44 protein-coding genes and 1 pseudogene (1 of these 45 running past the window's edge) are annotated in these 57,671 nt (G+C 34.6%); 39 read left to right on the top strand and 6 right to left on the bottom strand.

The features are described from left to right. The 24 genes from ACYSNW_RS13325 to ACYSNW_RS13210 all read left to right on the top strand — a co-directional run. On the top strand, nucleotides 1-156 hold the 3' end of the coding sequence (locus ACYSNW_RS13325; protein WP_461745257.1) for an ABC transporter ATP-binding protein. The gene continues 624 nt to the left of window position 1, outside the view; the window shows 156 of its 780 coding nt (coding positions 625-780); the start codon falls outside the window, past its left edge; its stop codon occupies nucleotides 154-156. A 14-nt stretch (nucleotides 157-170) separates the two neighbouring features. Continuing rightward, nucleotides 171-905: a Rossmann-like domain-containing protein gene (locus ACYSNW_RS13320; protein ID WP_461745255.1), complete on the top strand. Its 735-nt coding sequence runs from the start codon at nucleotides 171-173 to the stop codon at nucleotides 903-905. Nucleotides 906-909: 4 nt separating this feature from the next. Continuing rightward, a complete protein-coding gene (locus tag ACYSNW_RS13315; protein ID WP_461745253.1) occupies nucleotides 910-2,013 on the top strand; it encodes an ABC transporter substrate-binding protein in 1,104 nt (367 codons plus the stop codon). Nucleotides 2,014-2,035: 22 nt separating this feature from the next. Beyond that, nucleotides 2,036-3,202, top strand: a complete 1,167-nt coding sequence (locus ACYSNW_RS13310) for a double-cubane-cluster-containing anaerobic reductase (RefSeq protein ID WP_461745251.1) — start codon at nucleotides 2,036-2,038, stop codon at nucleotides 3,200-3,202. Nucleotides 3,203-3,206: 4 nt separating this feature from the next. Continuing rightward, nucleotides 3,207-3,962 carry an acyl-CoA dehydratase activase gene (locus ACYSNW_RS13305; RefSeq protein WP_461745249.1) on the top strand — a complete coding sequence of 252 codons (756 nt, stop codon included), beginning with the start codon at nucleotides 3,207-3,209 and terminating at the stop codon, nucleotides 3,960-3,962. A 102-nt stretch (nucleotides 3,963-4,064) separates the two neighbouring features. Next, entirely contained in the window at nucleotides 4,065-6,641 is a 2,577-nt protein-coding gene (gene xdh / locus ACYSNW_RS13300; RefSeq protein ID WP_461745247.1) for a selenium-dependent xanthine dehydrogenase, read from the top strand. 276 nt (nucleotides 6,642-6,917) lie between these two features. Beyond that, nucleotides 6,918-7,520 (top strand): NTP transferase domain-containing protein, encoded by a 603-nt coding sequence (locus ACYSNW_RS13295; protein ID WP_461745246.1) that lies wholly within the window; start codon nucleotides 6,918-6,920, stop codon nucleotides 7,518-7,520. Beyond that, nucleotides 7,517-8,668, top strand: coding sequence for a selenocysteine lyase SclA (gene sclA, locus ACYSNW_RS13290; RefSeq protein WP_461745244.1), 1,152 nt, complete (start codon nucleotides 7,517-7,519; stop codon nucleotides 8,666-8,668). The genes ACYSNW_RS13295 and sclA overlap by 4 nt, the downstream gene beginning before the upstream one ends. Nucleotides 8,669-8,690: 22 nt before the next feature. After that, complete coding sequence (selD, locus tag ACYSNW_RS13285) at nucleotides 8,691-9,713, top strand: selenide, water dikinase SelD (RefSeq protein ID WP_461745242.1); 1,023 nt, start codon at nucleotides 8,691-8,693, stop codon at nucleotides 9,711-9,713. Between the two features lie 15 nt (nucleotides 9,714-9,728). Further along, complete coding sequence (gene yedF, locus ACYSNW_RS13280; RefSeq protein WP_461745240.1) at nucleotides 9,729-10,319, top strand: sulfurtransferase-like selenium metabolism protein YedF; 591 nt, start codon at nucleotides 9,729-9,731, stop codon at nucleotides 10,317-10,319. An 18-nt stretch (nucleotides 10,320-10,337) separates the two neighbouring features. Then, on the top strand, nucleotides 10,338-10,595 hold the full coding sequence (locus ACYSNW_RS13275; protein WP_461745238.1) for a DUF3343 domain-containing protein: 258 nt from the start codon (nucleotides 10,338-10,340) through the stop codon (nucleotides 10,593-10,595). Beyond that, a complete protein-coding gene (yqeC, locus tag ACYSNW_RS13270) occupies nucleotides 10,583-11,311 on the top strand; it encodes a selenium cofactor biosynthesis protein YqeC (RefSeq protein ID WP_461745236.1) in 729 nt (242 codons plus the stop codon). The genes ACYSNW_RS13275 and yqeC overlap by 13 nt, the downstream gene beginning before the upstream one ends. Continuing rightward, complete coding sequence (gene yqeB, locus ACYSNW_RS13265; protein ID WP_461745234.1) at nucleotides 11,299-12,129, top strand: selenium-dependent molybdenum cofactor biosynthesis protein YqeB; 831 nt, start codon at nucleotides 11,299-11,301, stop codon at nucleotides 12,127-12,129. Before yqeC ends, yqeB begins: the two co-directional genes overlap by 13 nt. Before the next feature lie 275 nt (nucleotides 12,130-12,404). Next, nucleotides 12,405-12,848: a flavodoxin gene (locus ACYSNW_RS13260; RefSeq protein ID WP_461745233.1), complete on the top strand. Its 444-nt coding sequence runs from the start codon at nucleotides 12,405-12,407 to the stop codon at nucleotides 12,846-12,848. Between the two features lie 59 nt (nucleotides 12,849-12,907). Further along, a complete protein-coding gene (locus ACYSNW_RS13255; protein ID WP_461745231.1) occupies nucleotides 12,908-13,747 on the top strand; it encodes a sulfide/dihydroorotate dehydrogenase-like FAD/NAD-binding protein in 840 nt (279 codons plus the stop codon). Further along, a complete protein-coding gene (gene gltA / locus ACYSNW_RS13250) occupies nucleotides 13,740-15,167 on the top strand; it encodes an NADPH-dependent glutamate synthase (RefSeq protein WP_461745229.1) in 1,428 nt (475 codons plus the stop codon). Before ACYSNW_RS13255 ends, gltA begins: the two co-directional genes overlap by 8 nt. Before the next feature lie 22 nt (nucleotides 15,168-15,189). Then, a complete protein-coding gene (gene nifJ, locus ACYSNW_RS13245) occupies nucleotides 15,190-18,729 on the top strand; it encodes a pyruvate:ferredoxin (flavodoxin) oxidoreductase (RefSeq protein ID WP_461745227.1) in 3,540 nt (1,179 codons plus the stop codon). Between the two features lie 336 nt (nucleotides 18,730-19,065). After that, nucleotides 19,066-19,260 carry a hypothetical protein gene (locus ACYSNW_RS13240; RefSeq protein ID WP_461745225.1) on the top strand — a complete coding sequence of 65 codons (195 nt, stop codon included), beginning with the start codon at nucleotides 19,066-19,068 and terminating at the stop codon, nucleotides 19,258-19,260. A 304-nt stretch (nucleotides 19,261-19,564) separates the two neighbouring features. After that, nucleotides 19,565-21,133, top strand: a complete 1,569-nt coding sequence (locus ACYSNW_RS13235) for an ABC transporter substrate-binding protein (protein ID WP_461745224.1) — start codon at nucleotides 19,565-19,567, stop codon at nucleotides 21,131-21,133. Between the two features lie 167 nt (nucleotides 21,134-21,300). After that, nucleotides 21,301-22,260: an ABC transporter permease gene (locus ACYSNW_RS13230; protein ID WP_461745222.1), complete on the top strand. Its 960-nt coding sequence runs from the start codon at nucleotides 21,301-21,303 to the stop codon at nucleotides 22,258-22,260. Then, nucleotides 22,257-23,087 (top strand): ABC transporter permease, encoded by an 831-nt coding sequence (locus ACYSNW_RS13225; RefSeq protein WP_461745220.1) that lies wholly within the window; start codon nucleotides 22,257-22,259, stop codon nucleotides 23,085-23,087. The genes ACYSNW_RS13230 and ACYSNW_RS13225 overlap by 4 nt, the downstream gene beginning before the upstream one ends. A 1-nt stretch (nucleotide 23,088) precedes the next feature. After that, nucleotides 23,089-23,985: an ABC transporter ATP-binding protein gene (locus tag ACYSNW_RS13220; RefSeq protein ID WP_461745219.1), complete on the top strand. Its 897-nt coding sequence runs from the start codon at nucleotides 23,089-23,091 to the stop codon at nucleotides 23,983-23,985. Beyond that, nucleotides 23,978-24,889 (top strand): ABC transporter ATP-binding protein, encoded by a 912-nt coding sequence (locus ACYSNW_RS13215; protein WP_461745217.1) that lies wholly within the window; start codon nucleotides 23,978-23,980, stop codon nucleotides 24,887-24,889. The genes ACYSNW_RS13220 and ACYSNW_RS13215 overlap by 8 nt, the downstream gene beginning before the upstream one ends. Continuing rightward, the gene (locus tag ACYSNW_RS13210; RefSeq protein WP_461745215.1) at nucleotides 24,882-25,274 is read left to right on the top strand and encodes an OsmC family protein; all 393 of its coding nucleotides are present in this window, start codon (nucleotides 24,882-24,884) and stop codon (nucleotides 25,272-25,274) included. The genes ACYSNW_RS13215 and ACYSNW_RS13210 overlap by 8 nt, the downstream gene beginning before the upstream one ends. Before the next feature lie 109 nt (nucleotides 25,275-25,383). On the opposite strand, the gene ACYSNW_RS13205 is transcribed toward ACYSNW_RS13210, so the two are convergent. Beyond that, nucleotides 25,384-26,175, bottom strand: a complete 792-nt coding sequence (locus ACYSNW_RS13205; RefSeq protein ID WP_461745213.1) for a hypothetical protein — start codon at nucleotides 26,173-26,175, stop codon at nucleotides 25,384-25,386. A 180-nt stretch (nucleotides 26,176-26,355) separates the two neighbouring features. On the opposite strand from ACYSNW_RS13205, the gene ACYSNW_RS13200 reads away from it, so the two are divergent. The 8 genes from ACYSNW_RS13200 (at nucleotide 26,356) to ACYSNW_RS13165 (ending at nucleotide 36,456) form a co-directional block, all read left to right on the top strand. Beyond that, entirely contained in the window at nucleotides 26,356-27,645 is a 1,290-nt protein-coding gene (locus ACYSNW_RS13200) for a PTS sugar transporter subunit IIC (protein ID WP_461745212.1), read from the top strand. 137 nt (nucleotides 27,646-27,782) lie between these two features. Next, nucleotides 27,783-29,192, top strand: a complete 1,410-nt coding sequence (locus ACYSNW_RS13195) for a glycoside hydrolase family 1 protein (protein ID WP_461745210.1) — start codon at nucleotides 27,783-27,785, stop codon at nucleotides 29,190-29,192. Nucleotides 29,193-29,596: 404 nt separating this feature from the next. After that, nucleotides 29,597-30,433 carry an ABC transporter permease gene (locus ACYSNW_RS13190; RefSeq protein ID WP_461745208.1) on the top strand — a complete coding sequence of 279 codons (837 nt, stop codon included), beginning with the start codon at nucleotides 29,597-29,599 and terminating at the stop codon, nucleotides 30,431-30,433. After that, nucleotides 30,426-31,205, top strand: coding sequence for an ABC transporter permease (locus tag ACYSNW_RS13185; RefSeq protein WP_461745206.1), 780 nt, complete (start codon nucleotides 30,426-30,428; stop codon nucleotides 31,203-31,205). The genes ACYSNW_RS13190 and ACYSNW_RS13185 overlap by 8 nt, the downstream gene beginning before the upstream one ends. Before the next feature lie 49 nt (nucleotides 31,206-31,254). Further along, nucleotides 31,255-32,295 (top strand): ABC transporter ATP-binding protein, encoded by a 1,041-nt coding sequence (locus tag ACYSNW_RS13180; protein ID WP_461745204.1) that lies wholly within the window; start codon nucleotides 31,255-31,257, stop codon nucleotides 32,293-32,295. 26 nt (nucleotides 32,296-32,321) lie between these two features. Beyond that, nucleotides 32,322-33,386 carry an ABC transporter substrate-binding protein gene (locus ACYSNW_RS13175; protein ID WP_461745202.1) on the top strand — a complete coding sequence of 355 codons (1,065 nt, stop codon included), beginning with the start codon at nucleotides 32,322-32,324 and terminating at the stop codon, nucleotides 33,384-33,386. A gap of 27 nt (nucleotides 33,387-33,413) precedes the next feature. Beyond that, complete coding sequence (locus tag ACYSNW_RS13170) at nucleotides 33,414-35,153, top strand: adenine deaminase C-terminal domain-containing protein (protein ID WP_461745201.1); 1,740 nt, start codon at nucleotides 33,414-33,416, stop codon at nucleotides 35,151-35,153. After that, entirely contained in the window at nucleotides 35,137-36,456 is a 1,320-nt protein-coding gene (locus tag ACYSNW_RS13165; RefSeq protein WP_461745200.1) for an amidohydrolase, read from the top strand. Before ACYSNW_RS13170 ends, ACYSNW_RS13165 begins: the two co-directional genes overlap by 17 nt. 327 nt (nucleotides 36,457-36,783) lie before the next feature. Here the strand turns inward: ACYSNW_RS13165 and ACYSNW_RS13160 are convergent, their stop codons facing one another. After that, on the bottom strand, nucleotides 36,784-37,545 hold the full coding sequence (locus tag ACYSNW_RS13160; protein WP_461745198.1) for a hypothetical protein: 762 nt from the start codon (nucleotides 37,543-37,545) through the stop codon (nucleotides 36,784-36,786). Nucleotides 37,546-37,715: 170 nt separating this feature from the next. Beyond that, a complete protein-coding gene (locus ACYSNW_RS13155) occupies nucleotides 37,716-37,865 on the bottom strand; it encodes a hypothetical protein (protein ID WP_461745197.1) in 150 nt (49 codons plus the stop codon). 424 nt (nucleotides 37,866-38,289) lie between these two features. Between ACYSNW_RS13155 and ACYSNW_RS13150 the strand changes: the two genes are divergently transcribed. After that, entirely contained in the window at nucleotides 38,290-44,358 is a 6,069-nt protein-coding gene (locus ACYSNW_RS13150) for a 5'-nucleotidase C-terminal domain-containing protein (RefSeq protein ID WP_461745195.1), read from the top strand. A gap of 149 nt (nucleotides 44,359-44,507) precedes the next feature. Here the strand turns inward: ACYSNW_RS13150 and ACYSNW_RS13145 are convergent, their stop codons facing one another. From ACYSNW_RS13145 to ACYSNW_RS13135, 3 genes and pseudogenes are all read right to left on the bottom strand, one after another. Continuing rightward, nucleotides 44,508-44,972 carry a hypothetical protein gene (locus tag ACYSNW_RS13145; protein WP_461745194.1) on the bottom strand — a complete coding sequence of 155 codons (465 nt, stop codon included), beginning with the start codon at nucleotides 44,970-44,972 and terminating at the stop codon, nucleotides 44,508-44,510. A 59-nt stretch (nucleotides 44,973-45,031) separates the two neighbouring features. Continuing rightward, nucleotides 45,032-45,376 (bottom strand): annotated as a pseudogene (locus ACYSNW_RS13140) (alpha/beta fold hydrolase); the annotation flags it as partial. Nucleotides 45,377-45,632: 256 nt separating this feature from the next. Beyond that, a complete protein-coding gene (locus ACYSNW_RS13135; RefSeq protein ID WP_461745403.1) occupies nucleotides 45,633-46,229 on the bottom strand; it encodes a TetR/AcrR family transcriptional regulator in 597 nt (198 codons plus the stop codon). 283 nt (nucleotides 46,230-46,512) lie between these two features. On the opposite strand from ACYSNW_RS13135, the gene ACYSNW_RS13130 reads away from it, so the two are divergent. From ACYSNW_RS13130 to ACYSNW_RS13105, 6 genes are all read left to right on the top strand, one after another. Then, a complete protein-coding gene (locus ACYSNW_RS13130; protein WP_461745192.1) occupies nucleotides 46,513-47,811 on the top strand; it encodes a hypothetical protein in 1,299 nt (432 codons plus the stop codon). A gap of 17 nt (nucleotides 47,812-47,828) precedes the next feature. Further along, a complete protein-coding gene (locus ACYSNW_RS13125; RefSeq protein WP_461745190.1) occupies nucleotides 47,829-48,722 on the top strand; it encodes an ABC transporter ATP-binding protein in 894 nt (297 codons plus the stop codon). Next, a complete protein-coding gene (locus ACYSNW_RS13120) occupies nucleotides 48,709-49,836 on the top strand; it encodes a hypothetical protein (RefSeq protein ID WP_461745188.1) in 1,128 nt (375 codons plus the stop codon). The genes ACYSNW_RS13125 and ACYSNW_RS13120 overlap by 14 nt, the downstream gene beginning before the upstream one ends. A 584-nt stretch (nucleotides 49,837-50,420) precedes the next feature. Continuing rightward, entirely contained in the window at nucleotides 50,421-50,726 is a 306-nt protein-coding gene (locus tag ACYSNW_RS13115; RefSeq protein WP_461745187.1) for a response regulator transcription factor, read from the top strand. Between the two features lie 672 nt (nucleotides 50,727-51,398). Beyond that, a complete protein-coding gene (locus tag ACYSNW_RS13110) occupies nucleotides 51,399-53,108 on the top strand; it encodes a metallophosphoesterase (protein WP_461745186.1) in 1,710 nt (569 codons plus the stop codon). A gap of 718 nt (nucleotides 53,109-53,826) precedes the next feature. Further along, a partial coding sequence (locus ACYSNW_RS13105) for a prealbumin-like fold domain-containing protein (RefSeq protein WP_461745185.1) occupies nucleotides 53,827-57,671 on the top strand: 3,845 nt, incomplete at its 3' end.

Here is a 57,671-nt window from a genome sequence, read left to right as displayed (position 1 = left end):
ATTCTTAAGGAAGGAAAATTGGTTGGTCAAGGAGCGCCCAGAGAAGTATTGACAGAAGAGCGACTAGAAGAAATTTATTGTGTACCAATCACGATTTATGAGTTAACTAAGGCAGGACAGTCGGTTTGTTTGCCTAAAAAAATTGAGATTGACTAGAAAGAGAGGTCATTATGTGGAAGTTGTATGATGAGTTAATAGAAGCCATTCCAACTCAAATCAAAATTTCAGACATTTCACAAACTAATCGCTGGACTTTTGTAGTTAGTGGAGGAAATATCGGAACAGCAATGAAATTTAATCCGCAAGAAGCACTTCTTGAATCGTACCAAAATATGCAATTGCAAGATGTAGCTGCGTTTATCAAATCGTGGGATTTCGAAAAAGCTAGTTTGGGTTTAGCGGCAATTAATAGTTATTTTAATCAAAAACAAAAAATAAATGAAAGTTTTTCAGCTGAAAGAATTCGTTTTAAGGATGCTTTTGCTCAATTATTGGACGAACCAAATCAAAAAAAAATCGGTATGATCGGTCATTTCCCTTTTGTGGATCGTTATCCAGAATTGAGTAAAACAATCAGTATTTTTGAATTGGAACCACGAAAAGGAGATTATCCAGCCAGTGCATGTGAGTTTTTGTTGCCACAGATGGAGCTTGTTTTTATTACAGGCTCAACTTTGGTTAATAAAACCTTGCCTCGTTTGCTAGAACTTTCTCAAAATGCCAAAACAGTGTTGGTTGGATCAAGTTGTCCATTGAGTAATTGTTTATTCAATCATGGAATTGATACGTTAGCAGGAACAATTTATCACGATTCATTAAACAAATTACAAGCAAAAAAAGAAACAGGCAGTTTACCACTTAGTAAGTATGGTGATTCAGTTATGATTGAAAAAGAAAGGGTGTAGATGAATGAGAAAAAAAGTAAACTTGTTATTGGGAATTGGGCTAGTTTTATTGATACTGGTAGGGTGTGGTGAAAAAGACAATCAAACTGCTGACAGTCAAACCAATCAGACAACTAGCTCAGAGGAAAAAAAAGCCACGCGAATATTTACTGATTCGGCTGGAAGAGAAGTTGAAATTCATAATAAAATCACGAAAATTGCGCCATCAGGATCAACAGCGCAATTGGTTTTATATACTAGTTCCCCAGATTTATTGGTTGGCTTGGCAGGACCATTTTCTAAAAATGCGAAACCATTTATTGAAGAGAAATATCAAAAATTACCAGAATTTGGTCAATTTTATGGAAAGAAAGCTAATTTAAATATGGAAGCGTTGAGTGTTGCTGCTCCAGATGTTGTTATTGATATTGGTGAAGCGAAAAAAACAGTCAAGGAAGATATGGATAAGTTACAAGAGCAACTTGATATTCCTACTGTTTTTATTGAAGCGAATTTAAGTGATATGCCTGAAACGTATGAAAAAATTGGCGAATTACTTGGCGATACGAGCCAAACGGATCAATTAAGTGCATATTGTGAAAAAGTATTGACTCAAGCCGAAACTGTTCGAAATGAACTAAAAGAATCTGAACAAAAAAGTATTTATTATGCTTCAGGAAATGCTGGATTAAATACTAATGCAGCAGGCTCTTTTCATGCACAAGTGATCGATCAAATCGGCGCTAAGAATGCTGCGTCAGGTGTTGAAATCACTTCAAAAGGTGGTGGAACTGTGATTTCTATGGAACAGTTAATTCAATGGCAGCCTGATTACATTGTAGCTGAAACAAAAGATCTTTATGAGCTGATCACAACGGATGACTCTTGGAAAGAATTAACTGCAGTTAAGGACAGAAAAGTTTATAAAGTTCCAACAGCGCCATACAATTTTATGGGCACACCTCCATCAGTCAATCAAATAATCGGGATTCAATGGTTAGGACAATTGGTTTATCCTGAAAAATATCAATTAGATACTGAAAAATCGGTAGAAAAATTTTATGAACTATTTTATCATGTCAAACCAACGTCTGAACAAATTGCTAATGTATTGGAAAATGCTCAATAAAAGGTAGAAGGGGTGAGTCAATTTGGAAATAAAAACAGAACTTCCAGAAATTTTTTCAGAATTTGATGAAGCAAGACGACAAGGCTTTATTCAAGTCAAACAATTGAAAGAGAAAGGGATTCCTGTGATTGGCGTTTACTGTACTTTTATGCCAGAGGAACTTGTTTTAGCAGCGAATGCGGTTCAAATCAGTCTTTGTTCTACCTCAGATGAGACAATTGCGGCTGCAGAAGAAGATTTACCTAGAAATCTTTGTCCCTTGATTAAATCAAGTTACGGATTTGGTAAGACCGACAAGTGTCCTTTTTTCTATTTTTCTGATTTGGTTGTGGGTGAAACAACTTGTGATGGAAAGAAAAAAATGTATGAATATATGGAAGAATTTAAGTCCTTATATTTAATGCAATTACCAAATATGCGGAACTCAAAAGCGGCTTTTGACTTATGGAAAGATGAAATTATTCGCTTTAAAGAAAAATTAGAATCTTTTCTTAACGTGACGATTACTGAACAACAAATTCGTGAAGCGATTTGTATCAAAAATCAAGAACGAGAAGCTAGAAAAAACTTTTATGGCCTTGGAAAACTAAAACCTTCAATCATTGAAGGCTCTGAAATCTTTAAAGTGATGTATGGTACGAACTATACATTTGATAAAGTAGCTTTGATTCAAAAACTAAAAGACACTACACAACTGGTTTTAAAACAAGCTACTGAGTTAGACAAGTCGCAATTAGAACGGAAACCGCGTATTTTGATTACTGGATCACCAATGGGCGGCGTTACTGAAAAAGTCATTCGAGCAGTTGAAGAAAATGGTGGAATAATTGTTGGTTTTGAGAATTGTACCGTAGCAAAAGCGGTCGAACGATTAGTAGATGAAGAGAAAGAAGATGTTTACGAAGCGTTAGCTGAAAAATATATCGATATTGGTTGTGCTTGCATGGCAAATAATTCAAGTCGTTTTGAATTACTTGACCAAATGATTGATGAGTATGAAGTGGATGGTGTTTTAGATATGGTTTTACAGTCCTGTCATCCTTATTCAATCGAATCATTAAAAGTTAAACGGTTTTGCCAAGAAGAAAAAGAAGTTGCGTACCTTTATTTAGAAACAGATTATTCAACTGCCGATATTGAGCAAATCAATACACGTGTTACGGCTTTTATTGAGATGTTGGAGGAATAAGGAGATGAGAGTGATTGGTTTAGATAGTGGTTCAACAACAACAAAAGGCGTTCTTTTTGAGAAAGGTAAGCTGAAGTCGAAAAAAATCGTTTTGACTTTAGGAGATCCAAAAAAAGCAGCGGAAACGATTTTTACTGCGCTTGGGAGACAAGAAGATACGTATGTAGTTGCCACTGGTTACGGGCGTAGGTTATTAACTGCAGATAAAGTAGTGACGGAAATCACTTGCCATGCCAAAGGAGCTGTTTTTTTACACGAAAATATCCAATATATTGTTGATATCGGTGGACAAGATAGTAAAGTGATTCGTATTGACAAGTATAACAAAGTTGTTGATTTTAAGATGAATGATAAATGTGCAGCTGGTACAGGTCGTTTTGTTGAAGTATTGATGCGTACTTTGGGGGAAGATCTTACAAGAATTGATGACTTTGTTGCGGGAGCTACTCCAATTAAAATTAATAGTATGTGTACAGTTTTTGCGGAATCTGAGGTAGTTAGTTTGATTGGAAAAGGGGCAGAAAGAGCAGATATTGCTTTAGGTGTATTGCACTCTATTGCTAGTCGCATTAGCAATCAATTAAGACAAGTTAACTCAACTACTGGGTCAATCTTTTTTTCAGGTGGTTTATCTCATAGTGAAACTTTAGCAGAATTGATTTCAATGGATAGTAAAATGCCTGTTTACTATGATAAAGAATTTTCTCAATATGCTGGAGCAATTGGAGCTGCTAAGATTGGTTTACAAAGAAATAAATAAAATTATTTTTTTGCTAAAAAATAATTTTTAGTCTAACAATTTGTGTTATAATTATAGTGATAAAAAACTATATCTATAATAGAAATTGAGGTGTAAAGGAAAATGTATTCATTAGTAGTAAATGGTAAAACTGAAACCTGTAGTACAAATAAAAAATTGATGGATTTTTTGCGAGAGGATTTACATTTGACTGGAACAAAAGACGGCTGTAATCAGGGCTCTTGCGGTGCTTGTTCTGTGTTGATTAATGGAAGGGTTTCCAAAGCGTGTTTATTTAACTTGGAAAAGCTTGATGGAAAAGAAGTTGTTACGATTGAAGGCCTGGATCAAAGACAAAAAGATGTTTATGCCTATGCTTTCGCGAAAACAGGAGCGGTTCAATGTGGTTATTGTATACCAGGAATCGTGATTTCGGCACAAGGTTTGCTAAATAAAAAAGCGGAGCCGAGTGATGAAGAGGTTCGTAAAGCAATTAGAGGTAATATCTGTCGCTGTACTGGTTATGTAAAAATCATCGAAGCGATTCAATTAGCGGCTAAAATGTTTCGTGAAGAGTTGAGCATTCCGGAAGAACATTCGAATGGAAAACTTGGAGAAGATTTTAAACGAGTGGATGCGATTGAAAAAACCCTTGGTACCGGAATTTATGTGGATGATGTGACGATGGAAGGGTTACTTCATGCTTCAGCAGTTCGTAGCCAGTATCCACGAGCAAAAGTGATAAAAATTAATACGGCTAAAGCATTAGAGCATCCTGACTGTGTGGCAGTTTTGACGGCTAAAGATGTACCAGGAAATAATAAAATTGGTCATTTAGCATTTATTTCCGATTGGGATGTAATGATTCCAGAAGGAGAAATTACTCGTTATGTAGGTGATGCGATTGCCTTGCCTGTTTCTACAACGAAAGAATCTTTAGAAGAAATAAAAGAGTTAGTTGAAGTTGAATATGAAGAGTTGACACCACTATTAACTTGTGAAGAAGCAATGGCAGAAGGCGCTCCTTTAATTCATGAAAAAGGAAATATTTTGTCGCACGAACATCTTACGCGTGGAAATGCTGAAGAGCAATTAGCGGCATCGGCGCATGTAGTAACTCATCATTATTCTGTCCCGATTAATGAACATGCCTTTATGGAACCAGAATGTGCTATTGCGATGCCAGAAGGTGAAGATGGTATCTTGCTTTATAGTGGAGGGCAAAGTATTTATGATGAACAGCGTGAAGTTGCTCGCATGTTAGGCGTCGAACAAGAGAAAGTTCATGTTCAGTCTAAATTAGTTGGTGGCGGTTTTGGCGGAAAAGAAGACATGAGTGTGCAACACCATGCTTCTCTCGCTGCTTGGTGTTTACAGAAACCAGTCAAAGTATTATTAAGTCGTCAAGAAAGTTTAATGATTCATCCGAAGCGACATGGGATGGAAATGGACTTTACTACAGGGTGTGATGCTGAAGGCAATTTAACAGCTATGAAAGCTGTGATTTATTCTGATACAGGTGCTTATGCTTCGCTGGGTGGACCTGTTTTGCAACGTGCTTGTACTCATGCTGCTGGTCCATATAAATATCAAAATATTGATGTAGAAGGTTTCGCAGTGTATACAAATAATCCGCCAGCTGGTGCATTCCGTGGGTTTGGTGTTTGTCAAACCGCATTTGCGATCGAAAATAATCTGAACTTATTAGCTGAAAAAGTGGGCATTTCGCAATGGGAAATCCGCTATAAAAATGCGGTAGCACCAGGTGATTCATTGCCAAATGGACAGATAGTCTCTAATAATGCAGCTCTTAAAGAAACTTTATTAGCTGTAAAAGAAGCCTATGAAACTGCGGATGTAGCGGGAATTTCTTGTTTCTTTAAAAATAGTGGGATTGGAGTAGGATTATCTGATATTGGGCGTTGTATAGTTTCTGTGGAAAAAGGAAAAATACATGTGAGAACTAGTGCTGCTTGTATTGGTCAAGGCATGGCGACTGTAACGACACAAATTGCCTGTGAGACATTGAATTTACCACCAGAAATGATTATTGCTGAAGCACCAGATACTCGTCGAACACCTGATTCTGGGACAACGACTGCATCACGTCAATCGTTATTTACGGGAGAAGCTACTCGCAGAGCAGCGATGAAATTACGTTATGAGTTAGACATGGGTCGTCCACTAGCTGACTTAGAAGGTGAAGAATTTTATGGTGAATATTCAGCGATTACTGATCCTTTAATTAATGATAAGAAAAATCCTGTTAGTCATGCAGGATACGGCTATGCCTCTGAAGTTGCGATTTTAGATGGAAAAGGAAAAGTCGAAAAATTTGTCGCTGCTTATGATATGGGACAAGTCGTCAATCCTAAAGCGGCGGAAGGCCAAATCGAAGGCGGAATTGTGATGGGGATGGGCTATGCTCTGACCGAAAAATTTGCTATGGATCAAGGTTATGTAAAAGCGAAATATGCTACGTTAGGACTGTTAAATGCGGTTCAAGTCCCACCAATCGAAACAATTTTTGTGCAAGCTGACAATATCCATGATGGGTTAGCTTATGGAATCAAAGGAGTAGGAGAGCTAGCAACGATTCCAACTGCACCGGCTTTAGCAGGTGCTTATTATGCACTAGATGGCAAACTACGCCCGACATTACCAATGGAAGATACGTTTTATCAAAAAAAGAAAAAATAGTTATTTCTGATAGATAATCTCTCCTTGAACTAAATGTTATTCAAGCTAAATGTTATTTAGGACAAGGAGAATTAAGCTTTAATGTCACTTTTTATTTGTGATTAAGATTATTTTATTGCACTAAAATTGAAGAATTGCCAAGGATTTCAGTTGTTGCATAGTTTGCAATAACTGAAATTTGATTAATTACTAAGCTATTTTAATATATTTTGAAGGAAGAATGTTTTTGGCATACTTTATTTTAAATAAAATCCTCTAAAAAAAGGAGTTGTTTCTATGGTAAATGTTAGTGCGATTATTATGGCTTCTGGTACTTCAAAACGAATGGGTACCAATAAATTGTTGCTTGATTATCAAGGGAAAAATTTTCTGGATCATATATTAGATTTGACAAAAGAACTTGCTTTTTTTGAACGAATTTTGGTTATTTCTCCTGAAAATGTTGAAACAGTTTCGCTACCTAAAGGGGTTAAGTTGGTACTTAATCATGAGGCACATCTCGGTCAGAGCGCGAGTGTCCGTTTAGGCACTCAAGTTGCTTCTGGGGATGGGTATTTATATTTAACAGTGGATCAGCCAAGACTAAATGCTCCGCTATTTTCACCATTAGTTACAACTTATACTTCAGACAATATTGTTTTTCCTGTTACTAGTGATGGGAAGCCGAGCAGTCCAATTTATTTTGGGAAACGATTCCGAAATGAATTGCTTCAAGTTACTGGCGCTGCTGGAGGTCGGGAAGTCCGAAATAGACATCCAGAAACTTGGCGTCAAATAAAGATAAAGGAACCAGAGCGCTTGGTAGATATTGACACGCCAATTGCCTATCAAGAGTTGATAGCTAAAACTAAAAGAAAGTCAATGAGAGGGAAATCATGAAAAAGCCGATTTATTTAAATCATGCTGCTACTTCAAATCATAAATTCGAAGGAACGATTATTGAATTATGCGCGTATTTACAAGCAAATAACTCCTGTAATATGAACCGGAGTGTTAATGGAATTGAAGAACAACGAATGCTGTTTGAGGCACGTCAATCAATAGCTGATTTTTTTCATGCACCAGATCCTGCTCATGTAATTTTTACGTTAAATGCAACAATGTCTCTGAATATGGTTTTAAATGGTTTACTAAAATCAGGAGATCGTGTGTTGACAACAATGGTCGAACATAATGCTGTCAACCGGCCTTTACATTTACTAGAGAAAGAAAAAAAAGTTGCAGTAACTCGTTTAGTCTGTGCTAAAGATGGAAGTTTTGATCCAAAGCAAATTGAACAGGCGATAAAACCAGAAACAAAAGTATTGGTAATGACTCATGCTTCGAATGTTTTAGGAACGATATTACCTATCAAAAAAAGTTTTGAACAGGCTAAAAAATATGGACTAATCACTGTATTGGACAGCGCTCAAACCGCAGGAATATTGCCAATTGATTTACAGGCAATGTCAATTGATGTATTAACTTTTACTGGACATAAAAGCTTGATGGGAATCACTGGAATTGGCGGGTTCATTTTAGGTGACGGTGTTGAAGAGAAAATTGATCCTTGGTTGACTGGCGGAACCGGCAGTGCTTCGCAATCTTTTGAACAACCATCACTTTTACCAGATAAATTCGAAGCTGGAACGTTAAATATGTTGGGAATTATTAGTTTGAAAAGTTCGATTCAAGCGATTCAAGCGATTGGTTTAGAAAAAATCCTGAATCATGAACGTTTTTTGACGGCTAGATTTTTGACTGGACTAAAAAAATTACCAGTAAAAGTTTTAGGAACGCAAGATGCTGAAAAATCAGTTCCAGTCGTTTCAATCTTTGCGCCCCAGATAGATTCAGGCGAATTAGCTCAAGAATTAGCTGTTCGCTTTCAAATTATCACCAGAGCAGGCCTGCATTGTTCTCCATTAGCTCATGAAACTGCAGGTACACTAGAAACAGGAGCGGTTCGTTTTAGTTTTGGCTGGGAAACAACGGCAGAGGAAATCGACTATACTTTAGCTGCATTAGAAGAAATTTTGAGATTATAATGAAACGTAAAGGAGAATGTTAATGGAGTTTCTATCACAATGTACTTCAGGAGGTTGCGGAGCGAAAATTGGTCCCAATGAATTAGTTGGTTTTTTAACTAATTTACCAACATTTTCAGATGAACGTCTATTGGTAGGCTTTGATGGCTCTGATGATGCAGCTATCTATCAAGTATCAGAAGAAATAGCATTGATTTCAACAGTAGATTTTTTCTCACCAATGGTAGAAGATCCTAAAACTTTTGGTCGAATTGCTGCAGCGAATGCGATGAGCGATATTTATGCGATGGGAGGAGAGGTTCTTTTTGCCTTAAATCTAGTTTGTTTTCCTGAAAAAATGCCGAAAGAATTTTTAGCTGAGATGTTACTTGGTGGAGCGGAAAAACTAAAAGAAGCGCAAGCCTCCTTAGCAGGCGGACATTCCATCTATGATCATGAGCCAAAGTATGGCCTATCTGTAACAGGAAAAGTAGCTCCTAATAAAATCATTCATAATAATACGGCAAAAGTCGGAGATATCCTGATTTTAACTAAAGCATTGGGTGTTGGTTTAGTTCAAGCCGCAGTAAGAGGACAAGTGGCTACGACTATGGCAGAAAAAGCGGCAATTCAATCAATGGAACGTTTGAATAAGTATGCGGCAGAAAATATGCGTGATTTTTCCGTGCATGCTTGTACAGATGTCACTGGATTTGGCTTACTGGTCCATGCAAGTGAAATGGCAAATACGAAAGTTACTTTAGTAATCGATACGGATCAGTTACCGATTTTGCCAGAAGCTTATCGTTATGCAACCGAATTTTTAGCAACTGCCGCAGGACAGAGGAATCGTCAATTCATGGCAAATAAAATTGATTTATCAATGATTAAACCTGCTATGCAAGAGCTTTTATTTGATCCGCAAACTTCTGGCGGCTTATTAATTAGTGTTACAGCAGAGGAAGCGGAAGAATGTCTGAAAGCAATTCAAAAAGCGGATCCAGTTGCTATGATTATTGGTGAGGTTTGCGAAAGAACAAATAATCAGCCACTAATTATTCTATGAGAGAGAGGTAATCGGATGAAAAAGATTAATGCAATAGGAAAACCATGTCCAATTCCTGTAATTGAAGCCAAAAAAGCGATTCGTGAGCTTGAAATAATTGGCGGAATTATCGAAATTCAGATAGATAATGATGTTGCAGTTAAAAATATTGAAAAAATGGCTAGTGGTCTGGGGTTGAAAAGTAGCAATCAGCAACTGGATGACGAAACTTTTCAAGTTGAGCTTCAAGTACCAAAAAATTTCCGCGAATTTAAGTCTCAAGGAGATGATCGTGAATTAGTCATTGCTTTTGGAAAAAAAACAATGGGTGAAGGTGATCCATCCTTAAGTGAAATGTTGTTAAAAAGTTACATTTATTCATTAACTGAGTTAGATACACCACCAGAGCATTTACTATTTTTTAATAGTGGAGCGTTTCTAACGAATCAAGGTTCTGCTGCATTGAAAGATTTGAAAAGATTACAAGAAAAAGGAACACAAATTAGTACTTGTGGTGCGTGCCTTGATTTCTACCAAATCAAAGAAACGTTGGCGATTGGGGAAATAACCAATATGTTTGGAATCACCGAAGCTATGGCACAAGCCAAAAAAGTAATCAATTTATAAATGGGTGAGGTGTCCAAAATGGAATATCTTTTAACTTTTCAAAATACTCATTATGCGGTTCATAGTGAGAAAGTTTTACTTGAGCAACAGATTCCCGTTTCAGTGATGCCTCTGCCGACGAGTCTCGGTAATTTTTGCGGTATTTGTTTAAGATTGGAAGAAAGAGATTTTAACAAAGGAAGGGATTTGCTGATTAAGGAAAAAATACCAATCGAAGGGATATTTATGATTACAGAAGATAACGAAAGGAGAAACTATGTACCATGGAAAATTTGATTGATTGTTTCGGATTTCAGGACAAAGAAATCATTTCTTTGATTGGAAGTGGTGGTAAAACAAGCTTGATGTGGTATTTGGCAAACGCTTTTCGACAAGAATCGGTTTTGGTCAGCACCACTACTAAAATTGGTTATCCAAAGCAATCACTTTATGATTTTTTTTATGGTAAAAATTTTGAGCAGATTGGAATGGACGGTCAAGGAATAACTTTAGCTGGGATTTGTATAAATGACGGTAATAAATTAAGCGCACCCTCTGAAACCATTCAACAAGCCTTTCCACGCTTTGATAAGATTTTTTTGGAAGCTGATGGATCAAAGCAGTTGCCGCTTAAAGGCTGGGATACATTTGAACCAGTGGTACTTCCTGAAACAACAATCACAATTGGTATACTTCCGATTTCTGTTTTGGGAAGAGCAATCGATCAGACTAGTATTCATCGGTTGCCGCTTTTTTTAGAAGCTGTAGAAGCTCATCAAGGGGATATGATTCAAGAAAAAACACTAGCAGCAATTATTTCAAGTTCTAAAGGTCTTTGGGCCAAAAGTTGTGGGCAACAAATTTTATGTATCAACCAAGTGGAGACGCAAGTTCAATTAAAGCAGGCCAAAAAGATTGTCGAGTTATTACCTGCTAAAATAGTCAATCGTCTAACAAAAATAATAGCTTGTAGTGTTCATTTAGAAAAAGGAGTGGTTTTATGGGAAAAGTAGCAACAGCACTTTCAGAAATAATTGTTGCTGTTCGTGGAGGCGGAGATTTAGCAACCGGTGTCATTCAAAAACTTTATCATGCTGGCTTTAAGGTAATTATTTTAGAAACTGTACAACCTTTGGCCATAAGACGGACAGTTTCCCTATGCAATGCCGTTTTTCAAAAGGAACAGCAAGTTGAAGATATGAAAGCAGTCTTAATCACTTCTCCAAATGAATGCTCTTCTTGCTGGGAAAATGGTTTTCTGCCTATTTTAGTTGATCCAGAAGCTAGTTGTTTGGCTACTTTGAAGCCACTCGTACTTGTTGATGCAATTTTAGCGAAACGGAATTTAGGCACAGTAAAGGCGATGGCGCCAATTACCATTGCACTGGGCCCAGGCTTTACTGCTGCGAAAGATGTTGATGTTGTGATTGAAACGATGCGTGGTCATTACTTAGGTCGTCTTTATTTTAAAGGATCCGCGATTCCAAATACCGGAATTCCTGGTGAAATTGGCGGGAAAAGTGCAGAACGTGTGATTCACGCACCAAGTTCAGGTCAAGTCAAACATATTCAGGAAATCGGATCAGTCGTTAAAAAGGGAGACCTTCTATTTTATGTTGGTGACGAGCCTGTTTGCTCACCTTTAAATGGCGTTCTTCGTGGGTTGATTTCCGATCAAATTAAATGCAAAAAAGGATTGAAATGTGCAGATGTTGATCCAAGATCAGTTGAAGAAGTCGATATTTTGACGATTTCTGATAAAGCTCGGGCATTGGGAGGATCAGTTTTAGAGGCTATTTTTCAGGTAGGAATTCAAAAAAAATTATTATAGATAGTACGTAAAAAGGATTAATTTTATTGAAAAAAACGAATCTAAAAAATATTTTTTTTACCTAAAAAATATTGGTATAAAAAGTTGATTTATGGTATAGTATAAGTGAAGTTTTTACCTCTTTCTGTTCTCTGGAAAGAAAGCGTTTTAGTTCTTTTTTAACAACTATAAATGAATTACATATTTTTGCTATTTAAGTATAGAAGAAATGAAAGGGTTTACTATTACTTTTGTACTTTAAAATTAAATTATATAAAAATTGGAGGATGAGTAATATGGCTTTAGTAAAAATCGTTTATGCAAGTATGACAGGAAATACTGAAGAAATTTCAGAAATTTTAGAAAGTACAGTTCAAGAAGCTGGTTTCGATGTAGAAAGAGAAGAGTGTTCAGAAGTAGATGTGGACTTCTTTGATGATGCTGATGCCTGTGTTATTGCTACCTATACGTATGGTGATGGTGAGTTGCCATTTGAATTTGAAGATTTTTTTGATGAACTAGAAGAAAAAGACCTTGCTGGAAAAATTTTCGGCGTGGTTGGCTCAGGAGATCGTGAGTATGGGGATTTATTCTGTAAATCAGCACATGATTTTGTGGAAGCTTTAGAAAAATCAGGGGCTAAAAAAGTAGCCGAAACAGTAGAAATTGAAAACAATGCAGAAGACGAAGATGTTGAAGCGTTGAAAAAATTCGTCACTGAACTAACAGCTAATTTATAATCTTTGTAGATTCTATAAAGAAGGAAAGGTGAAAAAACCATTTATCAATGGTAAAACATATGTATAAAATAATTAAAAATGCGCAGCTTTCAGAAAATGAATTTGATTTTTGGATTGAAGCGCCTCGTATTGCGGCAAAAGCAGAACCAGGTCAGTTTGTTATTTTAAGAATGAATGAAGTTGGTGAGCGTATTCCTTTGACTATTGCTGATGTAGATTCAGAGAACGGATTTATTCGTCTAATTTTTCAAGTAATCGGGAAAACAACAGCGGCGTTATCTAAATTAAAAACTGGGGATGCTCTGATGGATCTCAGCGGCCCTCTTGGAATGCCAACTGAAATTGAAAATTATGGAACGGTAATGATTGTAGGCGGTGGTGTTGGAATTGCAGCGATTTTCCCAATTGTCAAAGGATTAAAAAAAGCGGGGAACCGAGTCATTACGATTCTTGGTGCCAAAACCGCAGATCTAGTTATTTTGCAAGAAGAATGTCGTCAATATTCAGATGAATTAATCATTACTACAGATGATGGTTCTTTAGGGATGAAAGGTCTAGTTACTGAAGCTATGGAGCAAGTAATTGCAAGAGAATCCGTTAATTGTAGTTGGGCAATTGGTCCAAGTATAATGATGAAATTTTGTACGTTAACAGCTTCTAAACATGATGTGCCGATTTTTGTTTCTTTAAACCCAATCATGATTGATGGAACTGGTATGTGTGGCGGTTGTCGAGTGACTATTGCCGATAGTATTAAATTTGCTTGCGTTGATGGTCCTGAGTTTAAAGGCACAGAAGTCGATTGGGATGAATTTATCAACCGAATGAAACAATATAAAGCAGAAGAAGAGACATGTTTAGCAGATTATGAAAAAGCGCAGGTGACAACGAATGGCTAGAAAAAGTAGAACAAAAACACCCATTGCAGAACAAAGTCCAGCAATTCGTAAAACGAATTTTGAAGAAGTTTGTCTAGGTTATACGTTAGAAGAAGGACAAGCAGAAGCCACTCGTTGTCTTCAATGTAAAAATGCGCCTTGTATTGCGAATTGTCCTGTAATGATTGATATTCCAGGATTTATCCTAGCAATCAAAGAAGGAAACATGCAAGAAGCAGCAGATGTTTTAGGTAAGTACAGTAATCTTCCAGCTATTTGTGGTCGCGTTTGTCCACAAGAAAAACAATGTGAAGAAGTTTGTAAATTAGGTATGGCGAAGAACTTCGAACCAGTTGCCATTGGGAAATTAGAACGTTTAGTTGCAGATTGGGCGCTAGAAAATCAAGATTTTTCATCCTTGGTGTCTAGTGATCGACCAACAATCGGTAAAATCGCTGTAATTGGTTCAGGACCTTCGGGTTTAACTGTTGCTGGCGATTTAGCAAAAATGAATTATGATGTTACGATTTTTGAAGCACTGCACGATGCTGGCGGTGTCTTAACCTATGGAATTCCTGAATTTCGATTGCCTAAAAGAATCGTGAAAAAAGAAATTGAGAGTATTGAAGCGCTCGGGGTAAAAATTGAAACGAATGTTGTAATTGGTAAAACGATTACAATGGATGAAATAATGACAGAGTTTGATGCTTGTTATATTTCTGTAGGTGCTGGTGCGCCAAACTTTATGGGAATTCCTGGAACATCCTTGAACGGTGTTTATTCCTCCAGCGAGTATTTAACGAGAATCAATTTAATGCACAGCTATGAATTTCCTAATTATGACACACCAATCAAACAATCTAAGAATGTTGTCGTCATCGGTGGAGGAAATGTGGCGATGGATGCTGCGCGTTCAGCGAAACGTATGGGTGCAGAAAATGTCAGTATTGTTTATCGACGTTCATTAGAAGAATTGCCTGCTCGAATTGAAGAATATCATCATTCTGTTGAAGAAGATATCAACTATCATTGGTTAACGAATCCAATTGAATATTTAAATAATGGAAACGGTGAATTGGCAGGTGTTAAATGTATACAAATGGAACTTGGTGAACCAGATGAATCTGGTCGACGGCGTCCTGTTCCAATTGAAAATAGTGAATTTATTATTGAAGCTGACACAGTGATTGAAGCCATTGGTCAAGGATCAAATAAAGTACTATTATCCACTTTCCCAGAACTTGAGCTAAATAAATGGGGGTATATTGAAGCGAATCCAAAAACAGGAGAAACATCGATTCCTGGTGTTTTTGCAGGTGGAGATATCGTGACTGGTGCTGCAACAGTTATTTTAGCAATGGGTGCGGGGAAAGTAGCTGCTGTTCAAATGGATAAATATGTTCAAGAAAATAAACAAATGTCTGTAACAACAAAAGTTTGATAAAGGATAAAAGGTGGAACAAATGAAAAAAACAAAAACAATGGATGGGAATACAGCGGCTGCCTATATTTCCTATGCTTTTACAGAAGTAGCAGCGATTTATCCAATTACACCTAGTTCGACTATGGCAGAATTAGTTGATGAGTGGGCTGAAAATGGACTGAAAAATATTTATGGTCAAAAAGTTCAAGTGATTGAAATGCAATCAGAAGCAGGCGCAGCAGGAGTGGTTCATGGCTCATTAAAAACGGGTGCTTTGACAACGACTTATACTGCTTCACAAGGTTTACTTTTAATGATTCCGAATATGTATAAAATTGCGGGAGAACTTTTACCAGCAGTCTTTCATGTTGCGGCTAGAGCAATCACAACAAGTGCTTTAAGTATTTTTGGTGATCATGGTGATGTGATGGCTGCGCGTCAAACCGGATTTTGTATGTTAGCAGAATCTAGTGTTCAAGAAGTCATGGATTTATCAGCGGTTGCACATCTAGCAAGTATTGAGGGAAGCATTCCGTTTGTAAACTTTTTTGATGGATTTAGAACCAGTCATGAACTACAAAAAATCGAAGTGTTGGATTATGACGATTTAAAAAACATGGTTGATCAAGAAGCGGTAGCTCGTTTTCGTCAGAGAGGGATGAATCCAAATCATCCAACTGTTTCAGGAACAGCTCAAAATCCAGATATTCACTTCCAACAAAGAGAAACAGTGAATGCAAATTATGAAGCGATGCCGATGATTGTACAAAAATATATGCAACAAATCAATGATTTAAGAGGAACAAACTATGATTTAACCGATTATTATGGAGCAGAAGATGCAACAGAAGTGATTATTTCGATGGGATCTGCTTCACCAGTTATTATGCAAACCGTGGATTATTTAAATGAACAGGGTCGAAAAGTTGGCTTCATCAATATTCATTTATATCGTCCATTTCCAAAAGAAAACTTATTATCAAAATTGCCAAAAACTGTTGAGAAAGTTGCCGTTTTGGACCGGACAAAAGAATCAGGATCGGATGGCGAACCATTGCTTTTAGATGTTCAAAGTGTTCTTTATCAACATGAAAATCGCCCAATTGTTATTGGCGGACGATATGGATTAGGGTCAAAAGATGTAACACCTAATCAAATTAAAGCTGTCTACGATCATTTATTATTACCGTTTACTGACTTGAAACAACGCTTTACAATTGGAATAGTTGATGATGTAACCTATCAGTCATTACCACAAGGAGAGGTTTTGGATTTAACAGCACCATCTACTTTCCAGGCAAAATTCTGGGGCTTTGGTTCAGATGGAACGGTGGGTGCCAATAAACAAGCAATTAAGATTATTGGTGATAATACTGATTTATATGCACAAGCTTACTTCAGTTATGATTCTAAAAAATCTGGAGGATTAACTGTCTCTCATTTGCGATTTGGAGAAGAGCCAATTACTTCGACTTATTTAGTAGAAAAAGCCGATTTTATTGCTTGTCACAATGCTTCTTATATTCATAAGTATGATCTGCTTAAAGGTTTGAAAGATGGTGGAGTTTTCCTACTAAATACAATTTGGGATAAAGAAAAAGTGTACCGCCTATTACCAGCAAACCTAAAAAAATATATCGCTGAACATAATATTCAATTTTATATAATTAATGCGGTAGAATTAGCTCGTGAAGTTGGCTTGGGGCGTCGAATTAATACCGTAATGTCAACTGCTTTCTTTGAAGTGACTGATTTAATGACGCGAGATCAATATTTACCTTTGTTAAAAGCTGAAGTTCAAAAAACATATGGTAAAAAATCAATGGAAATTGTTGAACGGAATTACAAGGCGATAGATGGAACATTTGCTTCCTTACAAAAAGTTGAAGTACCTGCTGAGTGGGCAACAATTAAGGTCGAGCCTGAAAAAATAGATTCGACATTGCCAGATTATGTTGCAAATATTCTGCAACCAATCAATCGTCAAGAAGGAAATGAGCTTACTGTTGGTGATTTAATCAATAATGGCATGAAAACTGGTGAAATGCCGATGGGAACGGCTGCGTTTGAAAAACGGGGAATTGCTTTAGAAGTCCCTGAATGGCAAATAGATAAATGTACAATGTGTAATGAATGTGCATTTGTTTGTCCTCATGCTGCGATTCGACCATTTTTGATTGATGAAAATGAAATGAAAGAAGCACCAGAAGGCTTTGTTGCAAGAGAAATGCGTGGGGCTGATGGCTTGATGTATCGTATTCAAGTTTCATTGGAAGATTGTACGGGTTGCGGACTATGTGTGCAAGCTTGTCCTGCAAAAGAAAAAGCTATCCTGATGAAACCTTATGAAGAGCAAAAAGAACAAGCAGTTAATTGGGCTTTTGCTATGACCTTGCAGCAGAAAGTAAATCCAGTTAAAAAATTGTCAGTCAAAGGCTCACAATTTAATCAACCATTAATGGAATTTTCTGGTGCCTGTGAAGGATGTGGTGAAACACCATATGTTAAGTTGATTACGCAATTATTTGGTGATCGCATGATGATTGCAAATGCAACAGGATGTTCATCGATTTGGGGCGGATCATCACCTGTTACGCCTTATACGACAAACGAATGTGGACAAGGACCCGCTTGGAGTAATTCCTTATTTGAAGATAATGCGGAATATGGCTATGGTATGTATATTGCAAATCAAACGAAACGACAATATGTTGCGGATCAGGTTCAAGAAGCTATTGATAAAAAATTGGGTTCAGAGGAACTTCAAGCACTACTTCAAGATTGGCTCGCTCACTATTCAGAAGGGGATGGAACTCAACAACGTGCGACAAAATTAGCCGCAGCGTTAAATGAGGAAGCTAAAAATGATCCTCTATTGCAAAAAATCTATCAACAAAGTGATCTTCTTGTCAAAACAAGTCAGTGGATTGTTGGTGGTGATGGCTGGGCTTATGATATTGGGTTTAGCGGAATTGATCATGTTTTAGCGAGTGGAGCTGATGTGAATATCTTTGTTATGGATAATGAAGTCTATGCAAATACTGGTGGACAAACTTCTAAAGCAACACCTGCTGCAGCTATTGCAAAATTCTCCGCAGGTGGAAAACAAACGTCCAAAAAAGATTTAGGAATGATTGCGATGACATATGGCAATGTCTATGTGGCTCAAATCGCTTTGGGCGCTAATTCAATGCAAACAATCAAAGCGATTGACGAGGCCGAACGTTATCCAGGGCCATCAATCATTATTGCATACGCACCATGTATTAATCATGGAATCAAGGGTGGTATGAGTGAAACATTAGCTTTGGCGAAAGAAGCAGTTACTTCAGGATACTGGCAATTGTATCGCTATAATCCATTGTTGATCGAAAAAGGTAAAGATCCGATGGTTATTGATTATAAGAAAGCAGACTTTACTAAAATGCGCGATTTCCTTGAAAAACAAACACGTTTCTCTGCACTGCATACAATCAAAGATGACCAAGAAATCGTTGAAGATTTGTTAACGAAAACTAAAGAAGATGCAGAAAATCGTTCGGGGAACTATGGAAATCTTGTTGGACAAATAAAAAAATAATCATTGAAAATAAACCGATTTTTTGACAAGTAAATAGAAAGTCAGTGCGTTACATTTTGCTTCTGAAACTAGTTGTAAAATGTAATGCATTTTTTATCATACTAGTGATTACCTGAATGTTATAGAGATGAAAATTTTTATAATTTAATTCAATCGGATTGTCGTAAGGCTTCAAGATTGAGATAAAATGAGTTTTACCTTTGTATCAACTATTAATTTTACTTTCTTGACTTCTAGTTGAATTTCAAAAAAAATACTAATAATAGCTATGAATTCCAAAATTTAGAAAAACAGTGTATAGTTTAACTAGAATAAATGAATTGAGGAGGAAATATGATGCATAAATTTTTTAAACATAAAAAAACAGGTAGAATTATCACAAATGACGAATACATGAGTGAAACATTAGATAATGTAGAAACAAATTCATTAGATATGGCAAAAACAGGGATGGATTTAAATACCGATGTCTTTGGTTCGAAAGATGATTATGAACCATATGAAGATGAAAGAGCAAAAGAAACTGAATAAAAATAGTTTTAAGACTCGAAAAAAGCTCTCTCAAATTTTATAATTTAAATAAGCTTTAAATCACAAGATTCATTTCAGAAATATTGTTGATTTAAAGCTTATTTTTTGAACACATCACATATAAATCTTAAATTTTTTTGTAATAGTCAAAAACTATCACACAATCTAATTTCAATATTGAAGCAAGATTTAAGCTTATTTTATTGACGTTCGTTTTATCAATTGATTATACTGAAAACTGTTACAATAATAAATGATTAAGCGATCCTTTAAATCAATTAATCAGCCTAGAAGGAGAGATTTGATGGAGAAAAAGTGGCTATTTGGCGCATTAGCAATTGCAGGGGTATTTTTGGCAAGTTGCGGGTCTAATGCTAATTCAGACAAAGAAGCAACAACAAAAGAAAAACAAGATAAAGAAACCTTTACTTATGTAATTGGATCAGATCCAACCTCAATGAATCCAATTAATGTTAGTGATCGTTGGGGATTAACAGCGACAAATATGATTTATTCTCCTTTGGTTCGAATTGAAGGCGATGGTTCCCAAAAAATGGAATTAGCCGAAAGTTTAGAACCTTCAGCAGATGGTAAATCATTAGTCGTTAAATTAAAAGAAGATGTTAAGTGGTCAGATGGAGAAGATTTTACAGCGGATGACGTTGTCTTCACCTATAATCAAAAAGCTAAAAAAGAGAATGGGAATGCTGATAGTTTATGGGTAGGTGATCAACCTATTACAGTCGAAAAAGTTGATGACTCAACTGTCAAATTTAACTTACCTTCTGTGAGTGCAGCGGCAATTAACAACATTGCAACTGAAACTTATATTATCCCAGAACATGTTTTTAAAGATGAACCTGACTTTTCAGCAAATGAGCTTAAAGCAGCTGCTGTAGGAACAGGTCCCTATAAATTAAAAGAGTATAAACGTGGCGAATATCTGCAATTTGAAGCCAATGATTCATATTATGGCGGTAAACCAAATGTTCCGAATGTTACGCTAAGAATTATCGGTAATGCAGATACAACTAAAGTAGCTTTGCAAAAAGGTGAAGTAGATGCTAGTTTTGTATTGCCAAACGATATTGAATCACTAGAAAAAGCTGGTTTAGATACGTATGAATATAGTGAAAATCGGGTTGGTTATCTAGGTCTTAATAACAATTCTGATGCATTAAAAGATACGAAAGTTCGTCAAGCAGTGCTTTATGCACTTGATAAGGACGAATTAAATAAAGCGGGTTACTTATCGGATAAGTATTATGAAAATGTTTATTCTATTTTACCGCCAGCAAATCCTTATGCAACAGATGACGTGGAAAAATATGAAACAAATGTTGATAAATCAAAAGAATTACTAAAAGAAGCTGGTGTCGATAACCTTAAGTTGAATTTAGCTTTTTCATCTGATGACCCTGTTCAAACAATCCAAGCAACCTTGATTCAACAACAACTTCAAAAAGCAGGAATCACAGTTGAATTAGCAGGTGGAGATGGATCAGCAATTTTCACTGAGTTGAAAAAAGCCGGTTCTACAAAATATGATCTTTTCATGGGTGGGTACATCATGGGGAATGATCCTGATTTGTATTCAAGCTTATTTGCTTCGGATGGTTCGGCAAATTATTTCCAATATAAGAGTGACGCAACTGACCAGTTATTTGATGAAGGGGCAGTTGAGTTAGATGAAGCAAAACGGAAAGAAATTTATGTTGATTTACAAAAACAAATCGCTGAGGATGCCGTTATTTATCCAATCGTAGATAATCGAAAAGTTTTAGCCGTAAATAAAGCGATTGGTAATGTTAAGGAAGCAGGATTAATCCCAATTTATACATTTGAAGACTTATCAAAAATAAAAATTAATTAGAAGCAGTAAATGGTATAAACGAATTGCTCTAAATTTACGTCATAATTAGATGATTCATTGTAATGACTAAACAAAAAATCGAACAATGCATTTTTGCATTGTTCGATTTTTGAGCAGTTAAAGGAAATATAGATTGAAAAGATTTTAATAAAGGAAGTGAACTGATTTTGGCTAAGTATATAATAAGACGGATCTTACAAGTAATTCCTTTATTATTCGTTGTTTCGTTTATTGTTTTTACTATGATTCAGTTAGCACCATATGATGCGATTGACGCAATTACCACACCAAATATGTCACAAGAAACAATTGATATTATCCGAGCTCGAAATGGCTTGGATCAACCTTTTTTCGTTCAATATATATTGTGGTTAAAACAAATTTTAAGTGGGAATTTTGGCTATTCACTTGTTAGTCAAAATAGTGTAGGAACTGAGTTAATGACTCGTATTCCAAATACGATTAAGTTAATTTTACCTGCATACATAACAGCTTTGGGATTAGCCATTGTTTTAGGTTTACTAGCGGGAGCCAATAAAGGGAAATTTTTGGATCGCTTGATTGATGGGATTTGTGCAATTGGGATATCTATGCCAACCTTTTGGTTTGCAATGATTTTGATTTATTTGTTTGGTTACAAATTGGATTTGTTACCAATCATTGGGATGCACACGATAGGAAAAGAAGGCTCATTCAGTGATTTTATGCAGCATTTTATTCTTCCTTATACCGTGTTAGTCGTTGCCTTTTTCCCAGATTTAACACGCTATGTTCGTTCTTCAACCATGCTTCAATTATCAGAAGACTATGTTATGGTGCAAAAATCGTTTGGAGCTACCAAAAAAGAAATTTTCTTTCGACATGTTAGTAAAAATGTTCTATTACCAATTGTAACTCAAATTGGATTAGCATTACCGATGCTGGTTACTGGGGCGATTATTACTGAAAGTATTTTTGCTTGGCCAGGAATTGGTCCCTATTTATTATCTGCAACGAAAAGTTTAGACTATCCTGTGATCATGGCAGTGATGCTACTATCTTCAACTTTAGTTATTTTAGGTAATTTATTGTCGGATATTTTGTACACATTAGTTGATCCACGAATCAAACAGGGAGGTGCAAAATGAAGCAAAGTCAAAAATGGCGCAAAATCTTGCGTCGTCAACCTCACTATTGGATCGCAATTGTTTTCTTGAGTGTGCTAATTCTATTAGCGCTTCTAGCTCCTTTGATTCCTATTGATCCAAATCAAACAGATGTGGCTAATATGTCAGCAGGTCCTAGTTTAAAACATATTTTTGGGACGGATGAAATTGGTCGTGATTACTTTATTCGTGTTTTATATGGTGGACGTATTTCGTTACTTGTTGGCTTTTTAGCGATGTTGGCTTCTACAACAATTGGTACACTAGTTGGTTTGATTTCAGGCTATTTTGGTGGTTGGATTGATAATCTTTTAATGCGTTTTGTTGATGTTTTGTCATCCATTCCATGGTTAGTTTTAGTTATTGTATTGAGTGTCCTATTGAAACCAGGACTTGTGACCATTATTTTTGTGATTGGGTGTTTTTCTTGGATGCCGATTGCTCGATTAATACGTGCAGAAACGTTATCTGCTAAAGAACGAGAATATGTTATTTACGCCAAATTTATTGGACAAACGAATACGCGCATCATTCGACGTCATATTTTCCCAGCTGTTTTATCCACGTTAATTGTTGCAGCTACCGGAAGTATTTCAGGAGCTATCATGACTGAATCTGCGTTGAGTTTTTTAGGGATCGGTATTCAACCACCTGTGGCTTCTTGGGGAAGTTTATTGCAAAATGCGCAGAGTAGTTTGCAGCAAGCTCCTTATATGGCTATTTTACCAGGCTTGTTTATTATTTTGACCGTATACTCGTTTAATACATTAGGTAATTTTTTACGAGAAGTTATCTTAGTGGAGGATTAATATGAAAGAGACACTATTAAGCATTGATCAGCTAAATGTACGCTTTGAGCAAAAAGATGCTCCAGCCCAAGAAATCATCCATACGATTGATTTAGTCATACCAAAAGGTGAAATTGTCGGAATCGTTGGTGAATCTGGAAGTGGTAAGAGCATTTCAATGAAAGCGATTATGAATATTTTACCAGAAAATGCCGTATTTGCTTATGAAAGTTTTAAATTTGAGGAAGAAGAACTTGCTCCAAATGGACAGAAACAAATACCAGCAGCAATGATTTTTCAAGATCCAATGACTGCATTGAATCCGTTGCGCACAATTGGGTATCATTTGATTGAAGTGATTCAACGTAGAGAAAAACAGTCAAAAAAACAAGCCGAATTATTAGCAATCGCTGAACTAAAAAAAGTCGGCATTGCTTTGCCAGAAAAAAGAATGTCACAGTATCCACATGAATTATCTGGTGGTATGAGGCAACGTATTATGATTGCAATGGCCTTGTTAGCAAAGCCAAAGTTATTGATCGCTGATGAACCGACGACAGCGCTTGACGTGACTATCCAAGCACAGATTTTACAATTAATTCGTCAATTACAAAAAGAAGAAGAACTATCTGTTATTTTAGTAACACATGATTTTGGGATTGTGGCAGGAATGTGTCAAAGTATCAAAGTGATGTATGATGGAAAAATTGTTGAAGAAGGAACGACGGATGAAATTTTCTATACGCCAGAACATCCATATACAAAGGAATTACTTAAGGCAATTCCAACAGGAGTAAAAGGAGAACGGTTATATTCATTGGCGCAGCAATCCTTTACCGAACAATTAAATGAGAACAACCAAATGGTTAATCTAACAGAAACACATCGCGTTTTGAAGAGGAGTGTCAGTTATGAGTGAATTAGTCAAAGTAAACAATGTGAAAAAGTACTTCACAGTTAAAAATTCATTCGGTCAAATAGAAGCAGTCGTCAAAGCCGTTGACGATGTGACATTTACTATTCGTAAAGGCGAAACACTTGGGTTGGTTGGAGAATCTGGAAGTGGAAAAACGACATTAGGCCGAAGTATTTTACAACTAGAAACAATCGATGAGGGGCAAATTTATTTTGATAATCAACCTTTGACTCATCTATCAAAAAAAGAACGACAAGAAATACAGCGGCGAATGCAAATTATTTTTCAAGATCCCTATTCTTCTTTAAATCCAAGATTGACTGCTTTGGAACAAGTGTTAGAACCTTTGAGTTTGATATACCCAAAAGATGAAGCAACGAAAAAAGCAAAAGCAATATTGACACAAGTTGGTTTGACAGATGAGGCAATTCATAAGTATCCACGTGCGTTTAGTGGTGGACAAAGACAGCGGATCGGGATTGCTCGTGCTGTAGCAGTCAATCCAGAGTTTATCCTTTGTGATGAACCGATTTCAGCTTTAGATGTGTCAATTCAAGCCCAAATTATCAATTTGTTGATTGATCTACAAAAAGAACGTTCATTAACGTACCTGTTTATTTCTCATGATCTTTCAATGGTTCGTTATATTTCAGATCGTATCGCTGTGATGTATTTAGGCAAGCTAGTTGAACTAGGACCAACCGAACAAATTTTTAATAATCCTCAACATGCATATACGAAACGTTTACTGGCCGCTATCCCGATTGCCGATCCAGTAAAAGCAAGAAAAGCACTTAGTAATGAAAATTTTGAGTCAGTAACACCTATTGATATCACCAATGAAACTGAATGGGTGGAAATAGAACCAGATCATTTTGTCGCAAAGGAGAGTAAAAAACATGAGTGAGAATCAAATCGAGTTGATCCAAGGAGAAAAAGGAATGGAATTACCAGTAGCTACAGGAAACTGGGTATTATTAAGGGATTATGGTTATTCCCCAGTCCAAAGTTTAGTGGCTGCTGTCGGAGCTTGCGGTGCTTATGTTTATCAGTCAATATTAACAAATTCAAAGATTGATTATACATTTGAACGAGTGCAAATCAATTATGAACGAGATGAAGAACGAAAAAGTGAACCAGTCAAAAAAATATCCCTTACTTTTGATGTTCATGTGGCGCCAGAACAACAGGAAAGAGCAGTTAGAGCGTTGAAACTTATTGCCGTAAATTGCCCAGTGATTCAATCGTTAGATCCTTCGATTGAAGTACTTGAGAAAGTAGAATTTATTTAAATCGTACTTGGCAAAATAGAAATAAAAAAATCTTGTAAACACTCTTTTGGAGTAACTACAAGATTTTTTTGTTTATCGTTAAATGAAAAGAAGATTGAACCAGAATTGGTTAACTATCCTTATAAAGCAAGCTAGATAAAACATCAGCTAAATATTCTAGAGAATATTCCCCATAACGAAATGAATTAGAGTGACCAAATTGATAAATTAAGTCGAATTCGTGATCAGAATCTTCGTAAAATTCTTGCGTAAATAAAATAAGTTTTGCTTGCTTGTTTTTTAATTCTTCAATTTTTTTTCGATGAACACGAAGATAGCTATTATTCAAAATAAAGAAAATCGCACAGGTAGAACGATTCACCAGTTTTAAAAATTCTAGTTGTGCTTCTGGATCATAAAAAATAAAAGCTGGAATTGAATTTGAAATTAAATCCTTTTGAAAACGAGCAAAATGAGCAATATTTTCTGGTGTTCCTAGAAAAATAGTATTCTTTGAACGCTTGATCGTTTCAATCACAGTATTTAATAGCCCGATATCAAGTGAATTATAGGTTGTTTCAAGATTTTGAATCGCTTCCATCTTTGCTTTTTCTAATACATCGACATTACTAAAGTTTTCATGATCGCTTTTTCTTTTAAGCTGAGCTAATTCAACGGAACGATAAAAATTATAATTAAAGTCTTGATAATCAACAAATCCTAATTTCCTGACAAATCTACTGATTGTAGATTGTGATACGTGACAAATATCGGCTAATTCGCTGATTGAAATGGGACGATTGATTTCAGAACGATTAATCAGTTCAACTATAATTGAAAAGTCACTCTTATTGGAAAAAGTAATATTAAAATGATTGATCATCCTTAAAAAAATGTAGTACGTTTTTTCTGAACTTTTCATAAAATTCCCTCCTATATAGTCGTAGTATATCAGTATTTTAATAAACATGAAATTTACTTTCACAACATGAAAGTGAATTTCATGTTATGTTCTTGATAGTGTAAGGGCTATCAATTACTATCTAGGAGTAGATTAAACAAACAGATAATTTACAAAAAACAAAATAGAAGGGAAATATTTATGAATAATTTCAATGGATTTATTGAAAAAAATGTCGTTCCAACAATGGGGAAAATCGAAAATAATATTGTCTTAAAATCGATTACGCATGGAATGATGGCAACTATGCCATTATCATTAGGGACGAGTATTGTAGCCATTATTGCTAATTTTCCAAACAAAATTTGGACGACGTGGCTGGCTGAAACTGGTCTTGCTGAACATGCGGCTGCAGTGATAAGTGGTTCAACGACTATTATTGCATTATATTTAGCTTTTATCATTGGATTTTATCATGCTAAAGCTAGAAATGCAGATGGAATGACAGCTGGAGTTTTATCTTTAGCCGCATTTCTAATATTGATGCCGCAAACAATTGTTGCTACTGATGGAACGGTGGTTGATGGTTATGCTCGTACTTATTTAGGCGCTTCAGGTGTCTTTGTTTCGATCATTTCTGGGATCTTGATTTCAGGTATTTATGTTTTCTTAAAGAAAAAAAACTTATCTCTAAAACTACCTGATAGTGTTCCTGAAATGGTAAATCAATCGTTAAGTCCAACGTTTATTGCAATGATTATTTTTATTATTATTTTTGCTGTAAGAGTTCTTTTTGGCTTTACTTCTTATGGGAACGCCTTCGATGCCATCAATCAAATTATTGGTGCGCCGGTTATGAAATTTGGTGCAACGCCAACTGCCTTGATTACACTCTATGCCTTAGTAAATTTATTCTGGACATTCGGAATTCATCCAAGTGCATTAACGTCGTTTTACACTCCTGTGTTACTTGCAGTAATTACAGGAAATATTGAAGCTTTCCAATCAAATCAAGCATTACCGTATTTATCAATGATTGTTATTTATCAATTCATCATGTTAGGTGGAACTGGATCGACATTAGGTCTGGTTATCAATATGCTGCTTTTTGGAAAATCCAATCAATTTAAAATGCTAGGTAAATTAACCATCATTCCTAACTTATTTAACATTAATGAACCTGTTATTTTTGGAACGCCGATTGTATACAACCCAGTCTTTATGCTACCAATGACTTTAGTGCCAGTCGTTAATGGAATTATTGGATTACTATTGACTAAAGCTGGTTGGTTTGCAGCGTATAATCCAACAATCAAAGTTCCTTGGACTATGCCAGCGCCAATTATTCAATTTTTACAAACCGGTTGGTTAGCTGCCTTAGCTGCTTTCATCGTAATTATAGTAGATGCTTTATTGTATTTCCCATTCTTTAAAATTGCTGATAAAATTGCGCTTCAAAACGAAAATGAAAATAAAGAAACAGTTCAATAGAAAAAATATAATTAATAGAAATAAATGCTAGAAAATGTTGGCAAACGTTTGAGAGATTTGCTTGACTGGAAATCAAAAAAGATAACCTATAAATGAAGCGTTTCTAATACTTTCTAGTATATTTGGAAGGGAATCTAATGAATAATTTACCGAAAGAATTTTTGTGGGGTGGAGCGACTTCCGCAAATCAAATTGAAGGTGCTTATAATCTTGATGGAAAAGGAGTAAGCACAGCTGATGTTGGAACAGCAGGAAACCGAGAAATCCGACGAAAATATACGGAAGGTATTTTAGCTGATACCTTTTATCCAACACATGAAGCAATTGATTACTATCATCATTTTAAAGAAGATATCGCTTTGTTTGCTGAAATGGGTTTTAAATGTTATCGCTTTTCGATAGCATGGACTAGAATTTTTCCTACAGGTGAAGAAACGGAACCCAATAAAAAAGGATTAGCTTTTTATGATGAGGTAATTGATTGTTGCTTAGAGAATGGTATCGAACCAGTGGTTACTCTTTCGCATTATGAAATGCCCTATCATTTATCTGAAAAATACAATGGTTGGGCAAGTAGAGCAGTAATTGATTATTTTGTGAAGTTTTGTGAAGTCGTATTGACTCGCTATTCAGAACGTGTAAAGTATTGGATGACGTTTAATGAAATAAATGTTCTTGCTCAAATGCCTTTTATTGCAGGTGGAATTCGTATTCTTGAAAATCAGAATAAGGAACAAATCATCTATCAGGCAGCGCATCATCAATTTGTTGCTAGTGCAAAAGTTGTTCAACTGGGGCATCAAGTCAATAAAAAGATGAAAATTGGTTCAATGCTTTTGTATCCACTGACCTATGCAAATTCTAGTAATCCAGAAGATGTACTCATTGCGAATCAGAAAATGAATAAAAATTACTTCTTTTCAGATGTTCAAGCAAGAGGCTATTATCCAAGCTTTATGACAAGATACTTTAATAAACATAACATCAATATTGAGATGGAAGCTGACGATGAACAGGTTTTAAAAGCGGGGACAGTTGATTTTATTGGATTCAGTTATTACATGTCACTAGTTGCTGCAGCAGAATCTACAGGAGAAAAATCTGGCGGTAATATGGTCAGAGGGTTGAAAAATGCGTATTTAGAATCTAGTGAATGGGGCTGGCAAATTGATGCGACTGGTTTGAGAATTACGTTAAATAATCTTTATGACCGCTATCAAATTCCCCTTTTTGTGGTTGAAAATGGGTTAGGTGCTCAAGATGTATTTGAAAATGAGACAGTTGATGATGTATACCGCATTGATTATTTAAGACGACATATAGAAGCAATCAAAGCTGCTATTTTGGAAGATGGTGTTGACTGTATGGGTTATACGGCTTGGGGCTGTATCGATCTAGTTAGTGTCGGGACTGGAGAAATGGATAAACGCTATGGCTTTATCTACGTCGATCGAGACAATCAAGGAAATGGGACTTTAAAACGATATAAAAAAAGATCGTTTCACTGGTATCAAGAAGTGATTGCTTCAAATGGAGCGAATTTGTAATACAAAATAACCTGCATAAATAGCAAAAAAGCTAGCAAATTTAAAATTTAGCTGCGATTTATTAATCGTTAAAAAGATTCTGATAGATGATAATTTCGAGTTTTTTCGAAGTTATCATCTATTTTTTAGTTTGTCTATATTTAAGTTTTTATTTACCCTTTAAAATGAAAAAATATAAGAGTAAAATAATCATTGTTTTTATTGATAATAGTGATATTATTCTTTGTCAGAAGACCCCTGAGCTAATGTTCGTTATTATTACAAAATAATGAGATTAACTTATTGTTTTACTGGTTTTTATTTTTATTTCCGAATATTAACATTGGGTTGGTAAAAAACATATTGAAAAATAATGGACTTATGAGTATACTGAATTAGTGGAAAAACGAACGAGGAGTGTATAAATGAACAAGAATGTTCCGTATTTGATCGTAGCACCAGGGATAATCTTATTATTATTTTTCTTAATGATCCCATTGGTAACCAGTATTTTACCAACAATTTTTACAGATCAAGGAGTTACTTTAAGCAATTATTTTGATTTTTTTAAAGATAGTTATAATCTATCGATTTTCTGGCGAACTATTAGAGTTTCAGTGATTGTTACAGTTATTTCAATTATTTTAGGAATTCCAACTGCCTATTTTATTGCTGGCGTTAGCAAAAAATGGCGCGGCATTTTAATGGCGATGACATTATTTCCCTTATTGACTAATTCTGTAATCCGTAGTTTTGCTTGGATTAATATTCTTGGAAAAACAGGTGTGATTAATTCACTATTAATGAAAACAGGTTTGATTTCCGAACCATTGAATTTACTTTATACAGAATTTGCGATTATTATTGGTTCCGTCTATTTGTTTTTACCAACGATGATTATGACTTTAGTCGGTGTAATGGAAAATATCGAAGGTGAAATGTTAGAGGCGGCAGAAACATTAGGCGCAAGTCCTTTGACCGCTTTTCGTAAAGTAGTTTTACCGTTGTCTATCCCAGGAACCATTGTAGGAAGTATCCTTGTTTTTACTGGAACGTTAACAGCTTATACGACTCCACAATTATTAGGTGGCAATCAAAAAATGATGATGTCAACTTTCCTATATCAAAAAGCAAACACATTAGGCGATTGGAATGCCGCTAGTGTACTAGCGTTAATCATGATTATTGTCACATTAATTGTGATGCAACTTTTAAATGTATTAGCTAAAAAAGTGGATCGGAGGGAAGCTGCCCATGCGTAAACAAAAAGGGATGTCGTTCATTGCAATTTTAGTTTTCTTGTTTTTATTTTTACCCTTATGCTTAATCGTAGTTACTTCATTTGGGACTGCTGCAGCGATTCAATTTCCAATCAAAGGATTTACGTTGGATTGGTATGCGAAAGCCTTACAATCAGATACGTTTATGAGTAGTTTTAAGTTGAGTTTGATTATTGGCGTTTTAGCAACTGTTTTGGCTTTAATTGTGGGAATTCCCGCTTCTTATGCATTAGCAAGATATTCAGTTAGAGGTCGAAATTTCATTAAAAGTTTCTTTTTATCTCCGACTGTTATTCCCGGTATTGTTGTTGGGTATACCTTATTTCAATATATTGTGATTAAATTGGGATTGCCAATTTTTCAAGGGTTATTGATGGGACATTTCTTAATCAGCCTACCTTATATTATTCGAGTGGTTGGTTCTAGTATGGAGCAGTTAGATTACTCAATGGAAGAAGTCGCTTGGACGTTGGGTTGCACTCGAATGCGTGCGTTTATTCAAATCGTTTTGCCAAATGTTTCATCTGGAATTTTTGCGGCGTTTATGTTGGCATTTGTTAATTCATTTAATAATGTTCCGGTTTCAATGTTTTTATCTGGACCAGGGGTGACAATGCTGCCAACTTCATTATTGAGTTATATGGAATATAATTACGATCCAACTGTATCAGCAATTTCGGTTATGTTGATGTTATTGACAATGGGCTTAATGTTTTTGATAGAAAAAACTTTAGGATTAGCCTCAATTGCTTGATTAATAAAAAAAATAGCTATTAGATGCAACTTAGAAAGAGGAGAATGTTTTGACTTTTGTTGATTTAAAGGATATACGCGTCAGTTATGACGGAAAACAAGATATTTTAAAAGATTTAAGCATTTCAATGGAAAAAGGAGAGTTAGTTTCTCTTTTAGGACCAAGTGGCTGTGGGAAAACAACAACGTTACGAGTGATTGCTGGGTTGATTAAACCAAACGATGGCACATTTGAATTAGATCAAGACGATTTAACAAAAGTTCCTGTGCATAAACGAAATTTTGGGATGGTATTTCAAAGTTATGCGCTATTTCCTCATTTGACGATTGCCGAAAATGTTGCTTTTGGATTGAAGCTTAGAAAAGAATCAAAAGCGACTATGAAAGAAAAAGTGGCAAAAATGCTAGAAGTCTGTGGACTGGAAAATTTAGGGGATCGCTATCCAAAACAACTTTCTGGTGGTCAAAGACAACGTGTGGCGCTAGCACGAGCGTTAATTATTGAACCGAAATTACTTTTATTGGACGAACCATTGAGTAATTTAGATGCAAAATTAAGAGTTGCAATGCGTATCGAAATTAAACGAATTCAACAACAATTAGGAATTACGACGGTTTTTGTTACTCATGACCAAGAAGAATGCTTTTCGATTTCGGATAAAGTTGCAGTCATGAATAATGGCGTCATTGAGCAGTATGATTCACCTGAAACGATTTATCGTCTGCCAAAAACAAAATTTGTCGCCCAGTTCATTGGCTTCGAAAACTTCTTTGAAGTAGAAAAACAAGGAGAAGGGCAATACATTAGTGCAAGTGGTCAATATTTCAAAACAACGAATCCTCAACCTGAAACAAATCAGCTGGTTGCAACGATTCGCCCAGAGGATATTGAAATTGTTCAGACCATTTCTGATACAACAGTGAGTGGAAAAGTCATTGTTCGAACATTTTTAGGGAAAAGTTATCAATACGAAGTAACGACCTCTTTGGGTACTTTATTGGTCAATGGAACGAGTGAACAGATTTATGAAACAGGTGACGCCATTCAATTGTCGTTTCCCGCAGATAAACTAGTTATTTTAGAAAAATAAAAATAGATGAAGGAGGAACTAAAAAGATGAAAAAGAAAGTAATGATCGGTGTATTAGCAGCAACGACACTTTTAATGGCAGCATGTGGCAATAGTGAGGCAGATACAAAAAGTGACACGAAAAAAGGTAGCGAAGCGCTTGTCGTATCAACATTTGGTTTAAGTGAAGATATTGTAAAAAAAGATATTATCGCACCTTTTGAAAAAGCAAATGATGCAAAAGTGACATTAGAAGTTGGGAATAGCGCTGATCGTTATACAAAATTGTTGAATAATCCCAATACTGGTATTGACGTAATCGAATTAGCCCAAGCAAATGCAACTCAAGGGAATGAAGAAGGTCTTTTTGAAGAAATCACTGAAAAAGAAGTGCCAAATATCAAAGATTTAACGACAGGTGCTAAAGAAGTTTATGATAGTGGAGCTGGCGTACCGATTGCTGTTAACAGTATCGGAATTGTTTACAATAAAGAAAAATTAGGAAAAGAAATTACTAGTTGGGATGATTTATGGTCAGAAGACTTAAAAGGTAAAATTTCAGTTCCCGATATTTCTACCACAGCAGGTCCATTAATGCTTTATGTTGCGAGCGACCATGCGGGTGTGGATATTACTACGGATAAAGGAGAAGCTGCTTTTGGAGCGATGAAAGAATTGAAACCGAATGTTGTTAAAACATATTCTAAATCATCTGACTTAGCGAATATGTTCCAGTCTGGTGAAATCGAAGTTGCAGTTGTAGCTGATTTTGCGGTTGATATTATTCAAGTAGCTTCTGAAGATGCAGTCTATGTGGTGCCTGAAAGTGGAACATATGCCAACTACAATACCATCAACGTACCGAAAAATGCTAAAAATAAAGAATTAGCCTATAAATTTGTTAATGATCGAATTAGTGAAGAATCGCAAAAAACAAAAGCTATTTCATTGAACGAAGGACCAACGAACAGCAAAGTAAAACTAGATGAAGAACAAGCGAAAAACAAAACCTATGGAGCGGTTGCTGAACGTGCGAAAACAGTTGATTTTGTTTTCATTAATGAAAATATGTCTGATTGGGTCGATCAATGGAATCGCACCATGAATCAGTAAACAACGAAATAGAGAAAGGCGATAAGTATGAATGTAGATATGATTATCAAAAATGTTTGGGTTTTTCAAACAGCAACGCAAACATTTGTTAAAAGGAATGTCTCAATTAATAATGGGAAATTTTACTATATCAGTGAGTCAGAGCTAAAAAACTTAACGCCAAAAACAATCATCAAAGCCGAGAATCAGTACATGATTCCCGGCTTGATTGATGTTCATATGCATATTGAAAGTTCAATGACGACACCAACAATTTTTTCAAAAGCAGTTCTGCGTTATGGTGTAACGACGATTGTGGCTGATGCACATGAGATGGCAAATGTTTTTGGTTTAGAGGGCTTAGATGAGTTTATGAAGGCTAAAACAGAATTAGATATATTTCATGCAATTCCTTCATCAGTTCCATCTACTACACCAGAATTAGAAACAACAGGTGGAGTTATTGGGCTCGCTGAAGTCAAAGAATTGCTGAAAGAACCAAGAGTTGTTTGTTTAGGGGAAGCCATGAATTTTAAAGGTATTGCGTATGAACCGGATTCTTTGATTCGCCAAATTATTGATTTATGCAAAAAAGAACGTCCAACAATGCCATTAGAAGGTCATTGCCCCAAAATAACTGGCGAAGAATTAGCCGCATTCCTTTCTAGCGGCATTACTTCAGATCACACGCACCAATTTCCTGATTCCTTAAAAGAGCGAATCGAAGCAGGTGTCTTTATTCAATTTCAAAATAAATCGATTACGCCAGAGAATATGCAAGTAATCATTGAAAATAAATGGGTTGAAAAAGCAAGTATTATTACAGATGATGTTATGGCAGATGATTTATTACAAGGTCATTTAAATGAGAATTTAAAAAAAGCAGTTAACGCTGGTTTGCCAATTGAACAAGCCATTTACATGACAACTGCAACGCCAGCTAAACGAATGGGTTTTCATGATCGAGGAGAAATAGCTCCAGGTCGAATTGCGGATTTTATTTTACTTAATGATCTTGAGTCTTTTGAAATTGATTCTGTATATAAAGCTGGAAATCAAGTGTATCAACAAGGCGAAGCCATTGCTTATCCAGACGTTATTGAACAATTTCCTGAAAAATATAAGCATTCAGTTCATTGCCAAAAACTGACTTTAGAACAATTAGAACTAAAAGTTGATACAGACAAAGATGTTGTTCGTTGCAATGTAATCCAAAAACAAGAAATTGGAACTTTTACTGAACGAATTACTAAAGAAATTCCAGTAAAAGACGGGATTTTGCAATGGCAAGAAGCCGATTGTGCTTTATTGCTTGTGATGGAACGCTATGGCAAAAATGGCAATATTGCTTTTGCTCTAATGGATCAACCGGTTACTGAAAAAGGTGCTATTGCAACGACTTGGGCGCATGATCACCATAATGTAATGGTTATGGGAAATACGAGTGAAGATATTGTTTGTGCTCAAAATGAACTTTTAGCTATGCAAGGAGGCTATATTGTTGTTTCAAATGGGAAAGTAACAGGGAAATGTCCATTACCAATCGGGGGCATTTTATCACAAGCTCCTATTGAAGAGTTAGGAAATGCATTGAAAGAAGTTCGTTCAAGTATGCAAGCATTAGGGTATAAAAACGGCAATGAAATCATGTCATTTTCTACCTTATCATTGCCTGTATCACCGGCAATTAAAGTGACAGATCGAGGCATGATGGATACGAAGACTCAAGAATTTTATCCTTTGATTTTTCCAGAAGATGGAGTGTTGATAAATGCGAACGCTAATTAAAAATGTTCATGTGTTGACCATGGATGATGAGTTTAATGAAATTAAGGATGGTTTTGTACTAATCGATGAGGAAGCGATTGCTAAGATTGGACCCATTGGTGAAATTGAAAAAATTTCAGGAACCATTGATCGAGTAGTCGATGGCAAAAAAGGGCTGTTGATACCTGGAATGGTTAATACTCATACGCATACTGGAATGATTCCATTTCGTTCTTTAGGAGATGATGTACCCGATCGTTTGCGTCGTTTTTTATTTCCTTTAGAACAATTTATGACGAAAGACTTAGTCAAAGCTAGTAGTAAGTACGCAATTAGTGAAATGCTGTTAAGTGGTGTCACGACATTTTGTGATATGTATTATTTTGAAGAGGAAGTAGCACAAAGCTGTAAAGAAATGGGCATTCGTGCCTTGGTTGGGGAAACAATTATCGATATGCCAACTTGTGATAGTCCTGAACCTTCTGGTGGCTATGAATATTGTGAAAAATTCTTAGCTCGTTGGCAAAATAATCCGTTAATCACACCGATTATTGCGCCTCATGCACCAAACACGAATCGTCCAGAAATATTAAAAGACATCGTTAAATTAAGCAAAAAATATAATGCACCAATCACGATGCATGTTTCAGAAATGACCTATGAAGTTGCAGAATTTCAAGAAAAATATCATCAAACACCGATTGAATTCTTAAACAATCTTGGCTTTTTTGAACGAGAATTTATTTTAGCTCATTGTATTTTAGTGACTGAAAATGATTTAGCAATTTTAGCGAATTCTGATGGCAACGGGCGTGTAGCTCATTGTATTGGAGCGAATACGAAATCTGCTAAAGGAATTGCACCTGTCAAACAGATGCTGGAAAAAGAGATTATTGTTGGGTTAGGAACAGATGGACCAAGTAGTGGCAATACGTTAGACTTGTTTATCCAAATGCGATTATTTGCGAATGCGCACAAAACCTACAATCAAGACCGAGCATTATTTCCTGCTAAAGAAATTGTTCGGATAGCTACTATGGGTGGCGCTGAAACACTGGGGTTGGCTGAAAAAATTGGCTCGATTGAAGTCGGAAAAAAAGCTGATTTAACTTTGATCGAAACGGATTCAGTGAATATGTTTCCCATTTTTGATCCATACTCTGCAATTGTGTATTCCGCAAATGCTGGAAATGTTGCTTCTGTTTGGGTGAATGGCCGACAACTAGTGGAGGAAAAGCAGTTAGTAAATCAAACTGTAGCTGAATTAAGAGAAGTTTTATATAAAGAAATGACTCAATTTGTGGAAGAAGCGAAAAAAAGATAAAAAGCAAATGGACATAAGTACTGCTTTTGTTCTATCTGCTCAAACTGAGCAAAGGGGTGATGGTGCAAAAGCAGTTTTCTCGGAAATAAATCGAAATTGTTTTAACATACAGCGAATGAAATGAACTAATGTTGCATAATACCTACTCAGTTACCAAAAATTTGAAGATACCGAGTAGGAATTGTTCAACATCAAAAGGAAATCTTTCGCATTTCTTATTATTTTCTGAAATTCTTTCTTATTACGATAAATCATGAAAAACATAGTGATTCAATAATATATTGTACCTAATCGGTTTATTGAGCTAATCGCTTTTGACCAACTTATCTAGTAATTTGTATCTTTATCATATAAACTAAATCTATTTCTAATGAAAAACTCTGAGGCTCCTAAAAATTCATTGGTTTTCTCATATTTAAAAGTCAAATATGGTGCATTTTTTTTTAAAGGATAAAGCTTATCTGCTATTTGTTCTTGAATATAGAAACCAGCAGAATCCATGTATTTTTTTTTCATTCCATTCGTTTCATACTTTATATCTAGAGGGACTGTCACGACTAAACTTGAATAATTTTTGGATTTATTGGTGATTTGAATAATAGGAGTTTCACTTGTTTTAATAATTTCTTCTAATATATTAGGCATTTTTTGTCTAATTTCTTCCTTAATTGCGGCATCTTCTTCTCTTTTGGCAATCAATTTACTATAGTCAACATTGATTTGGAATTCAGGTTTTTCTTTTTCTTTATAGTTATAAAATGATACAGGCATATTCGGAGAGTTACCGTCAGTATAAATATTTCTCCAAATAAATGTTCCATCATCATCAATTTTTAAGATACCTCTTTTTGAGTAAGAAATGTTATCATGAATATCTTTTACTCCAACCTTAGCGGAAAAACCACTATAATTCGCTTTCCCTGTTAGTTGAAATTGGCCGTTTTCATCTGCTTCGACAGTCGTACTATCTAATGTAATCCAGGATTCGCTAGTTTCGGTTTGATTGGCTTCCTTATCTTTATCAGCACAACCACTGATCATGAATAAACAAAAAATCCAAACAAACTTTTTACAAAATATTTTTTTCATTGACTTAAGTCAACTCCTTTAATTGTATATATGAGAATAATTATTAATATAGTCTAAAATAAGTTTTATCTTCTGTGGCAAGAAAATAAACAACAAATAAGCACCTACTATTTTCCCACAGTAGGTGCTTTCAGTACGAACAGTAATCGTCCAATAGAGAGTGTCACTCCTTATGAAATTTTTTCTAATTCTTGTACTGCTTTTTCAATTGTAGTACCTGTAGCAACTAAGTTTTCATCGTTTTTAGCAAAAACAACAAATAGATTTAAGTTAGTATCTAAAGTTACACGGTACTCTAATTTTTTGTTATTGAATGTCATATAGCATTCTCCTTTCTCTGTATTGACGAAAGGCAACGATAACGTTCATAACGAAATTCCTAAATGTATTCTAGCATATATTTTGTTTTTTATCAAATCTATGAAATGGTTTAAGATAGTTAATTTTATTAATTTATCATAAAAAAGAAAATTAATAGTCGATGACCTGTGCATTTTTCATTAAAAAGAAGTGCTATTATTTAAGAAAAATTTCATCTCGCTTTTTTCATCATTTTCTTTTTTACTGAAAAAATTTTTTTCTTTCTGAAAGACGAACGTTTTAAATGATAATTCCATAAAATTTACGTATTTTTTATGAAACTTTTACATTTTTTTGTTAGAATAGAAGAGGTATTATAGTATATTTTCTATATACGGAGTTAGAAAATGGTTTGGTGTTGAAGAAAAGTTAGGGGGATATAGGGTGAAGAAGAAATCATGGTTAAAATCGTTTAATGTTTCAGCGTTACTTTTGTTAGTTTTGGGAACGGTGAGTCCGCCAATTTCAGCTTTTGCTGAAACGCAATTGCCTGAAAGTACAATAGAAGTGAAAAATCAACAAGATACAGAAAAAACAAGTGAACCAGATTCAACAGCAAATATAGAGCAAAATGAATCAGAGAAAGTAACTGAAAATGTTCAAATTGAAAATAAAGATACTGATATCTCACAAACAAAAGAACAACCAGTAAAAGTCACTCCAAAAGCTGATCAGCCAGAAAAGGAGCAGACTAAAGAAACTAAAAAATTAACTATTTTAGGAACTTCTGATGTTCATGGAAATATCTGGGATTGGTCGTATGAAGATAATAAAGCGGCAGATCTTGGTTTTGCAAAAATCGGTACAGTTGTTAAAACTGAACGAGCAAAAAATCCTAATACGATTTTAGTTGATGCTGGAGATAACTTACAAGGCACTCTATTAACTGATGATTTATATAGTTCGCAAGCAAGCCTTCAAAATGTTACTCATCCAGTAATTGCAGCGATGAACACGATTGGTTATGATGCAATGGCATTAGGGAACCATGAATTCAATTTTGGCACGGATTTAATAAAAAAAGTGGAACAAGAAGCAACTTTTCCGCTTTTATCAGCAAATACTTATTTAAAAGGAACAAATACCAATTTTGTTAAAGCAACGGAAACAAAAGTCATCGATGGAGTTAAAGTTTCGGTTATTGGATTAACAATTCCCCATGTAGTGATGTGGGACGGAGATAAAGTTTCTCATTTAGAGTTTAAACCATTAAATGAAGAAGCCAAAAAACAAGTACAAATTTTACAAGCGACAGAAAAACCAGATGTTATTGTTGCAGCAATTCATGCCGGATTAGATAATGATGATCCAGGCGCAGCAGCGCGCAATGTGATAAAAGAAGTTCCTGAAATTGATGCCTTTGTTTTAGGACATGATCATCGCGAATTTTCTGAGCATATTACCGATAATGATGGAAACAAAAAACCAGTGGCAGCGGTTAAGGATACTGGTTCAGGTGTGGTTAAAATTGATTTAGATTTAGAGAAATCTGAAGATGCAACGGATGCGAAATGGACTGTAGCACAATCTACACCAACGACGATTTCAGTAAAAGGTGTGGCTGGAGATGAAGCGGTTAAGGAAGCAACAAAAGAAGCACATGAAAAAACACAAGAGTATGTTAATGGAGTCGTTGGAACTGCAAGTGGTGATTTCTTACCGACTGAACGAATTCCGGGAATTCCAGAAGCACAAATTCAACCAACAGCAATGATTTCATTGATCAATAATGTTCAAATGAAAGTAACCGAAGCTGATTTAGGTTCCGCGGCTTTATTTAAAGCAGATAGTCGGTTAAATGAAGGTCCAATCAAGTATTCAGATGTTTTCAATATTTATAAATATCCAAATACATTGGTTGGAACAACGATGACAGGTGCGCAATTAAAAACGTATTTGGAAAAACAAGGTGCATACTATCAACAATATGCTGAAGGTGATTTAACAATTGCATTTAATTCGAATATTCGTGTCTATAACTATGATATTATTTCTGGTGTGAATTATAAAATTGATATTTCGCAACCAGAAGGATCAAGAATCAAAGAGTTAACCTTTAAAGGAAATCCAGTAAGTGATGATCAAACCTTTAAAATTGCAATGAACAATTATCGATTTGAAGGACTAGTTGGCGAAGGGTTGGTTAATCCAGTACCTTACTATGAATCAGATCCAGTTACTTTACGTGGCGAAATTGTTAATTATATCAAAGAAAAAGGTACAATCTCACCTGAATCAGAAATAGAAAAGAATTTTGAGATTATCGGAGCTGATTTGGATCATCCAGCACGTGAATATGTGATTGAACAAATCAAAGCTGGAACACCTGGGTTTGAAATTGAATCTTCTGCAGATGGTCGGACGCCAAATGTCAAGAAAATAAATATCAATGACTTGATTGAAAAAGGATTAATTCCAGACGAATATTTAACGGATAAAAATACCGTGAAAATTATGCATACCAATGATATGCATGGTCGAATGGAGTATTTAGAAGATAAGTATAGTCCATCAATTGGTTTAGGGCGTGTTAAAACTTTTAAAGATAATCAAAAACCAACTCTTTTAGTAGATGCTGGAGATGCTATGCAAGGATTGCCAATTTCTAATTATGCTAAAGGGATGGACATGGTTAAAGCAATGAATGCGGTTGGTTACGATGCGATGACTTTAGGAAATCACGAATTTGATTTTGGTTTAGAAACAGCATTGAAATATCAAGAAGAATTGAACTTTCCAATTGTTTCAGCCAACATTTTTTATAAAGAGGATAAAACTAGACCATTCAAACCGTACACTATTGTTGATAAAGAAGTGAATGGAAAGAAACAATCATTTGCTTTGATTGGTCTAACGACACCAGAAACAACAGTTAAAACACATCCAAATAATGTAGAGAAAGTTACATTTGCTAAACCGGCTCCAGTCGCAATTGATGTAATTAACGAAATTGGAGATAAAGCAGATTACTTTGTATTCATGACACATTTAGGGATCGATGAAACAACAGTAGAAGATGAAACAAGTACCTATTTAGCGAAAGAATTAGCGAAGAATTTCCCAAATAAAAAAATCTTTATTGCGGATGGACATTCTCATACAGCACTACCAGAAGGGATTCATGAAGGAAATGTGTTGATCGGTCAAACTGGTAATCACTTAAACAATGTTGGGATGATGACTGGAAAATATACCGATGATAAAACTGAAACAAAAGCTATACTACATCCTTTTTCAGAATTAAAAGATTTAACACCAGATCCGGAAGTAGAAGCAATCGTTAAAACAGCAAAAGAGAATTTTGACAAAGAAATGTCAGCTGTTGTTTTAGAAGATAATCAAATTACCTTTAATGGAGAACGCGAAAATGCACGTAGCCGTGAAACTAACTTAGGAAATGTAATCGGTGATTCCTTACTTGCTTACGGTAAGACTGGCTTTAAAGAAGCTTCTGATTTTGCCATTATGAATGGTGGTGGTATTCGACAAACGATCAAACCTGGAACAGTAACAAAAGGGGATATCGTTGGTGTAATGCCATTTGGAAATACTGTTTCTCAAATCAAAGTGACTGGAAATGAAGTTTATGCCATGTTTGAGCATTCACTACGTTCAATCCATGCTACAAATGGAGACGGTTCAGTTATTTTAGACGAAAACGGTTTGCCTAAATTAGGGGCAAATGGTGGTTTCTTACAAGTATCTGACTCTATCAAAGTGACGTATGATTCGAATCTAGAAGGCGCTCAACCTGAAAATAATATTGCAGGTAAACGGGTAACAAGTATTAAAATCAAAGATAAATCTGGTGAATTTGTAGAAGTTCCTAGAAAAGATGATGTCACTTACAACATGGTTACGAATGACTTTTTAGCTGCTGGTGGTGACGGTTATGCAATGTTAGCTGGCAAACCAGTAGAACAAGGTCCATCTATGGATGAAGTCTTTATGGACTATTTAACGAATTTATCTACCAAAGAATTAGCAACCTATGCTGAAGAACTTCCTTATTCAAGAATTATCTCTAAAAAATCGGAAGCTCAAACAGAAGACTTTAGCTTTAGTATCTTGCATACGAATGATATGCATGGCCGGATGCAATACGATGAAAAGAATAAAGCAATTGGTTTAGCAAAATTAAAAACATACAAAGATACCAAACAGCCGACATTGATGATCGATGCTGGAGATTCCATGCAAGGATTAGCTGTCTCAAACTTTAGCGAAGGGATGGATATGGCAAAGGCGATGAGTTTGATGCCTTATGATGCTGTTGGCGTTGGAAACCATGAATTTGATTTTGGTTATGATCGTGCAATGGCTTATAAAGAGGTTTTACCAATGATTTCAGCTAATGTTGAAAAAACAGGTCAATCGTCATTTGAACCCTATAAAATTGTAGAAAAAGAGGGCAAGAAATTTGCTTTGATTGGCTTATCAACCCCTGAAACAGCGTTTAAAACACATCCGAAAAATGTCAAAGATGTTACGTTTAAAGAGCCGATCCCTGTAGCCAAAGAGATGATCGATTCATTGAAAGGACAAGCTGATGCATTTATCTTTGTCGCTCATTTAGGAATCGATAAAACAACGCCAACGGAATGGCGCGGGGATACGTTAGCAAAAGAATTATCTGAGGCATATCCGAAAGAAAAAATCGTCGTTTTAGATGGTCATTCTCATAGCGCACTGAAAGAAGGGCAACAATTTGGTAATGTATTACTAGCACAAACAGGCAACTATTTAAATAATGTTGGTATGATCACTGTTTCTTATAACGGAGAAACATCGACGTTTAAAGCGGAGCTAGTTCCAGCTGTTGACTTTAAAGAAGTTGCTGAAAATCCAGAAGTCAAAGCAATCGTAGATGATACGGTCAGTCGCTTTGAAGTAGTAATGAATGAAGTAGTCTTAGAAAATAATCCAGTCTTCCTAGAAGGTGATGGTGCTTATGGACGTACCCGTGAAACAAATCTTGGTAATATTATTGCGGATGCTCTTTATGACTACGGTCAAACTGGTTTTACAAATGGTCAAACTGATCTAGCAGTCATTAACGGTGGCGGCATTCGTACAAGTATCAATCAAGGGAAAGTAACGAAAGGCGATATTTTAGCCGTGCTACCATTTGGAAACACGATTGCACAAATCGATGTGACTGGGAAACAACTAAAAGAAATGTTTGAATACTCTTTACGTTCCGATATTCAAAAAGATGAAAACGGACAACCGATTATAGACGAAACAACAAAGATGCCTTTACTTGGACGAAATGGTGGTTTCCTACAAGTGTCTAATTCGGTTAAACTAAGTTATGATCCAAACCGAACAGGAGCTGGAAATAAAGCCGAAGATAACCAAGCAGGCGAACGCGTGTGGTCAATTAAAATCAAGAATAAAAAAGGCGAATTTGAAGAAATCAAAGAAGAACAAGTTTATAAATTGGCAACCAATGATTTCTTAGCTGCTGGTGGGGACGGCTATACAATGTTAGGAGGACAACGTGAAGAAGGCCCTTCAATGGATGTAATCTTCACAGAATTCTTACAAGCAATTAGTACGAATAGGATAGCAAGAGTTGTACCGTTAGTAGCCTCACACTATAGTTTAGAAGATTATAGTGAAAAGTTCCCTTACCAACGAATTATTCCAGAAAAAATGGCTGAGGCAGGAACAGAGCATCAAGACGCTCTGGAAGCTGCAATCAAAAAGTATAAAGATGAACGAACAACTTATACAGATGAAAGTTGGGCAATCTTCCAACCAGAATTAGCCAAAGCGGAAGCGGCATTACAATTGAAAGATGAACAAATTGCTGAGTCTGCATTGATAGAATTAAATAATGCAGCAGAAAAGCTAGTGAAAAAAGAGACATCTTCAGAAACAATAGAACAAGAAAAATTAGCAGCAGCGATAGCAGAATATAAAGCTTCAGAGAAAAAATATACAGCGCATAGTTGGGTAGATTTCAAAGAAGATTTGACCAAAGCGGAAGCAGCGTTGAAAGCTGAAAATGAAGAAGTTGCAAAAACAGCATTGGTAACGCTAAAAACAGCTGCGAAAGAAAAACTAATTTCAATCGAATCGTTGCAAAAACTAGTTGCTGAAAGTGAAGAATTAAAAGAAACAGATTATACTCTAGCAACTTGGAAGCCATTTAAGGAACAATTGACTGCTTCGCAAGAATTGCTTGAAAAAGCTAAATCTAAAGAAAACAATATTACTCGTGAACAACTAGCTACAAGTGAAATCGCATTGAAATCAATGAAAGAGAAATTAGTCAAGAAAACCTCAACTAGCACGGAAAAACCGTCAGGAACAACTAAAAAACCGACAGAAAATTATCCGAAAATGGGTGAAGAATCAGAAGTATATGGTTTACTTGGTGTCATTCTATTAGCTACAACAGGCGTCTTTATCTTTAGAAGAAAATTTGATGAAGATGCAGCATAAATAGTATAGATTTAAGATTTGATTCCATATAAAATCGAATGAAACTTATTTTAGTCGTAAAATAAGAAGGTCAGGACAGTCATAGCTGTCCCGACCTTCTTTTGTTTCGATTCGATAGTTTTATTAGTTCTCCAACTGACCTAAGTAAATCAACAATAGTTTTCATGTTTATCCAACAATGAAAATACAATAGCAAGAAATTTATCTGTTTCTTCAAAATTAGGAGAGTGAGCCGAATTTTCAAATGAGTAGAACGCCTTATTAGTTGCTTGAATTTTATCTAAATATTTTTTAGCTAAATCATAAGAAACTTGGTGATCATATCGGCCATGCATGATATATACTGGAACCTCTATATCTATACTAGTTTCCATCAGATTTTCGTTTAGATAAATAGTATTCAAATTCATTGAAAATGAACTTCCCAAACCAAATTTAACAAAATCTAAAAGAGAATAACCTGGAAATAAAAGAATATCCAACAAAAGTTTGGTCATCCGAAAATTTTTCTCATGTTTCACACCGATACCATATTTATTCATATATTTTGTTCGAGTTGACACCATGTATTTATTTGAAGGAAAATCTGCACTATCAGGGTCAAAGTTGTTCAATGACTTAACTGCTTTTGTATCGTTAATAGACTTTGCATAGTTTATCATGTGATCATAAGCTAATAGCTCAGATTTTTTTGATGTGATATTTGGCCTATCCCAAAATAAGCTTTATAGTATTCTGGCTTTCTTTGAATCACTTTGACACCTAAAAAACTCCCCCACGAATGCCCCATAATATAAATCTGTTCTTTACCAAATCTTTTCAAAAGATGTTCAGTTATCGCGATCGTATCATTTATCATTACGTCCAGCGTCATTTTTTCTGGTGATAAACGAGCATTATAACTAAGACCAGCTCCTCGCTGTTCCCAATAACAGACAGTAAATCTTTTTTCTAAACGTTCATCGAATTTGAAACTATGCATGCTAACTTCTGGAGAACCGGGTCCACCGTGTAAAAATAGTAAAACTGGATTTTTCTTATTTCACTTGTGATAAAGACATACTGTTCTGAGTCATTTATGTTTATTTTTTCTCGTATTGAAAATGATTCATTAGGTTTGTTTTCATTTTTAGTAGGTGATAATTTAACAGGTGCGCCTCTTCCTTTGATGATACCGAAAATAATAAGTATAAGAATAATGATCATAAGAAAGATCCCAATAGTTTTTAAAAAGATAAGTAGCATTTTTTCTCCTAACAATTAATTACTGATTTTTATATGAGTGAAAATATTTTCTCTTCAAATTCTTTTACAAAAGCTTCTTTTGCATGAACTAAAACGGTCACATTGTAAACAAATGCGGCAAATTCTTTTTCTAAATAAGTTGTTTTCATCTCGTCATTTGGCGTTCTAAAAATAATATCATCACCATATAAATACAATAAACGAGTGATTTGATCGATATAGTTGATTTCAAATGAGAAAGTATCATCATCTAGCCCTTCTAAAAGTAATTTTTTCAAGGGCTCAAACCAAAATTCGCTTGCAATTTCTCTGATTTTATAATAAATAAGAGATTTTTTTTGGTTTCTTGTGAATTGCGTAAAAATTTTGACATAATTAGATTGTGCTAGGGCAGGAGCAAAGAGCAAGGTAAATTTACTTGCCAATGTATTACAACTATTTAGGGCAATATCAAGCGCTTCTAATTCTTCTAGAAGAGCTTTTTTTAAAGCTACTTCTAAGATTTGTTCTTTAGAAGAAAAGTGATGGTACATCCCGCCTTTAGATAAATTTGTTTTTTTCATAATATCCGTGATCGTTGTTTTTTCATAACCTTTTTCTAAAAATAATTGTAGGGCTACTTTTATAATGTCATCTTTTTTCGTTTGTTTTAGCCTCCAAAATAAAGCAAACAGACCTTAGTCGGTTTTATAATATCATATAAGTAATAATTGTGTAGAAATAAATTTAAAAATGCAAAACTAAAAATTAAATAATAAACATTTGGGGAATAGATGATTTTTTTGTTGAGAAATCGATTGAACTTTCCTTTTATACAAGCTATGATAATGATATATTAATTAATTTAGTAATATAAAGTAACTTATATTACTATTTCAAAGTACAAGCGTATTGAGAGAAGGTGCATCAATGAGGTTCAGTGATTATATTAAGTTTGATCGAAAACTAAGGAAAAACGATCAAACGAGAAAAATACTTTTGGTAGTACCATTCTTTTTGATTATCATGTTATTTATTTTTAATTCGGTCATGAGCCAACAAGAACAAACATATAGAGAAAAGCAATACAATTTGAGAGAAAAGGATGCGAATTCTTGGCAAGAAAGTTTAAATACTGGCGAATGGGACAGTACGCCTAAAATTAAAAAAGGTATTTTTGAAGCAAGTGAGAATGAGTTGGGCACTATATCTATGTTTCGTTTAAATAACTATTTGGGATTACTGAAAATTGAAAATCAAGAATTTAAACACTTTTATGAAATTGAATTAGTTAGTAATATTGAAACCAGTGATCCGATTACTGAATATGGATTTCTTCCTAGTGAGTATATAAAAGGAAAAGAGCTATTGAATAATAAATTGATCGAACAAAATATTACTCCTGATTCTATTCGCTATGGAACGAATACGGCTACCTTTTTGGTATCTATGAGTTTGTATGTGACGAGTGTGATTGGTATCGTCTATTTTATCTTTTTATTTTCTTTTCAAAAGTTAAAAAACCGTGAGATGAAAAAGTATCGATTGTTTGCTACACAACCATTATCTAGAAAAGTGATTTTTGTAGTAGATTATCTTGAATTTATGACTCGATCACTTTTATATTACGTCATTCTGCTTATTTTTGGTGCATTATTAGCCTCTGTTTTCGGAAAAGTTCGCCAATTGACTTATCCGTTAGTGACTTATGCAGATACGCTCGATTGTTTTGAACTTATTCAAGTTTCGCGGTATTTAGTTATTGTTTCCGGCTTATTTTTATTAAATCTTAGTCTTAGTTATTTAATTGTTCAATGTCTGTTTTCATTTATCAAAAAAAGCTTCACTAGTGTTTTTGTAGGTGTTTTTTTATTAACGCTGATATCAGTAATGAGTGCACAGGCTGTACCCCAGCCTCTAAAAGAAATCACTGCTTGGCAACCATTACTTTACTACTCACCGAGTAAAGTAGTCATTGGGAATAGTTATGTCCCTATTGATGAAATAAATAGATCGTATGGCATTTCGGATAATGAGAACGATAGTTTCATTAGTTATACATCGATTTTTTATCCCGAAAATATCGATTATTATTCAGGAAATAATCTTTTAAAAATGACGAATAATAGAAAGATTCACTATACAAAAGGCATTATTAGTTTGATTATACTGAATGCTTGTTTATTCTTGGGTAACCTACTAGTTTTTATGAAGAGAATGTGTAGTTGAAAAGAGAGGAGAGGGATATGAGTATACTTAGTATCAACAATATTTCTAAGTACTTTGGCGATCATTGCGTTTTGAATAATATAAGTTTTGAGATACATGAACCTACTATATTAGCATTAGTTGCACCAAATGGTTCGGGAAAATCAACCTTATTAAATATTTTAACAAATATTGAACGACCAGATGACGGAGAGATTTTTGTTTTAGACAAACCGCACACAGATCCAATGATTTTTGAAAAAGTGACCTATCTTCAAGACAATTCAGTTCTTTATCTAGATTTAACAGGTTATGATCATTTAGAGTTTGTTCGATCAGTACATAATCTTTCAACTGATACAATAAGTTCTGTTACCGAATCATTAGGAATGACTGATTATTTAAATAAAAAAGTGAAGAATTACTCTTTAGGTATGAAACAACATCTATTATTTGCGATGTCAGTGCTACCAGATCCAAAGTTGATCATTTTAGATGAACCATTGAATGGGTTGGATCCTTCTAGTGTGATGAAAGTCAGGACGATTTTAAAAGAGTTATACAGGAGAGGAAGCACGATTTTATTTTCTTCTCACAATTTAGATGAAATTGACCGTTTGACAGATAATATTCTTTTCCTCCATGAAGGAGAATTGATTTCTTCGAAAGAATACCAGCAGTTTAAATTAGAATATACTTTTGTGCTAGAAGCAATCGATCAAACAGTCGATTTTTTTCAGGAAAATGACCTAGAGCATGAAAAAATAGCTGAGAAAAAAATAAGTGTTTCTTTATCGCCTACAGAATACGAGATGTTTATCCAGTTCTGTAATGAGAAGCAAATTGAGATCCATGATTGTTCAGTAAATAAAGAAAGTACACAAAATATATATTTTGATTTATTTAGAGGTACAACTAATGACATTACTTAAATTTGAATGGAAAAAATGGCGTAAAAATTCTAAGAACAGAGTTATTCTCTTACTTGTTTTATTGAGTACTATGAGTTTTAGTTCATTTAAAAATTACGAGCATAACAAAGAAAGCGAAAAGTACATTGCAGAATCATCGATGATCTATAAGAATTTAAATGATACTCTTATTCAGTTACAAGAATCTGATATAACAGAAGTAACGAAACAACAAATTCCATTATATCAGCAAGCCATAGAAGGATTGAACGAAGAATATATTGGGATAAGTAATGGAGAGTGGCAGCGAGCAATCAAAGGATCCATTACCTATCAAGAAGCAATTTCACAACTGATTGACCTTGGTATGACTCCACCAACCAATGTAAATGAATCAAAAATAACTGAAACGATCAAACAAGATAACTATTTATTGAAACATAAGATTCAACCTATCCGATATCAAGCTAAACTTTCTGCCATGAATAGCACTCAACTTTTTTTTGAAAATGGATCGGGATTGGTATTTCTTTTATTGTTTATTTTTCTTTTCTTTGATTGTTTATGCAGTGAATATGAATACACTAATATGAATCTTCTTTTCACTCAGCCATACAAAAGAAGTAGGTTCATTCAAACCAAAATACAATTAGCAGTTTTGTCAGTGATTGTAATGATACCGGTATTGACTGCTATCAATTTTTTCATTTCTTGGTTTTTATCGAAAGATATTGGAAATCTAACCTATCCAATCGTTTTTGATCGCTCATCCATCCTTTTTTTGTGGCAATATTTGCTCATGATGTTTCTCTTTGCAATTATTTGGTCAATTATCGTACTGTTTTTCATGGTTAGTTTATCGTTAACAACAAAGAGTAGTTTATTAGTCCTGATTCTTACTACTATATGTTTTGCTCTTCCAACTGTTGCCTTAGACGTTTTAAAAATACAGGCAACTTTTGTTGAATATATTCCATTTTATTATCTTTCTAATTTGAATGTGACATACTTAAGTGAGCCTTTAAAAATATTTGCTAAAGGAATGATCGTGTTAGTGGTTGTAGCGTTTTTTTTAGGTTTGATCGTAAAAAAAACAATAAAGGATAAAATAACTATGAACGAAAATAAAACCTGAAAAAGTATGTCCTAAACAGAGATTCACTCATGTCTACAAGGCAGAGTGAATCTTTTTTGATTACTTAAAAATAAAATGAATTTTTTTTATAAAAGCAACTTCTTTTCAAGTTCTATTGGAATTGAACATTTGCAAAAATTCGGTAGCACTTCAGATGTGACATAGGAATGTTTGATTGTATTTTTCTTTTCGAAGCGAAATATTCAAGTAGATGAGTAGCTCTTTTGCACCATCGTTTGTTCGGTTTTAAAGGATAAAACAAAAGTGGTTTTTGCTTTTGTCTCAGCCACAAGCCCGACTAAGAAAGTGAATTGCTCACTTTCTTATAAAATAAGTCGAAATTGTTATAAAACACAGTGAATGAACGGATGTTGCACAATACCTACTTGGTGACCAAAAATTTGAAACACCCTCAGTAGGAATCATTCACCATCAAAAGGGTTTCTTTCGTGTTTCTTGTCATTTTCGGAACTTCTTTCTTATTGAGATAAATTAAGAAGAAACTAGTGATTCGTTGAAGCATCGTACATACTCGGATCCCGGAGGTTCAACCTCTATAGCTAGTTGCTCGAGTAAAAGCCAATTTGCGTCGTTACAAAGAGTATAGTGTAGAGGATTTAAAAAATGGAGCAGAGGATAAGATTGAATTTGGCGGAATCAGTTTAAATATAAATAATCATAAAGTGACAATAGATGGTGAATCAATAGAGATAACTCCGAAAGAATTCGCTATCTTATCCTTGTTATTAAGCAAACGAGGTATTGTACTGAAATCTGAAGATATTTTTTATTCAGTTTGGGGAGAAAAATATTATGATTGCGCAAATAATACGATTATGTCTCATATCAGACATTTACGTCAAAAAATGAAAAATAGAAGAGGATATTAGTTATATAAAAACAGTTTAGGGAGTGGAGGATGTGAGTGATGTATAAAAATAAAAAAATCATTATAGTCTATTTCTGTGGTGTTTGCTTGATACTATTGATTTTCTGTTGGGTAAAATTATCTAGCAATCATTTTTTTGAGAATTGGGCACAACAGACATTTATTACAATTAATCTCGATGATTAAACAGGTGTAGAAGTAAGTAAATTTAATTGGATCGATTTCAAATTCTTTTCACAACTGATGTTTCTTGTGACTTTGATTGTTACTTCAGTTATTATTTTAATTGTATCAAATCATTAAAAAAAGAAAAAAATTACACTTATTACTAAAAAAATCGTTGAGTTACATAAAGGAGAAATACAGGCTGAGAGTAATGATGACAGAACAAGCTTCATAGTGAAACTACCTTTAGAGAGAAATAAAACTACTTTTGTAATGGAAAGAGAAACACTGTCTTAATTTGCTAAATGATAGCCTTCTTGTAAATGTTCTCAAAGTGTTTTTTTCATCAAAAATAAATACAAGAAAATTAGCATGATTAAGTAATCTGAGTTTAGTTTTATTCCACTCCATTCAATAATCGTGGTAAAATGAATTGAGTAAAACTGAATTTTGAACCTCTAAAATAGTAACTATGAATGGTATCCATAAAATAGAACGAGGGATTAGTATGAAAATAGACAGAACAGATAAATCTTTCCCTATTGAAAAACAATCGATTAAGACACCATCAATAACCGGAAAAACGTTGGCAACAGACTTAACACAACGTTTTGACTTATACCCAGAAAATAAGCGTCGTCCAATCAATAAGACACTTTTTAAAAATGATTATTTTCAATTGACATACAATACAAGGGACCAAACGATGGCTATTTCATCCCGAGGAGATCTTGTTTATTCAGCGATTCCTTATGATACAGCACGAAATTACATTCAACGAGCAGCGATTCAATATTTGTTACATCCAGAAGCTGTTCATCAGTACCTTGAAGCTCATAAACCGAATATAGAAACGTATTTAAAACTCAGTATTTTTCAAATGACCAATCAGCGTGTAGATGAACATTCTTTTGAAGTCATTCAAGCGTATCAAGAAATTCGTCAAAATCCTTTATTTGAAATTCAAATTCTCGGACGATTACTGCAACATGATGAAACAGGTCCCCTTTCTGCCAATTTACCAGGAAAATTTCTATTTAGTGAAAATGCCAAAACAGGAATTTCAGCCTATCTTTCTGAATATTTGAATTTTGTTGTTCAGTTAACGAAAACTTTGCCAATTATGACAGATGGACGTACGACTCAATTTTTGGAAAATGATGAACAGAAAACACGATTGGTCGAAACTGAAATGTCCAGTCGCTTAACGATTGCTTCTGATATTCAGCCAGCATTAGCTTTGTTGCCGCAAGAAGTGAAGCAAAAGATAGAAGAATCAATGACTTATACAGAAGCATTAGTTGTTGCTAGTACCAAACCTATTTTACGTTCCGAAGTGGGCAAAGAATTATCAGAAGTTCGTAAAAACTATACAGCGCATAGTGTCAATCCGAAAGAATTAGAGAAATACTTTGAAGATGTTCATGCCACTGATAATACTAATCATGTCAATGTAGTTTCTGATGTTCAAACAAATAACGGGAAATTACCGTTTACGAACCCTTATTTTAATATTTTTGCCGGAAATATTTCAGACTCTCACGCAACAGATGAACAGATTCAAGGACTTTATGTGTTAGGAAATCATGATCTGGTCGATGTGATTCCAGATAATCGCAATAAAGAGGGAGAACAATGGGATATTTGGCGTCCGTTTTTTAAAACAGAATGGTTCCAAACTCTTTTATGTTATCCAGACGATGCGTGGTATCTTTTACCAGTAGGTGATGCGCATTATTATGAATGTGTAAAAACAGTACTTGAAAAAAGATTTGTAAAAATGAAAATATTAAACAATGAAAGTTTAATTTATGAAGGCATTCGTTATATCGGTTTGACGGTACCAGTTGTTTTAACGCAACGAAAAAAAGAGCAACAACGATTTATTTTTAAAACATTGAAGAAACTATTAACCAATGACTTTGATATCCCAACGGTGATTGTTTCTCATGCTCCAATCTTTAATGAATTAAGTTTGCTTTCACCCAAAAGTAAAGCTTATAACAAAGAGTATACGTGCTCTGAACCAAAAATTGAAAAACTTTTTGAAACCTATAATATTATTGGAGCTATTCACGGACATCATCGTATCCCAGCTTCATCAGGGCGATATAAAATAGTTGAATTTGCAGGAAAAAAATTGTTTGTTGTTTGCTCGATTTATTCTAAGATGAATACGGGTATCGAGTTGATGGAATTGATAAATGAAGTAAAATGAGAAAACAGTACTTAGTAATTTTGCTAAGTACTGTTTTCTCATTTTGTAATAATCAGAACAAATCATACCATTATATTTTTAAAGAGAAAAAGTAATGAGGTAGTAAAAAAATGCATAATAACAAAGAACCATCCAATAAAAAAATCACGTATCAAAATATTTACCAACTAAGAACAAACATGTAACAACTAGAATCATTGGAAAATAAACGATTAGTACATAAAAGTGTTTTTGTAACGTTGTTATGATTGATTGTCTTATTTTTTTTTGAATAGTTTATATTTATTTAGTTGTTTTCCTATTAAGATAAAAAGAAGAAAGGTTTCATCCAGCCATTTCCTATTTCAATTAGTCAATCAGAAACTGTTTCCATCAAATTGTCTTTAAATTAGTTAAAATAAATAATTAAACTACGTAGTGTAGATTAATTCGTATAAAAGATTAATTTTTGGATACTGGGTTATTAGATAGGGAAATGTGCATTTTTTGCAAATAAAGATGAGTAAAAATTACTTATTGAACAGTTATTTTTGAAAAGACTATTTTTTTTAGTTTTCTTATAAAAAAATAAAAAATAAATTTGATAAAAATTAGAAAAAATCGAGCAATTATCTTGTTTTTTATAAATAATCCAAGTAAAGTATCTAATTGGGGAAACAATTGTTATTAAATTTTAAATAACAATTGACTTATAATAATAATGCAAGGAGTTAGTTAAATGAACAAAAGTATCTTTCGATTACTGAAAAAAGTATCAGTGATCATAGCAATCATTGTACTCGTTTTACAAGTATTTATGCCGCTTGGGATGGTTTTTGCTGAAGGAATTGAAGTAGGATCAATAGAAAAGAATCAACCACTCGAAAAAAAACAGTCAGAAGAACCTGAGAAACAACAAATTATTGAAGAAAACGAGAATAAACAAGTTGAGAAAACTAAAGCTGTTAATCAAACAGAACAAGAAAAATGGATTCAAATAAGCGATGAAAATGAGAAAAATGAAAGTGCTATTAAGAAGGACTCATTTGATTGGTCGACTAAGGAAGCGCTTAATGATGAAACGCTCGTTTCTACGAATAAAATGGTGTTACAATCTGTGAATGAAACGGATAATAGTTTTTATACCGATGAAAATTCACCAATAATTAATGGAAATACAATTGAATATAAATTTAAATACAAATTAGATAAAGTTCATGGAAAAACTTATACAATTGATATCGATACAACATTTGTCGATCTTCAAGAGTTGCAAAATGGCGTGAATTATAAAATAATCCGTGATGGCAATAAATATATAGTGCAATTCAATGAAGAAGTAAATGGTTCTGAGCAAGGGATACTGACAATCAAAGCAACAATTAAAACGATTGAAGAGTCAAAAGAATATGAATTGAAATGGAAACTGAACGGTAACGAAGAGTCAAAAATTCTTTTCATTAAAAAAGAGGCTGATCAACAAAATGTGATTACTCAAAAAAATACGAATAAAAGTGCAAATGGCTGGTTAGATGGAATCATATCAATTTTTGATGAAGAGACGAAGAAACAAACAATAAAAGTTAATTCTACTAGAATTGGAACAAGCCGATTAAATTATTCACTCACGCTTGAAACGCCAGTAGCAGCACCATTAGATATTACGGATCAACTAGACGAATTATTGGTCTATGACCCATCGTCATTCGAAATGTACGTGGAGACATGGGATGCTGCGGGCTGGAATCGAACAAAAAATATCATTCCCCTAGATTATTTAACAATCAAGGACAATACATTTACGATTAGTGGGTATAATCTTCCTGCTAATTCTAAAGTAACGATTAATTATAAAGCTAAAATTGCAAATCCAACTATTTTTGAAGAAAAGCTCAATGCTACACTAGCTAATCAAGAATTAAATGGCAAAGCTGGAAGTATTCAACAAATTCTGAGTAACCAAGCTGCAATCAATGGTGAAGTAAAAGAAGGGAATATTCAACAAACTATTGAAGTTACTGGTGAAAAAGAAATGTCTTACCCTTCAGGAATACTGACTAAATCAGTGGATCATGCGACAACTTATGTGAAAAAAGATGAAAATGGTAAATTTATCCCGATTCCATTACATTATACAATTACTGCTGATCTTACCAAATTCAATGAAACTGGCGTAAAATCGCTCACAGATAATTTTATTGTAACGGATATACTGCCGGAAGGCGTTTTATTAGATAATAAGAGTATCAAAGTGACTGGACTTTCTATTAAAGAGGGGACTGTTGATACAACAGATGAAACAATTGGTCATTATGAACTAACAGAGACAGGTTTTACAATCAATTTAGGAAAACAGCCTAAGAATTATACAATTACAATTGATGCGATGATCACTGATATTTCAAAAATAACCAAAGAATGGGGAAGTAACCAAGCTTTTGATTATTATGGATTTACGAATCGTGTTGAAGGAAATGCCAATGATTTTAAAGAACAAACATCGACAAAAACGACGGTGATCGATCGTAAAGGGCAAGATACGGTGACCGATGAACAATTATTCAAAAAAAGTCATCGAACTGAACCAGAATATGCGGTAATTGGCGAGCCGCTAAAAGTTTTTTATACATTTGAAGTGCCAAACTATAGTACAGAAAAAATTGATCTTTCTAAATCGATCTTGACCGATGAACTTGATACAGCCAGCTTTGATTTAAGTCAAGGTTATAAGGTACATGCAGAAGGAAACTATCAAAATGCTGATGAGTATGTTACATCTAAACTAGAAAATGGCGTATTGACTGTTGAATTTGATAAAAATATGCCCGAAAACATGAAAAAATCTTATTGGAAGCTAACGCTAGAATTGACTACCTTTCCAATTATTGAACAATCACAATCATTGATTAAGAATTCAGCAACTTTAGAGGGAACAGATACTGGAATTACTTATTCTTCAACGACTCAAACTTCTGGCGAAACGATTGGTGGAGAACTTTTAGTTCGAAAAACAGTAACAGGAATTGATTCAACTGAATATAAGAAAAATTATGTATTAGAATTAGATCAAAATGGTGTTCCGAAACAAAAAGAATTTAATTATAAAATCGATTTGATTCCACAAGAGGACTTTAAGTCAACGAAAATATTACCGATTGAGGATTTGATTCCAGCAGAACTAGAATTTGTTGGTTTGCTTTCAGTTAATGAAGCAGACAATGCGATTGCTCCATCGAATACAGTATCTGACTATACTAATAATGGCGGTAAAGTTCATGTTTCTTACGAATCAGGTCGATTAAGTATCGATAATAATAATGGGTCGATTTTTGGTTCTGGTACTATCTCTATTCGATTTAGAGTACGTTTGAAAGATCCTGAATCGATAAAGAAAGGAAAAATAATCACGAACCTAATTAAAGGAGATACACCTGCAGTTATTACGGTACGTGATCCGGATAGCTACCCACTCACAATTACTAAAGTAGATAGCAAAACCAACAAGCTAATTGATGATGAAGAAGGTGTGGCTCGCTTTAAATTAACAAAAGAAAATGATGTTATTACAAGTTCAATTCGAATTTCACAAGGCCAACTAGTAAATTCTGATGGTACAAGTATTATGGTAAAAGAAGCTGGCGAGTATTTACTTACCGAAACAGTTCCACCTAAAGGATACAAGTTGTCTACAACGCCAATGAAGATAACCGTCGATGAGAATGGTTCAACAGGAATTAGTCGTTTATTGTTTAAAAATGATCCACTAGATAAAAATGAAGAACCAGAAGAACCGAAAAAAGTCCGTGTAGGTGACTACGTATGGTTTGATGAAAATAAAGATGGGTTACAAGATGAAACAGACAAACCAATAGCAGGAGTCGTCTTAGTTTTAACAGACAAAACGGGTAAACCTGTTAAAGACGTATATGGAAATAATGTAGAACCAACGATCACCGATGCAAAAGGTTGGTATGAATTCAAAGACTTACCAGCAGGTCATACGTATACAGTGAAAATAGATCGTGAAAAATCATCTGAAGCATTAAAAGGCTATGAGCCAACGAAAGAAGTAGCAGGAGACCTAGAAAAAGATTCATCTACTTGGGAAGCCACATCTCGCTTATTGGAAGAAGACGGAGAACATGATTTAACCTTAGACTTTGGTTTTGTGAAAATACCGGAAAAACCAGAAGAACCGAAAAAAGTCCGTGTAGGTGATTATGTATGGTTTGATGAAAATAAAGATGGGTTACAAGATGAAACAGACAAACCAATAGCAGGGGTCGTCTTAGTTTTAACAGACGAAACGGGTAAACCTGTCAAAGACGTATATGGAAATAATGTAGAACCAACGATCACCGATGCAAAAGGTTGGTATGAATTCAAAGACTTACCAGCAGGTCATACGTATACAGTGAAAATAGATCGTGAAAAATCATCTGAAGCATTAAAAGGCTATGAGCCAACGAAAGAAGTAGCAGGAGACCTAGAAAAAGATTCATCTACTTGGGAAGCCACATCTCGCTTATTGGAAGAAGACGGAGAACATGATTTAACCTTAGACTTTGGTTTTGTGAAAATACC

The organism is Enterococcus sp. LJL99, assembly GCF_054871725.1.
Note: the sequence above shows the minus strand (reverse complement) of the source record. Positions and strands in the feature narration are given on the sequence as shown.

Coding starts and splice junctions, on each gene's coding strand:
- selD (WP_461745242.1), top strand. CDS start 8,691: ATGGAGTTTCTATCACAATGTACTTCAGGAGGTTGCGGAGCGAAAATT.
- ACYSNW_RS13120 (WP_461745188.1), top strand. CDS start 48,709: ATGACATTACTTAAATTTGAATGGAAAAAATGGCGTAAAAATTCTAAG.
- ACYSNW_RS13255 (WP_461745231.1), top strand. CDS start 12,908: ATGTATAAAATAATTAAAAATGCGCAGCTTTCAGAAAATGAATTTGAT.
- yqeB (WP_461745234.1), top strand. CDS start 11,299: ATGGGAAAAGTAGCAACAGCACTTTCAGAAATAATTGTTGCTGTTCGT.
- nifJ (WP_461745227.1), top strand. CDS start 15,190: ATGAAAAAAACAAAAACAATGGATGGGAATACAGCGGCTGCCTATATT.
- ACYSNW_RS13260 (WP_461745233.1), top strand. CDS start 12,405: ATGGCTTTAGTAAAAATCGTTTATGCAAGTATGACAGGAAATACTGAA.
- ACYSNW_RS13160 (WP_461745198.1), bottom strand. CDS start 37,545: ATGAAAAAAATATTTTGTAAAAAGTTTGTTTGGATTTTTTGTTTATTC.
- ACYSNW_RS13175 (WP_461745202.1), top strand. CDS start 32,322: ATGAAAAAGAAAGTAATGATCGGTGTATTAGCAGCAACGACACTTTTA.
- ACYSNW_RS13165 (WP_461745200.1), top strand. CDS start 35,137: ATGCGAACGCTAATTAAAAATGTTCATGTGTTGACCATGGATGATGAG.
- ACYSNW_RS13240 (WP_461745225.1), top strand. CDS start 19,066: ATGCATAAATTTTTTAAACATAAAAAAACAGGTAGAATTATCACAAAT.
- yqeC (WP_461745236.1), top strand. CDS start 10,583: ATGGAAAATTTGATTGATTGTTTCGGATTTCAGGACAAAGAAATCATT.
- ACYSNW_RS13215 (WP_461745217.1), top strand. CDS start 23,978: ATGAGTGAATTAGTCAAAGTAAACAATGTGAAAAAGTACTTCACAGTT.
- ACYSNW_RS13235 (WP_461745224.1), top strand. CDS start 19,565: ATGGAGAAAAAGTGGCTATTTGGCGCATTAGCAATTGCAGGGGTATTT.
- ACYSNW_RS13190 (WP_461745208.1), top strand. CDS start 29,597: ATGAACAAGAATGTTCCGTATTTGATCGTAGCACCAGGGATAATCTTA.
- gltA (WP_461745229.1), top strand. CDS start 13,740: ATGGCTAGAAAAAGTAGAACAAAAACACCCATTGCAGAACAAAGTCCA.
- yedF (WP_461745240.1), top strand. CDS start 9,729: ATGAAAAAGATTAATGCAATAGGAAAACCATGTCCAATTCCTGTAATT.
- ACYSNW_RS13195 (WP_461745210.1), top strand. CDS start 27,783: ATGAATAATTTACCGAAAGAATTTTTGTGGGGTGGAGCGACTTCCGCA.
- ACYSNW_RS13155 (WP_461745197.1), bottom strand. CDS start 37,865: ATGACATTCAATAACAAAAAATTAGAGTACCGTGTAACTTTAGATACT.
- ACYSNW_RS13305 (WP_461745249.1), top strand. CDS start 3,207: ATGAGAGTGATTGGTTTAGATAGTGGTTCAACAACAACAAAAGGCGTT.
- ACYSNW_RS13130 (WP_461745192.1), top strand. CDS start 46,513: ATGAGGTTCAGTGATTATATTAAGTTTGATCGAAAACTAAGGAAAAAC.
- ACYSNW_RS13185 (WP_461745206.1), top strand. CDS start 30,426: ATGCGTAAACAAAAAGGGATGTCGTTCATTGCAATTTTAGTTTTCTTG.
- ACYSNW_RS13200 (WP_461745212.1), top strand. CDS start 26,356: ATGAATAATTTCAATGGATTTATTGAAAAAAATGTCGTTCCAACAATG.
- ACYSNW_RS13275 (WP_461745238.1), top strand. CDS start 10,338: ATGGAATATCTTTTAACTTTTCAAAATACTCATTATGCGGTTCATAGT.
- xdh (WP_461745247.1), top strand. CDS start 4,065: ATGTATTCATTAGTAGTAAATGGTAAAACTGAAACCTGTAGTACAAAT.
- ACYSNW_RS13210 (WP_461745215.1), top strand. CDS start 24,882: ATGAGTGAGAATCAAATCGAGTTGATCCAAGGAGAAAAAGGAATGGAA.
- ACYSNW_RS13110 (WP_461745186.1), top strand. CDS start 51,399: ATGAAAATAGACAGAACAGATAAATCTTTCCCTATTGAAAAACAATCG.
- ACYSNW_RS13320 (WP_461745255.1), top strand. CDS start 171: ATGTGGAAGTTGTATGATGAGTTAATAGAAGCCATTCCAACTCAAATC.
- ACYSNW_RS13220 (WP_461745219.1), top strand. CDS start 23,089: ATGAAAGAGACACTATTAAGCATTGATCAGCTAAATGTACGCTTTGAG.
- ACYSNW_RS13295 (WP_461745246.1), top strand. CDS start 6,918: ATGGTAAATGTTAGTGCGATTATTATGGCTTCTGGTACTTCAAAACGA.
- ACYSNW_RS13315 (WP_461745253.1), top strand. CDS start 910: ATGAGAAAAAAAGTAAACTTGTTATTGGGAATTGGGCTAGTTTTATTG.
- ACYSNW_RS13205 (WP_461745213.1), bottom strand. CDS start 26,175: ATGAAAAGTTCAGAAAAAACGTACTACATTTTTTTAAGGATGATCAAT.
- sclA (WP_461745244.1), top strand. CDS start 7,517: ATGAAAAAGCCGATTTATTTAAATCATGCTGCTACTTCAAATCATAAA.
- ACYSNW_RS13225 (WP_461745220.1), top strand. CDS start 22,257: ATGAAGCAAAGTCAAAAATGGCGCAAAATCTTGCGTCGTCAACCTCAC.
- ACYSNW_RS13125 (WP_461745190.1), top strand. CDS start 47,829: ATGAGTATACTTAGTATCAACAATATTTCTAAGTACTTTGGCGATCAT.
- ACYSNW_RS13170 (WP_461745201.1), top strand. CDS start 33,414: ATGAATGTAGATATGATTATCAAAAATGTTTGGGTTTTTCAAACAGCA.